Genomic DNA, 57,028 nt, shown 5'->3' with positions numbered 1-57,028 from the left:
GACGTAAATAAGATTGTGCTTACTTTTTACAATAGAATCCGAAAAGATGCTGTTTTGGGACCAATATTTAATACGGCTATCCAAGAAGAAAAATGGCCCGAGCACTTAGAAAAGTTAACCGATTTTTGGTACTCAAATCTCTTTGGTGTTAGGACATTTACTGGTAATCCTGTACAAGCTCATATTAAAACAGACAAGATGATGAAGAATACAATGGGGCCAGAACATTTTGAAAGATGGTTAGAATTATGGTTTACCACAATTGATGCTTTATTCGATGATCAATTAGCACAAAGAGCAAAACAATTAGCCCATAATATAGCAAGAAGGCAATTGATGATTGTATATTCTGCCCGCTCCAATTAAATTAGAATTTCAGTACAGTACTTTACCATACCTACCTTTTTTAGCTTAAAATTCAAGAAGTAATGCTTTCCTCCTAAAAAAGCAATCTGATATCAGATTAAATATCAGTGATTTATTAAATTTTACATACATAGAATTATGATGTATTTTATTTTTATGTATATTTGTTCTATGTACTCAAAAGAACTATTAAAAGGAACTCTCTCTGCGATTATTTTAAATCTATTATCAGAGAATGAAAGAATGTATGGTTATGAGATTTCTCAAAAGGTAAAAGAAATTTCTGATGGAAAAATCTTACTCAAAGATGGGTCTCTATATCCTGCTTTACAGAAAATGACGAAAGATGGATTGCTCTCTTATCAAGAAGAGTTCTACGGTAAAAGGGTAAGAAAATATTACTTTCTGACTCCCAAAGGCAAAACCGAAAAGGTTCGATATTTAGAAGAACTAAAGGACTTTCTTGCCACTCTCAATAAACTTGTCTTCCCAGAACTTAACCTCACATGAAATTAAATAATGAACAAGAAAAAATAATAGAAGACCTTGTCGATAATCAAGGAATTAAGATTCAAACGCTTAGAGATGATATCATCGATCATTTGTGCTGCGTTGTCGAAAGTGAATTAGGACAAGGAAAATCATTCGATCAATTATTGGATCATGCCGTAAAGGAATTAGCACCCAATGGTTTGATTGAAATTCAACATAAAACAGTTTTTTTACTTAACTCTAAACGATTTATTCTCATGAAAAAGCTTATGTATTTAATTGGACTTATTGGATCAGTTTCTTTAACTGCAGGAGTAACGTTTAAACTACTTCATATGCCATTGGCCACAGAACTCTTTATGTTTGGATTCCTGGCTTTACTTTTAGTCTTTGTTCCTCTTTTTGCGATTGATAAATATAAAGTATCCCTTCAGAAAGCTCTTTCAGTAAGGTTAAAGATTATTTTAGGCCTTGTTGCCGGAGTAATTACCGGTTTATCTGGCTTATTTAAAGTGATGCATCTACAAGGGGCAAGTATATTATTATTAACAGGAGCTTTTGTTTTTGCATTTGGGTTTCTACCCTTTTACTTCTTTACAATGTATAAAAGTTCACTTCCAGAAATGGCAGAATAAAAAACATCACATTTTTAATTTATAAACTCAAAAAGTTCGAAGTGTAACTATTTGTAGTCAAACACTTCGAACAGTATTGGGTAAAGACGCTATCCATCAGTATCCTTTATTGAAATACTGATGGGTAGCTTTTTGATTTATAAATCAATTGATTCTTTACGGTGTGTGTTTCTTGATAAAGTTGAATATGAAGTCAACTACTCCATCTTGAACAACATTAAACTTAACGTATTCTCCATCATTCACACCATTTGTTTTATTTGTAACTACTGTAGCTTGTTGCTCTGACCCATTTAAGTTATTAGAAGGATCCATACTGAAAGCACATACAAATGTATTGGTATGAAGTAAAGCCTCACAAGTACTTTCTAACGTACAAGTTTGACCATTGATTGTGACCGGATCGTGACCAGGTTGATCACCAAACCAACAAATAATTCTTGTTGCACCAGGTCTCCAACCTGTAACTGTTCTTTCAGACAATTGAGTCAGTGCATATAGCTGTCCTTCTGGAGTATCTCCACCACCACTTGCATTCAGATTATTTACTGCTGATTGTAGAAGAACATCATCATTAGTGATCTCTTGTAGAACAACAAATGGATCCGAGTCAGTACTGTCTTTGTAATAAGAGACACCTACCTCTGCATCCCAATCTGTTGAAGTAAGCAATTGTTGGTAAGCACTAACAAAGTTTGCTTTCACATCATTAATTGCTGAACCCATACTACCTGTATTATCAGCTAAAAGCATAATATCGACTTTGAATCCAGCATCGGACCCAATATTTAAATGTGGACCTTTCATTTGTGTAAAAAATTAGTTGATGGCATTCCTACTCTATTTGATATTGGCTTTTCGGATTCCGCCATAGTAACAAAAGTTTGATAGTAGCTACTCAATCGAATATTTTGCTTTTGATTACATTACAAATGTCTGAATATTAGGTGTTCGATCTTAGAGTAAGAATACTGGTTTCTGAAATTGAGTATTTATACCTAATGGATATTTTAAAAAAAATGATGCAGTATTTAGAGAGGAAAAACTCGTTCGGTTTTTATTACCTTGTGATAGTTTATCTACGGTACATCAACAATAAAAAGAGACAATATTGCATGCTTTTAAAAATTAAATTACTTTTAACAGAGTATAGAATATGTATACCCAATAAATGATTCCATTTATTAAATAGGTTATATCATACTTCTAGACATCCGAAACTATACTATTACTAGTTCACTCTAACTACAATCTTTAAAAGATAAAATTTTTCAACTATGCTACTAAAAAGAGAAGAATGCAAACAGGCAATTCTTAAATGGGAAAAAACTAAAACTGACTTCGAAAAAATTAGAGCACTTATAGATGCTACTAAAGTTTTTCGTTTCGATGAATCTGATCAGTCTTGGATTAGAGAACACAACAAAAACCACAGTTTTCATGTGTATGCTGGAGTTCACAATGATCATTTTGTCCTCATCATTGTTCCTTTAACAAAAAAAGGAAAGGAAAAGGCTCTTGAAAAGTACCTGACAAAAACTTTAACCGCTTTAAAAAAGGATATCACTTTAGTGGAAACAGAAGTTGTCACCACTGTTACGAAAACAAAACTATCAGCTGATTTAGCGGTAACAAAATTCTGGAAAGAGGTGAATCTACCTGTTCATAATGAACCAACAATTACAGAAAAAGCTTCTGCTTATGATATTGAAAAGTGGAAAAATGAAAGCCTTAATTGGTTCTTCTACGAATACAGTACTTCCCGTGGTAGAAATATTTTCAGAACGTTTACTGTTCCATTGTCAGACCTTGATCGAGATGATAACAAGAAAGGGGATGTTATTGCCTTTTTTGGGTTAAAACTTTCTCCAATTTACCAGAAGCAAATTCCCATCTTAATCTTTGTTTCCCAATCTGAGAAAGATAGCGGAACAGGTGAAATATTAAGGGCAAAACTTGGATTTAGTGCAGCACCAACCAACTCTCAGGACTGGTCGCAGCCGTGTCCTCCACTTTGCAAAGACAAATCTGGCTTCACTCTGTTTTAATCAGAATGGATAGTTTAATAATTATATCTATCATATTATCTCGTTCCTTCCTATCAATTGCTTTAATCAATGGTATTATTAGTGATAAACTAAGTAGTACTAAACTTAGTATTTGGTATACTGCCTACATTGGTTTTATCCTAGGTATAGAGGTGATGATTCTCTTCTCCATTTATATTCTCGAAAGTGAATCAACACAACAACTTTATCCCTTTTATGTTGGAGGTGAGTTTTTTGTAGTTATTAATTTATTCCTATCAGAATTAAAATCGACAAAGAAATGGCAAGTAATAACAGGTATTATTGCTTGTTGTTTCTTTATCGAAGCCTATGTTCTATGGCTCACCAATAATGATGCATCTACAGGTTATGGTAAAATAATATCCCATTTAACTATCATCTGTTTTGCTGCATACCTATTGATTAAAAACATCAATGAATTGAAGAATAATGGTCCTTCGACTATCGTTCATGCATTTCTGTTTTTATACTATAGCGTATCGTTATTCTTATTTATGGTCATGAACCAACTGACGGATCAGAATATTATTATTTGGGTTATAAATAATATTCTTAGTACTGTGTTATACGGTAGTTTTGTTTATACTTTTTATAGTCAAATCCAATGGTCATCAAAGTCCAATATATAGTCGTTTTGATTATCGTACTTACAATAATCATTTTATTTACTTTTCAATTATATAGAGCTTTCATCAAAAAAATATTAGAAGAGAAAACCATTCAATATCGATTAGAAATAGAACACCAAAAGGAAGTCGCATTACAACAAACCATAGTTCAAGAAAATGAAAGAAAAAGGATAGCGGAAGTCTTACATGATGATGTGGGAAACAAACTGAATATTCTTTCTCTTTGGATTAACAATGAAGATACTTGGAATAGTGAGAGATCTAAGGAAATTATTGTTCAGCAAATACCAGAACTAATAGAAACGACTAGAACAATATCTCACTCCTTGTACCCAGTGAACTTAGAAAAGTTTGGGCTTATTCTCACTCTAGAGGCATTGGTCTCTAATGTAAATCATTCTTTGTCTATAGATCTTGTGCATCAAAACTATAAACAAAGAGATATATCGTTTGAACTTCAAATCTATCGAATTATACAGGAGTTTTTAAGTAATGTGATCAAGCACGCTAAAGCGACAAAAATGGTCATCCACCTAAGAGATCAGGAAAATGCGTTAGCTGTCGTTTTATCAGATAATGGAATTGGGTTTGATCAGGAGCAACTTCAAGAAGGAATGGGACTTGAGAATATAAATAGTCGTATCCAATCCATTGAAGCTTACAGTAAATGGAAAAGTAAAACTGAGAAAGGAGTTAGGTTAATAATAGTACATCCAAAGAAATGAAAGATATCATCAACGTAGCACTCGTAGACGACGAGGCATTATTTATAGAAGGCATATCACTTATATTCTCGAATGTCGATAATATCAATGTAATTACAACAGCCAACAATGGTTTGGAGTTTCTTGAATACCTTGATAAAAAAGAATCATCTACACCTCTAGATATTGCAATAATTGATATTCAGATGAAACCAATGGATGGTTTTGAACTAGTAGAATCAATAAAAGATAAGTACCAAGATCTAAAAGTTATTGTACTTTCATCTCATTACAAAAGTAATATTGTTGGGCATATGATTAAGTTGGGTGTCTCTGCATTCATTCCAAAAAATGCCAATAAACAACTCTTGGTAACGTCTATTGAATCAGTACACCAATCAGGTATTTATTTTACTGAATCCGACAAAGAAATGCTTATTCAGTATATGAATAGCGGTTCCAAAAAGATTTCGCTAAGTCCCATAGAAGAGCTATCGGGAAGAGAAATTGAGGTGGTAAAACTGATTTGTCAGGAAAATACTAACCAAGAAATTGCTGAAAAACTATTTCTCAGTAAACGCACCATCGAAAATCATCGACAAAGAATTCTTGATAAAGTTGGGGCAAAGAATACTGTAGGTTTAGTGGTGTATGCAATAGCCAATCAAATACATCCATTGCCATAAGTATGTAAGGAAGGGAGTAAGAGATAGTTTTGGTTTGCCTACTTGACCTTTGAATTAAGTATCAAGATCTATATTAAAACTATTCAATGAATGTGCGATTTTTTCCTTATACCTAAACAACAAGTCATCACTAACTAAATGATTATTAACTAGATAACTAAAAAGGTTTATTAAGTATTTAGTAGAAATCACAAAATATGAGTCATCAAAAATGTCTTTATGGTTTTCTAAATATTCACAAGCCCTTTTTAAAAACATAAAAGATCCATTATAATGTTTGCCTTTAACTAAAATTATTGAGTGATTAATATATGTGACGAAGGTACATTGAGCATGGTTTCGTCTATAATATTTTTGAGGAACGTTACTATTAAGTTTATCAATCCAGATTTCTATATCAAATTCCATTATCTGAAAATAATTATAAATAATTCAAAAATAAAGAACTCAAGTTTAAAGACTATTACTCAGGTTTAAAAAATTAATTTGTCTACTAAAAACTTCTCCTAGTTCAGTTTCTGTATACATCAGGTGGTTTTTATCTTTTATAATTTCACATTCAAGTTCCATTTTATTTACCCACTCATGATTAGGTTTAAATTCATCATTTTCACCGAATAGAAGTTTTATTCTCCCTTTTGGTCTCTTTGTTTCCTTTCTCAACCTTGTTGATGAAATACAAGTCAACGACTTTATATTATTAGTTCTTAAACCGTACTTCCAAGCAATAACACCTCCAATACTAAAAGCTAGTATATCAACTAGGTTTCTTTCATTTTGAACTAAATAATCTACAGCCTCATCAATCGCTCCATCAATAAACTGATGATGTAAATTTTCTTGGCTATAGTTAGTTATATCTACCTTACCTATTTTACAACAATCATAAAAAGTAATATCAAAATTAGTTTCTAAAATTTTTGTGTAGTTAGTTAACCATTGGGCTTTTTGACTTCCCCATAAGTCAGAAATAATAATTAATTTATTCTTCATGTTAAAATTCTTGTTCTCCAATAAAATTATAGAATTTCATAAAAATAAAACACATTTATATTTTCAATTACATAGACAATTAACACTATAAATACTTTCTATACAGATTAAAATAGAACGATTATTGAGTGTATCATACCACTTTAATTTGAAGCTGAAACAAATGAACGAAAACTTAACTCATATCAAGTTAGCTATTTACGATAAGTGTTCTTTTACTATTTCCAATTACCATGAAGAGGCAGAAGGGAAAGAATATGAGGCTTGTCAATTTGATTTAGATGGAAAGAAAATTATCAATCGAAGTGCTAAAATTACGCCTAAAAAAGTAGGGCAATTTGTCACCTTTTGGAGGCGAGACATCAATGGTATTACAACACCTTTTAAGGAAAATGACTCAATTGATTTCTTTACGGTTAATGTAAGAAAGGAAAATCATTTTGGGCAATTTGTTTTCCCTAAAAGTGTACTTATACAGAAAGGGATTTTATCTACTAAAAATAAAGATGGCAAAAGAGGTTTCAGAGTATACCCTAAATGGGATGTAACTCTAAATCAACAAGCTAAGAAAACTCAATCGTGGCAATTGAAATATTTTTATGAAATAAATAGTTCCACTATATTAGAAGATGTTGTCAGGCTCTTTAATGAAAAATAAACAACCCAATAAGATGGAAAAACAGCAGCTATGGATTAATGCAGGTTATAAAGTCTACTCTACTGAAGGACCAAATGGTTTAAAGGTAGAACGATTGGCAAAGGTTGTTGGGGTAAGTAAATCTTCCTTTTATCATTACTTTGCTGACCTAGAATGTTTTATTGATGACCTTTTTCGATATCATTTAGAACAATGCAAGATCATAGCAGAAAAGGAGAGAAATTGTGAAAAGATCCACCCTGATTTAATTGATATTTTTATCGAGCACAAAATAGACCTATTATTTCAACGTCAGTTAAGAATTCATCAGAAAGAAAAACAAGCACAGGTTGTACTTTCTAAGTCAAAAACCATTCTTGGAAATTTTTCAGAAATGGCATGGGCACAAGATATCTATCATCCGTTAACAAAAACTCAGCTTAACGCAATATTTCAAATCGTTATTGATGATTTTTATATGAAAATCAATGAAGACAACCTCAACCATAAGTTTCTTGGAGAATATATGAAAGGGATTCAGGACACTACAAAACAACTCATTGGGCAATTGTACACTACCGTCTAAAAGTTTCGATTTTTCATAGGCAACTTTACATTATTAACATCAAACAGTAGCACTATGAAAAACGTCAAAATCAACGGAAACACAATTGAATACCAAGAATATGGAATTGGTCAGTCTCTCATTTTTATCCATGGAACCCTTTCAAGTGGCCAAACTTGGAGAAAGATCATTCCATCACTCTCAAAAAAATATAGATGTATTGTCCCAGAATGGCCATTTGGAGGACATAAAGTAGCCGTTTCTCAACAAGTAGACCTTTCTCCTAACGGTATTTCGGATCTCATTTATCAATTCTTTGTGGCAATGAACCTCTCAAAAGCTGCGATTATCTGTAACGATACAGGTGGCGCATATACTCAAATCTTTGCGTCAAAACATCAAGAGATGATCTCTCAACTAGTAATCAGTAACTGCGAAGGATTTGAGATTTTCCCACCTAAAAAATTTCAGAGTTTACAATTTATGGTTCAAGTTCCTGGGTACTTATGGACCATGTCGAAATTGTTTCAGTATAAGCCTTCATTGAAATGGGACTTATCTTTTGGCCTCCTAAGTAATGCTTTAAACCCCGAGGAATTATATGAACATTATGCAAAGCACTTTGTTGCTGATGACTTAATAAGGGAAAACTTTAAACGTCTTGTTCTCGGTTGGAACCCAAAGTATACAGAAAAGGCTGCTGCAGATCTAAAAGAATTCAATAAGCCTGTTCTCATTTTATGGGGAATGGATGACCTAGACATGTTCCCTTTGGAGTTAGGTGAAAGAATTAGAAATATTTTTCCAAATGTGGAATTTGTGAAAATTGAAAATGCAAAAACCTACGTTCAGGAAGATAACCCCCAAGACTTTGTGGAGAATATCCATCAATTTCTTGACGTATAGACATTTCCCTTTGTCATAAATTGACAAGTAAAAGTCATTTGCTAATTTAGTGGGAATCCAACTTTTAGCTATTATTATGACACCCTTAGAAAACTTAAATAAACTAGGACTCCAACTTCCTTTCCCTTCAACTCCTGGGGGAAGTTATGTATCTGTTAATATAAGGAGCAATATTGCTTACATTGCTATTCAATTTCCAATACACAATGAAGAATATTTGTATCAAGGGAAATTAGGTGAGGAAATTTCTACTCAAGAAGGATATCAAGCCATGCAACTTTGTGCTTTAAATGTTTTATCACAAATCGACAAAAAAGTAGGTTTTGAGAACATTATAGGATTAAATCATATCGATGCTTATTTTCAATCTGGCCATGATTGGGATGACTCTCCAATTGTCGTCAATGGTGCTTCTGATATTTTTATAAAAGTGTTAGAGGAAAAGGGAGAACATTCAAGAGCCATTTTTGGGGTTGATAAACTACCGAGAAATTTCAGTGTTGGTTTAACGGCTTCATTTACGATTGAAGCAAGGTAAATAGTCTAAATCATTCTGATAACTAAAGACTTCATCTTATGATAAAAATTGACTTTTGCATGTAGCATGAAAATATCGCTCTCATTTCTTTTACTTTTTATTTCATCAATTGGAATACAAAATAAAATCTCTGATCCTGTTCCAGGTTCTTGTACTATATTCTCGGCTTCTATTGGTGATCAAACATTATTTGGTAATAATGAAGATTACTTTGACCCCGATACGTATTTATGGACAGAACCAGCCACAGGTGGAAATTATGGTTGTATATATTTAGGCTTTAAAGATTACTCACATCAGGGAGGCATTAATGAAAAAGGGCTTTGTTTTGATGCCAATGCTCTTCCTGATGTAAAGATCAATCTTCATAAAGAATTACTTCAACCACCCCATTATGATGTACCTTATGATCAATATGAGATTTGGTTACCTGTTTTAATTCTAAGAAAAGCGGCTACTATTCAAGAAGCGATTGATATTGCACAAAAATATCAAAAGAATAACTGGTACCCTTCATCAGAGGGCGTCGGTTATCAATTAAATTTTGCCGATGCTCAAGGTGATGCTGTGGTCATGAGTGTAGATCAATCTGGTGAGCTTGCTTTTACTAGAAAGAATAAAGACGCCCATTTTTTGATTTCTACGAATTACAATAAGGCAAATCCAAATAATGCATTAGAATATCCCTGCCACAGGTACACTGTTTCTGAAGAGATGCTTAATACGATTACAAAAGAGAATGATATCACTATCAGATTCTTTAAGAATATCCTTGACCGCGTTCATCAGGAAGGTATTTTTAGTCGAACTTTATATTCCAATATTTTTGATTTACAAAGAGGAATTATCTACTTATACTACCAACATGAATACGAGGAAGTTGTCATACTTCATGTAAAAGATGAACTAGCAAAGGGAAATATTAATATCAAAATCAGTGATCTATTTTCTGAAGAAACTGTACACCAAGCATCCTATAAGTGGTATTCTTTGATAGCAACATGGATACTTGGCTGTGCAGCATTAACAGTAATAAGTATTGTAATTATTCATTACATAAATAAAAAGTATTACAAATTTCATTAACTTTATAAATCAAAGAAGTTATTTTTTCTTTTTGATGAAATTGATATTGAAGTTTGCTCTGATTTGAAAATTTGAATAAGACATATTAAAATCTTCTCCGATTACCGTATTTGGAGCCATGCTATATAATACTGTCAACTCAAAGAAGTAAATATGTAAACCAAATTCTGGGACAAAACCAATTGCACTAATAGGGTGATGGTTATAAAAGTTATCCTCTACCCTAACAACAGCAGGTCTCATATCAAAGTAACCGACACCTAAACCTACATGTGTTTTCACTTTTTTTCGACCAAGAAAATACCTTGTTTTTAGAAGGTAATGACTAAAATAAGAGATAAAGGTCAAACCAGAACCACCATTATTAGTATCAACATAATTACCAACAAAAGCAAATGAATATGACATTTCTGCCCCAAATGACCATTTTGGACTGTGATTATAATACAAACCAATATTTCCACATGTACCAGGATCAAACCCCTTGTATTCATTGATTTTCGTAGACATACTAGATAGCCCATAACCCACATTAAAGGTTAGTAATTTATCTTGAGCAAAGACAGCATAGCTTAAAAATAAAGCCATTAATAGAGTAATAAGACGTTTCATATTCAATAGTTTGTGACATAATACTATCGCCAAAGTAATTGATAGAAAAACGTAAATACTAAAAATGTACTACAATAAAAATACGTCACAATTATGACGTACTTTTGAAGTGTAATTCTTTACAAGGCATAATTTTGGCTATTTTAGTATAATCATAAAGGTTTTAATCGATGAATAAATAATGCAGGAAATCAAGGTAAAAAAAGGGACAATTCTTCAACATAGTGGTGAAATAAATAGTAAAATTTATAAAGTAAAGAATGGACTACTACGAAGTTATTCCATTGATAAAAATGGACATGAAAATATTTTTATGTTTGCCCCTGAAGGTTGGATTATTGCAGATTCCTGTGCACCTACTTCACCTTCTGTATTATTTATTGATGCTCTCGAAGACTCAACAATTATAGTACTACCCAAAGAGTTAGAAAAGGAGAAAGATAATATCGAACCGCTCGCCAAAAGAATGAAGGTGCTTCAGGAACGTATCATAATGCTGATCAGTACAAACGCTATAGAAAGGTATGAGCATTTTATAGAAACTTACCCGAATATCGTTCAGAGAGTATCTCAAAAAATGATAGCCTCTTACCTTGGTGTTACACCAGAGACATTAAGTGCGGCAAAAGCAAAACGATCAAAAAAAGAATAATATTTCTTGAATTCTTATGAAATCATAATGCATAGGTTTTAGGCAGATACGACTTTTGTATCAGGTAAAAACAAAAAATAACATTATGAACAATAAGAAAATCTATTTCAAAGTATCATCGGTTTTATGGTTGATTTGGGGTTTCGTCCACATTATGGCCGGAGTAATTACTGATTATGCCATCTTAAATGGAGACATAGTAGGTGCAGTGAGTGGAATTGCAGACGCAATTGATCCAAATTCTTTAAAAGCAAATTATCCCAATGCTACAGGAGCTATTATTGGTCAACATGGATTTAATCTTTTGTGGATTGGAGTCACCACTTTTATATGTTCAATATTCATTTGGAAGGGAAATAAAAATGCGATCTTATTAGCCATCTTAACAGGAGGTTTAGCCGATGTAGGTTATTTTTTATTTATGGATTTAGGGGGGTATGTAAGATTTGCTCCGGGAACTCTGATGACAATTGTTTCTTCCTTAGCTATCGTTTCTAGTTTGATCGGTTTATCTAAAAACAAACAACAGAACTATTAACTCATTCTTATCAATATTACCTGTGCCAATTATTTATTAAGTAGATAATTGGCATTTCTTTTTATATGTAACCCTAGTTTATATTACCCGTAACCATAGAAGTGTTTTAAATGTTAGGAGACGAATCAATAACCATTTATATCCTTTATCCTTAAAGTAAAAAATGACAACATAACCCTCATTTCCTTAGCAATGGAGAATATTTATTTAGGTTATATAAAAATGAATTTCACTAAATCTTTAAATAAATAGTTGATTTCTAACTACTCTAAACACATATTTGCCATTTGATTAAATAGCCAAGACTAAATATTTATTAAATAAACTATTACTACGCTATGAATAATTCTCTTACTAGCAATTTTCTCTATGGCTTATTGCTAAGCTTATTTTTACTAAATCATTCCCCTATTAATGCACAAAATGCATCCAATTGTACTGATGAAAACATCCAAAACAGATTAGATGAAGGAGAAAGTCCTTTTGAGATTTTTCAATCTTGTCCTGGTATACAACTGAGTCAAATTTATGGTAAATACTATTTAGGTAAATATCCTATTGCCTACCTAGACACATTAAAAGGAAATGGATTTATTACAACAGATTCTAGAGTAACTAAAATAGGTGCTTCATGGGTGACAGTAAAGGCATCGATGGATAGTGCAAGTATTAATGTTCCTGGTACAAGCTCAGCAATAGGAACAGGAGTACTAAACACAGCATTAATTATTGCGAAATATGGAATAACAGGAAGTTACTTCCAAGACTCTACTTATTCTTATGCTGCTTTGTTAGCTTACAATTATTCGAAAGAAACAGGAGGCAATTGGTTTTTGCCAAGTAGTGATGAAATGGCAGCCATTGTTCAAAATGTCATCAACCCAAGTGGACAAATGGGAGCACTTTGTCCAAGACCGGGACCAAGTCCTTTTACTGGGAGCCAATGTAACTTTGCTTATTGGACCTCCACACAACAAAATATCAATCCATCAGGTTATTTTAATAAAGCATATATCGTTGACTGTATGGGAAACATAATTCCAGATGGGGAAGCTACGACATTTGAAACAAACAAGTCTTCTCCCTATTTAATAAGACTTGGGTGTAATTTCTCATCAGGTAGAATACCACAAATCACATCAATTAGTCCTGATACCGTTAGAACTGGTGAAAACATTACTGTAACAGGGCTGAACTTTAATCCTTACGATAATGCGTTGATCTTTGCTAATGGAGTGGTGGCTAGGTCGATTAGCTCCACTACTACATCTGCTGTTTTTTCGGTTCCTGATAATGCAAGGTCTGGTCAAGTAAAATTGACTATTTCTAAAAAATCAAGCTTTTATTCTGAGCAAAGCCTTACAATTCTTCCAGTTCCTGAAATTACTAGTATGCCTTCAACTGGTATGATTAATCAAAACATTATCATTAGTGGCAAGAACTTCAGTAGTAATAATGATGATAACCAAGTAACTTTCAGTGGAGTTTCAATGCCAGTAACGCCTATTTCTTCAACAGAAAATAGCATTACTGTCACCATACCATTAGGAACAAAAGAAGGTTTTGTGCATGTTATCTCTAACGGTATTCGAAGTACTAGATCTTTAAATAAATTACAGATCACTCCTCTTAATATCAGTTTGAATACTACCTCAATAAGAGAAAATAGAACACTTACGATTACTGGAAATGGATTTAGCGACAATATCAATGAAAATAAAGTGTATTTCACAGGTGGAGCTGAAGCTACACCTTCAACCGTTTCCACAAATAGACTAACTGTTACAGTGCCAAAAGAAGCTAAAAGCGGTACTTTATATGTTATTAGTAATGGTGTACAAAGTATTAATAGTGCACCATTAGACATTATACATCGCCCTGAAATTAGTTATTTCACCCCTCAAAGTGGTTCCTCTGGTGAATTACTTACAATTACAGCTAATAATTTAGAAGTAGATAAAAGTGTTAATCGTTATGTAATTTTCTATCAGAATGATGTACAAAAAGGATCTGCTCTTGCCACCTACAGTAATAGTACAACTCTTCAATCCACAGTTCCTCAAGGATTAGCTCCAGGAAAATATAAAATGAGTATATCAATTGATAATTGGTCAAGTGAAAAATCTGAATCAGAATTTACAGTCGGAAATAATGATTATTAAGTTATAATCATAAAGGCTATTTAATCTAATCATGCCCTGTAGCTATTTGTTACAGGGCATATTTTTTATAATGCAATACTTTCTCTTTTTATAGGAAAAACTTCAAAACCGCATCCCTTATCTCTTCAGATTCTTTATCATCACCAATTTTTATTTTTCAATAGATAGAGACGTCAAACTTATTAAAAAACCTTAATTACAAGGCTATTTTAAAGGTTCTCTATCAAAAAAGTATTTAAAGCAATAAAAATAATATTGATAGCAACATCCAATTTTCGGCCTCGACCTAATTTTACAACTGTTGATTTACATCAATCTAATCATCCATATAAATACCGAAGATTTATGAAACGAAATGAAAATTTCATGCAAATATTAATGATTCTAATTTTCAACTTAGGGACATTTTTAACGCATGGCAATCCATTTAACGAGGCTCCTCAGACAGTTATAGAAAACAATAAACTCAAGGTAACTGTAAATGAAAAAACAGGATCATTTACAGTTCTTGAAAAAGAAACAAACCACCTTTGGAAAGATGATCCTTGGGTAAATTCTGCAGGATTGCTTACAATAAAAAACAAAGGGAAAATAGAATATCTAAATATCTCTGAAAGTAAAAAAGTGACTGTTAAGAAAGAAGGTGATCATAGTATTGCTTTGTCTTTTATCAATCCTGTTTTTCCTAATGGTGACGTTGCAAAAGGTGTTGAAATCAAAACGGAATTACGTTTAGTAGATAGTGATGCAAAGTTAGAAGTTGAAGTACTTTCTGTGAATAAGGGCGACTACAATTTAATGGAGTTAAGATACCCTACAAGAGCATTTAGTTTAGAGACAGATGTCGACAAAGGTGCTGCAGTTATCCCTCAGAAACAAGGAGTTATCTGTCCTTCATTTATTTCTCCAATGAACGGAGGTTCTTTCTGTATGTGGGACGACGCTACCTATTATAGAAAAACGAGTGGTAAGCTACCTTTATTTAATAATGGTATCGGGCTTACTATGCCATGGTGGGGAACGCATACGGAAAAAACAGCTGTAGTGGGTATTGTCGATGTTTCTGCTAGACCAGATATGTTCTACAATATCAATAACAATGGGCAATACTTATTTAATAGTAAAGGAGAAATGTCACCTTACAAGCGCATTGCCTTTTTAGATCCTGTTTGGAAGATCAATAGAGAAAAAGAAAGAAAACTTATTACCTATGAGTTTATTCCAAAAGGAACCCATGTGGATATGGCAAAAGCTTACAGAAAGGAAGCAATTAAAGATGGTTACTTTGTCTCTCTAAAAGAAAAAGCGAAAAGAGATCCAAATGTAGAAAAACTACAAGGAGCTATCTATATGGGAGTATATGGAGGTTATCCTCACTATGTGGAAATGCCTGGTATGGCCTTTACATTTAAAGAGTTACAAGATATTATTAAAACAACTCATGATGAATTAGGCGTAGACAATGCATTTTTCCATGCTTGGGGTGTATTCTCTAATTTTGTTCCTAACTGTTGGCCAATTAATGAAAATCTTGGAGGTGTAAAAGAGTTGAAAAAAGCAGTAGACCTAACGAAAAAATATGGTTATTTATACTCTTCATATCATGCTTACTCTGCAACATTAGAAAACGATCCAGAATTCAACACTGAACTGTTTGCTAAAGACAAAGAAGGTAAACTAAAAAATACAGGAAGTAGATGGGCCAATATTGATCAGAACAAACAATTAGGGCTTGCGAAAAAGAGTTTACACAAAGAAATTGCCGCTTTAGAATTACAAGCAGATATCACTGATATTTCATTTGCTACTTTCCCTGACGAAGACAACACTGGTTTATTTAACCTCGCTAAATATATAGATTCGCTTAATTTAGTTAATGGTACTGAGCATGGTCAACAGCAATTTATACCTTATTTCGATATGTTCGAAGGTCTTACTTACCTACCCAACCCGAACTTAGTACAGTTCTCTCATAGAGCACCATTGTTCAATTTAGTTTACCATGATGCTATTGCCATCTTTGGTAAGATTCAGGATCCTGATAACCAGATCTCAATTAATGGTGATTTTAGAGTGAAATCTCTACGAAATATTCTTTTCGGTATGGGTACGACGATTTTCTTCTCTCCTTATGAGTTTGAAGGAATGAAAGAAATGATTCAAATCGCAAATAAAGTGGTTAGCCCTGTAAATAGAGAAACGTTCTTTGCGGAGTTAACAGACCATGAATACATCAGTGATGATTTTAAATTACAACGATCAAAATTCTCTTCAGGTACAGAAGTGATTGTCAATTTAGGACCAGTCTATCAAAAAACTAAAGAGGGTGAGATCATTCCTGCCTACGGATATAAAGTAACTTTTAGTAATGGTAAAGTGGCTGAAGGCAGCTTCAAACTTACCTATAATTAATGAGTAAAAAGACTTGATACAGTGTGTGAGTGTATCATCTTTTAGTGAATAGAATCTATAGCCAACGAGTAAAATTGTTGGCTATTTTTTTATGTCAATCGAGTAGATACAGCGATGTATAGATTTCTTTAGATTAGGTATACTTCCATCTTGTTCTTAGCTTAGTAACCATAATTGATCTTTCATATAAAATTCAACTATTTCACTCAGGATATGGACTTATACGATTGCATATATAAACGAAGAGATACAAGGCATTTCACACAAGATGATTTACCGGCAGAGGTACTAGAAAAAGCGTTAGATGCTGCACATGCAGCTCCGTCAGTAGGTTTATCAGAACCTTGGAGGTTTATCGTTGTCAAGTCTCAAGAAAGAAAAAAAGAGATTAAAGACTTATTCCAGGAATCCAATACAAAAGCAGAATCTCAAATTACAGATTCAAAACAAACAGCACTGTATAACTCGTTAAAGCTTGAAGCTATTGAAGAAACACCTATTGGTATCGCTATATTTTGTGATACGAGTACTTTAGATTCCTTCACTATCGGAACCATTGGAAATACAAGTACACTGGAATGGAGTTGTGCCTGTGCAGTACAAAATTTATGGTTATCACTAACAGAACAAGGTTATGGTGCAGGATGGGTCTCGATTTTAGATTATAAGAAGTTCGAGAACTTATTTGAAGTGCCAGAAAACTGGAGAAGTTTAGGATATATATGCTTAGGAAAACCTGCTACAGACTATGATGGACAACCGATGCTACAAAAAGAAAAATGGAAAGTAAGAAGTAAAAAACCTTACGTTAAGTACGTTTAATTTTCAAGGAAAATCTATTTCACAAACTAAGCACTATTAGTTGAAAACCAATAAAGAAAAAGAACTTCAGGAAGACTATAGAAACAGAATCAATAGAGTCTTTACATTTATAGATAAGAATCTAGGCAATGATTTATCATTAGATAAAGTAGCAGAAATTGCCTATTTCTCACCCTTCCATTTTCACCGAATTTTTAAACTGATTACAGGTGAGACGTTAAATGAGTATGTGAAAAGAAAAAGGATTGAGAAGTCTGCAGCAGACTTATTACATAAAAATATAAGTATATCTGAAATCGCTCATCATTATGGTTTTAGTGATGCTTCTTCCTATTCAAAAGCTTTTAAAAAATATTTCAAAGAGAGTCCTACTGCATTTATCAAACTCAATCATCGTAGACATAGCAAGATTAGACAAGTCAATAGCAAGAATGGACAAGAGTATCCGAATAATGAAAAATACCTTTGTATCATTAATAATTTAAGACAATGGATTACTATGAATACAAAAATTGAAATTGTAGAATTACCAAAAATGAATTACGCATACGTTTCATGTATCGGACCTCAAAACCTTGGTAATGCTTTTCAACAACTGATACAATGGGCAACACCGAAAGGGTTAATGCATGATCAGGTAAAAATGATGACCGTTTATCATGATAGTTTTAAGATCACTGAACCCAATAAGGTAAGGATGAGTGCTTCAATACTTCTTCAAAAAGACGAAACTGTAGATGGTACTATAGCATTAAGTTCGTTTTCTCCTCAAAAGTGCATTGTAGGTCATTTTGAAATCAGCCCTAATGAATTTGAGAAAGCATGGACCGGAATGTTTCTATGGATGAATGAAAATGGATATAAAAAAGCAGAACAAGATCCTTTTGAAATCTATCATAATAATTTCAACGAACACCCTGAAGGTATTGCGATAGTTGATTTTTATATACCCATCGAAATGACTTGATTATTTGATTCACATCGTGGATATTAGTCATAACTATAAACACGAATCACAATCTATTATAACCAATGGAAAAAGAAGAACAAAAACACAATCCTGGCTTCCTAGAATATGTCTATAAACTAACAGAAGGAACTGATCTTAAAGAAGCACTTTCACTGAGTTTAGAGAATATTGATCGTATTGATATTGCCCAATTAAAACGTATCGGCTTAAAAACTTATGAAGCTGAAAAATGGACTATCAATAAGATTATCCAACATTTAATTGATTGGGAAAGGGTTTGGTGTTTTAGAGCCATCCTATTTGCCAGAGGCGAAGGAAGTATTCCTGATGCCCATGACCAAGAGATTATGGCAAAAAACTCCAATGCAGATGAGCTTTCTATTGAACGATTAATCGAAGAACTTCGAGTGGTCCGTCAATCCAGTATTTTGTTGTTCGATTCGTTTAATGATGAGATCTTAAATACAAATTGTGAGTTTTTTGAATACGAAATGCCATTGTATGCTATTGGATATACCATAGCGGCACATCAAATACATCACTTAAATATCATTGAAGAACGCTATATTCCTTTAGATCAATAGTCTAAAACATTACGTTTACTTTTCATTTCTATCCCAAAATTAACACTACCTCTCTCATGAAAAAAATAGTTAAAGTAAGTCTTATCTTATTGGTAATTCTGATGAGCACCATGGCTATTCATGCTATTGCCATGCCTCAACTATCCAGATGTCTAGTTATCGATGCTTATGAATTTAAGCAAGTTGGCAATTTATATTACAGGCCTGATGTAAGTGAAGAAAAAATCACGGCTTTAAATACCATGCTTGAACAAGCAAAAGAACGAAACCTCGAATTCTGGGGAAATAATACCGCTTCTCCAAAATTTATTTACTGTGATACTGATGATGATTACAGAAGATTTGGTTCTCCTATGATGACTCCTGCTGGAACTCACCCTCACTTTCAATCTTATGTTATCATATCAAGAGAGGGTTTAAACCTTGATATTCTTGCTCATGAAATCTGTCATGCAGAGTTATCGGCTAGGGTTGGTTTTGTGACTAGAGCATTAAAACTCCCAGTTTGGTTTGATGAAGGTGTTGCTATGCAAATTGATCACAGGAACTACTATTCACTAGACTCATTGGCTGTTAAATCAAATCAATTTACAGAACTACCTGATATAGAAAATATGGGACCTGCTCAATTTTGGGGAGGTAATCACTCGGATATTAGAATGAACTATCTAACTGCCAAATACAAAATTCAACAATGGGATCCTGAGCAAAACCTATCCCTTTTTATCAAGAAAATAAATGAAGGAGCAAGTTTTGAAGAGGCCTACTCATTCAATAAATAAGACAAAAAGTAGTCAAAATAAATATTAAGTAATACAAACAACAAAAACTAAATGAGTACTGTAGAAATAATAAAAACTCAAACTGAAGATGCTTACAATTGGGTCAATAAATTGGTAGAAAGTATACCTCATGAACAATGGGATGAAACACCTGACATTATCGATACTAATGTTACTTGGCAAATTGGTCACTTGATCCTTAGCTTTAATTATCATTCATTAATGTCAATTAGAGGTCCACAACTTGATCTATACCAACAACTTCCTATACAAGAGTATTTTAAACTATTCGTCAACACTCAACCATCAGAATGTATCGGAAAAACGGATGCAGTAGCATTGGTTGAGCACTTGAGGTTGATACAGAATAGATCAATCGAGATCATTGCTAATTTATCTGAAGACGATTTGAAGGCACAATTAGAACCTACGAAAGTTCCTCATCCTATTGCGAAGAATAAATTTCAAGCATTAGACTGGAATGTAAAACACACAATGTGGCATTGTGGTCAGCTAGGGCTACTGAAAAAAGTCTTAGGACAACGCTATGATTTCGGTTTGAAAGTTTAAGCACCTGCTAAGTATTTTGGGCCAATCTTTTTAAGTAATAATACTTTTCTATATTTGGTCTAAAATTATATATAACCTATTCATCAATACGCTAAATGAACCTAGATACAACAAAAATATCGTCATTTTTTGAGACAGAGTATCCACTCAATAAAGAAGGATTAAAAGAACTTCTAGGTTTATTTAGTGTAGTTGAATATAAAAAGAACACCCAAATCCTTACTTCAGATACCGAAGAACACCAACTGCGTTTTTTAAATAAAGGGGCAGTTAGAGAATACTATGCATCGACTGAGAAAGAAACCAATATCAATTTCTATACAAAGCCTCAGTTTATAACCGATTTATCGTCGTTTATGAACGATACCAAAACAAAAAAGTACCAAGAGTCGCTCACCCCTGTAGGGTTACTAGTAATTGATAAGGAACTGTTCAGAACCATCTTAGCAAAGTACGATTGTGGTAAATCCTTTATAGATTTATCCTTTCAAAAGCTGCTAAAACAGAAGGAACTATTTGAATACAATAGAGTTACAAAATCCCCAGAAGAACTCTACCAAGAATTATTAATATATAAACCCAATTGGCTTCAATCTATTCCGCAATACCATATTGCTTCTTACTTAAATATTACCCCAGAAACATTGAGTAGAATTCGTAAACGCATTTCTTGATTCAAATCAATGGAATTGGAGTAGAGTATTCTGACTTTTGAAATATCAAAACAGAAACAGAATGAAATTACATCCAGTTAGAAAACTTCAATTAGACGGGTTTTTCCCGATGAATTGTTATGTTCTTGAAAGAAATAACAAGTGCTTTATCATTGATCCAGGTTATCAGAAAGAAACCATTCAAAACTACATTAAAGATGAAAATTTAGAAGTAGTAGGTATCTTATTAACCCATGCTCATATTGACCATATTGAAGCATTAGACTGTTTTAATGTACCAGTTTATCTTCATGAAAAAGAAGTCGAAATCTTACTAGATGATGATTTAAATGGTTTCGGTTTTTTCAATAAAGAAAAAGATTACGACATCAATACTATTGATATTGTGCCTATTAATGAAGATACTATTATTGATCTTGAAGGCTACGAGATATCTGTAATATTTACTCCAGGACATACCAAAGGAGGCGTGTCCTATAAAATAGGTCATGATATATATACTGGAGATACACTATTTGAAGGTTCAGTAGGAAAATGGGATAGACCAACAGCCAACCTTGATGATCTCAAGCAATCGGTCATCAAGTTAATTGATGAACAAGCAGAACATATGTTGATTCATCCTGGACATGGTAGAAGTAGTACCATAGGTGCAGAAAAGAGATTTAACCCCTTTTATAACGAATGGAAAAGAGCAAATTAAATTAATTATTATGAAGATATCACACATCAGAAACGCAACAATGGTCATCGAAACCAAGGATAAAGTGATTTTAGTTGATCCTATGCTTGGTGAAAAAGGTACTGCCGGCCCTACATTCACACTTTTCAGATATAAACCACAACGCAATCCAATTCTTGATTTACCAAGTAATGCTAATCAAGTAATTGAGAAAACTACACATTGTCTGATTACTCATTTACATCCTGATCATTTGGACAAAGATGGAGAGGAGTTTTTAAGAGCGAAAGACATTCCTGTGATTTGTAGCGTAAAAGATGAAGCTGAACTTCTAAAACGTGGGTTAAACGTTACACAAGTAGTCAAGTATTGGGAATCTTCGCCATTCTTAGGAGGAACCATTGAAGGGATTCCTGCAGTACATGGTTATGGATTTATAGCAAAACCGATGGGCAATGTTATGGGTTTCTATATTCAATTACCTGATGAGCAATCGATTTACTTAAGTGCAGACACTATTTATACTGATGATGTTCATAAAGTGTTGGTAGAATATCAACCTCAAATTAGTGTAGTGGCTAGTGGAAGAGCTCAATTAGACATTTTCCAACCCTTGCTAATGAAAATGGAAGATATCGTGAAATTTGTAGAAAACTCTCCAAATAAAGTAATAGCGAATCACTTGGAAGCAGTGAATCACTGTCCAATTACCAGGAAGGAGTTATCCTCAGAGCTATCCAAAAAGGGGTTACTAGAAAAAACATATATCCCAGAAGATGGCCAAATGATGGAATTCTAATATTACCAAAATAGCGATTGTGATAAATTTCTCAATCGCTATTTTTTTATAATCAGACTAGACTTTCTAACTTTTTTATTGACTATATTTACCATAACACTTATACACTAAACGTTACTCTACAAATTAAACCATCACTACAAATGAGCACCAAAAACATATATTTTACACTGTTCATCTTGGGATCCATTATACCTTACTATGAGTTTATCAGTTTTATCCTAAAAAATGGGTTAGACTTAGTTCTTTTATTCGACCAACTATTAGCCACTCCTATCAGTCGTTTTTTTGCTTATGATGTTATTATTTCTGCCATTGTTTTATTGCTATTTATACTAAAAGAAAAAGATGATGTAAAAAACTATTGGCTTTCGATTGTTGTCACATTCGCTATCGGTGTATCTGCGGGATTACCATTGTTCCTTTATCAAAAAGAAAAAAATAATTAGTTGAGTAAGAACTCCCGTTATAAATAGCATTACAAATAATATTTCAACTTTTTTATTCTTCAATTTAAGATTACCATAAATAATTCTTCTAAGTAAGAAGCTTTCTTCTATATTTGCATATCAATCTATTTATATTAAGTCTAAATAAAAACTAAAAGACTAACATCACTTTTTAATAATCTATGTTATGGGAGCAATTTGGGATTCCGTTGCAGATTTTTCAACCAATTTAAAAGGCAAATCAGCAATTTTTGTTTATTCAATCATTTTTATTGAATGGTTCTTTTTGTGGAGAATTCAGGTCATAAAAAAACACAAAGAAACTTTAGTTAATATCTTCTCTTATGTTATAGAATCTCTTCCTTATCTATTACTTGGACCAATTGTCATTCTAGGTATCATGAACTTTACCTACGAACACAGGATCTTTACTTTAGGAACTGAGTGGTATGTATGGTTAGCAGCCTTTCTATTACTCGATTTCGGGCGATGGTTTATTCATTTTTTAGGACACAAAATTCGAATTTTATGGTGTATTCATGGGGTTCATCACACTCCAAAAGAAATGAGTTTTTCCGTTACGGTTAGAGGTTCTTTTTTAGGTATTCTACTATCACCTCATAGTTTTATTTGGTTACCTATATTAGGCTTTAATCCTTTCTTAGTGTTAATCGTCGATACGATATGTAGGGTGTATGTTGTTTTAGAACATGGGAATGAAAAAGTAATTGGTAAGCAACGTTGGATGGAATTGTTTTTTATTTCTCCATCAGCACATCGGGTACATCATTCCAAAAACCCAATTTATCTCGACCGAAACTTTGGGGAGACCTTTTCGATTTGGGATCGAATATTTAATACATTCCAAACAGAATTGGACCATGAAAAACCTGAATTGGGGATTATGAATGATAAATTAGATCCAAGTAATCTAAAGAGTGTACAACTTACCCTCTGGAAAGATTTATGGAAAGACGTAAAAGGAGCGCCAACCTTTATCGATAAGATCAAATATATCCTATATCCTCCAGGCTGGAACCATATTGATGGCGGAAAACTTGCGGGTGAGTTTCGTAAAGAAGCTCTCGATGAGTTAAAGACAGAGGAACAAAAAACTACAGAACAAGTAGTATAGAAGCAATTAATCCATACCTCAAAGTTCAAATCAATTCCCTTGAGCTTTGGGGTATTTATTTTTTTTATCCTTTAGCACTACGTCAACACTTGAAGATTTAACAGCCCTTTATATTACCGACTACTTCATAACTTTCTTTATATTTCTTCATCTATATTAATCTGAAAAAATAGCTATCTTTGAATTGAGAACAATAAACTAAACCTTCCCTACTCATGTGGTCACATGAGCTGAATTGATAAATAAAACGTCACTAAATGAAATGAGACTATCCTATTACTTCACCATTACATTATTACTATTCATTGTAAGTTGTAACCAACAAAAAACTCCAACAGATCCAATAGAACAAAAGGTAGAAGCATTACTTTCCAAGATGACCTTAGAAGAAAAAATAGGTCAGACGGCTTTACGAGGTACGTCAAGTAGGGTTAAAGGAGCTTTGCCAGAGGAAATGAAAGAAGCGGTTCGAAAAGGCCATGTCGGTGCTTTTTTAAACATCATGAATACCGACTATGTTGATGAATTACAACAAATAGCAGTCACTGAAAGTCCGAACAAAATTCCATTGATTTTTGGTAGAGATGTCATCCACGGATTTAAAACTATTTTTCCAATTCCATTGGCGACTGCTGCTACATGGGATCCAAAACAAGCCGAAAATACAGGTAGAATTTCAGCTATCGAAGGTACGTCCTCAGGTATCAACTGGACATTTGCTCCAATGTTGGATATCGCTAGAGATAGTCGCTGGGGTAGAGTCGCTGAATCTCCTGGAGAGGATCCTTACTTAGGAAGCCTAATGGGAGAAGCCTATATTAAAGGGTTCCAAGGGGATAACTTAACAGATAAAACAAGTATGGTCGCTTGTGCCAAGCATTTTATTGGATATGGTGCTGCAGTAGGTGGACGAGATTACAATACGGCAATAATCTCAGATCCTTTACTGTACAATGTCTACTTGCCTCCTTTCCAAGCTGCTATTGATGCTAATGTTCAGACATTTATGTCGTCTTTTAATGAGCTCAATGGAGTGCCTGCATCTGGTGACAAAAAAATCATGACGGATCTTTTAAGAAATAAAATGGGTTTTGATGGCTTTGTTGTAAGTGATTGGAACTCTATTACAGAAATGATTCCTCATGGGTATGCTGCCGATGAAAAACATGCTGCTGAATTGGCATCCAATGCTGGTGTAGATATGGAAATGACATCACAGTCGTACGAGCATCATATTAAAACCTTAATCAAAGAAGGTAAACTTGAAGAAAAGCAATTAGACTTTTTAGTAAAGAATATCTTAAGGGTTAAAATAAGAATGGGGCTTTTTGGAAATCCTCACCGAGATAAAAAACATGATGGTCATCTTTATTCAGAAAAGCACCTTTCTTTAGCTAAAGATGCTGCTGCAAAAAGTATGGTATTATTAAAAAATGAGAATACTATTCTTCCACTCAAAAAATCTCAAAAAGTGGCACTTATTGGACCTCTTGCTGATGCTCCATTGGATCAAATGGGTACTTGGTGTTTTGATGGAGAGAAAGAACACTCTCAAACACCTTATATGGCCATGAAAGAAAAAGTATATGGTTATGAAGCAGGCCTAAAATACAGCAGGGACAAGTCCACTTCTCAATTTAAAAAGGCTATTCAATTGGCTAAGAAAAGTGATGTCATCGTTTTTGTGGGTGGTGAAGAAGCTATCCTTTCTGGTGAGGCACATAGTAGAGCTGAAATTAATCTTCCGGGAGCACAAGAAGAACTTATCCATGAGTTATCGAAATTAGGGAAACCTATCGTTTTAGTCATCATGGCTGGACGTCCTATCACTATTGGTAATATAAAAGATGAAGTGGAAGGGATTCTAATGGCATGGCATGGAGGAACAATGGCCGGCCCTGCCTTAAATGATATATTGTATGGAAATATTGCTCCAGAAGGACGATTACCAATTACATGGCCAAAGTCTTCAGGACAACTTCCGTATTACTATAATCACAAAAATACGGGTAGACCTGCTAAAGCAGAGAAGTTTGTTCAGATGTATGACATCCCTGTTGGTGCTTGGCAAAGTTCACTGGGTAATGAATCACATTATTTAGATGTAGGTTACCTTCCTGAGTATCCTTTTGGATATGGTTTATCCTACACACAATTTGCCTACTCAGAAATCAAAATTTCAAAAAAAGAAATTGTAGAAAATGAAACAATAGAAGTTTCTGCACTAATTAAAAATACAGGAAAAGTAGAAGCGACAGAAACTGTACAACTCTACATTCAAGATGTAATAGGTTCTTTAACTCGACCTGTAAGAGAGTTGAAGGATTATGAAAAAGTCTTCCTAAAAGCTGGAGAATCCAAGAGAGTGACATTTACCATTCATACCGACCAGCTCAAGTTTTACAATAGAGACTTAAAACAGGTCTTAGAAAAAGGAGATTTTAATGTATGGATTGCTCCTTCCGCAGCTGAAGGATTAAAAGAATCATTTATCTTAAAATAATTTATGCTGATATCCCTTATACATCAATAATTCTGATAGTATAAGGGATATTTTTTGTTCTTATGAATTGAATTCGATCCAATAAACACTACTTTAGACACACATACTTTGACATATATTCATCATAGACTAAACACAAATGCTACTACATAAGATCGTACAGTGGGGAAATCAAAACCCTAGAAAAATCTTTATCATAGATGGAATAGGTGCTTGTATTTCTTCCGTTATGTTAGGCGTCATATTAGTACATTTTGAACAACTCTTCGGAATTCCCATTTCCACACTTTATGTCCTAGCGATATTTCCTTGCCTTTTTGCAGTATATGATTTGGTTTGCTATTTCGTCAACATCAAATCCATATCCATTTACATAAAAGGAATTGCTGTCTTTAACTTATTATATTGCTTCTTATCTTTGAGTTTTGGTATTTATCATAAAGAACAAATAACACTTTTGGGTTGGAGTTATTTAATTGCTGAAGCGATCATTATTCTTTTGTTGGCCTCTGTTGAATTAAGTATAAACTCCAATACATCTAACTAACAACAGAAAATGTATAGAGCTATCGTCGTCTTTTCACTTATTCTATTTTTTCTAAACGCTTGTAAGAAGGAAGAGGTAAATGATCTCTTGCTTCCTAAGTCTGATCAAGCGGAATTGCTTGAGCTAGAGTTGGTCTATAATCAAGAAATCTTCTTATCAACCATTACTGATTCTATCGTTTCATTAAATCACTTATTCCCTTATGAAGCAGATGAAGTAGGTATTAACAAGATTAGTGTTTCAACAATGGCAACTGTAAATACAACAGAGGGAGATGAATTTTCATTTCAAGAAAGCCCCATATCAATAAAAGTAACTGCTGAGAATGGAGAAAATGTAAAACTATATTCTCTAAACTTAGAAAAGGATACCATCCCCAACTACGCTGATTTATTATTTAATCAGTTTACTGACTCCGACTGTGATATCTATGCTACGATCGCCGTTGATGATTTGATCATTGAAAATAATGCTTGGAATGCTGGAAATCTACCAAATAACAGTTATTCCCAATGTATTTATGCATATGATAAAAATGACCTTTCTATAGTAGGTTGGGAATGGCAATACCCTGATAATGCCTATGGTGTTAATGCATACCCCCAACTTATTTATGGCTGGAAACCGTGGCAAACGGCTTCTTCTACAACAGCACTGCCAAAAAAAATTGAAGATATCAGTACACTAAAAGTAAATTATGAGGTGGAAGTCACTAGAAATGATGGAGACTACAATCTTGCCTTTGATAATTGGATCAACTCTTCTGCTGAGGTGACACCTCAAAATATTCTGTTTGAGTTTATGATTTGGGAAGATGATCACCAATTAGTTCCTTTTGGAGATTTCCAAGAAAATGTAACAACAACCAATGGTACCTACAAGTTTTTTATGGGAGAACCAGACTGGGAGCCTGAAGGTAGCAATTGGACTTATCTAGCCTTCCAACGCACCCAAAAACGTAGTAAGGGTACTGTAGATATTGATGAACTACTCTCCTATTTAGTAAACAAAGGGATTGTATCATCAAACAGTTATTTCACTTCTGTAGAACTAGGAAATGAAATTGGTAACTCAACAGGGAAAACAGTGATAAAACACTTCGAAGTGGAAATCAATTAACATAAACGATTTTATAATATTAAACATGTTGGTCGATAAGAATTTGATTCCCATCTGGATCTGTCAAGGTTAGACTTGCGGGACCTGTTGTCGTTTCGTCAGCCTCTGATGAGAGTTCAATTCCATGACTCTTCAAATTCTTCTGGATCTCTCTGATGTCCTCGAATGAATCTAAAGTGTTTCCGTTTTCATCAAAACCTGGATTAAACGTGATGATATTTTTTTCAAACATCCCTTGGAACAAACCAATAATAGAATTGCCATTCTTAAGGATCAGATAATTCATTTCTTCGTTTCCACCAATCACTTCAAAACCAAGATGTTCATAAAATTTTTTAGAGACTTGTAAATCTTTTACTGTAAGGCTGATCGAAAATGCTCCTAGCTTCATAATTCTGATTATTATTAATAAGATAGATTCCTTAAAATGCCAAAAACAAATAGCTGACTTAATGATGTAATATTGAAGTAGTATAGATGTATTTATGAATACTGCTATTCTATTTTAGTTTTTGGATTAAGTTATTCTAATGTAGTAATTTACAACCATATTTAATCAATTAAATCACAAACAATTGGTTAATACCATCAACTCAAAAAGCTAATTTATTTCAATGTTCACTCAACTAAGAAGAAAGGCAATCTACTTCCACATTTATCAATACTTTATCATATTGTTATTTATTTCGATGGGTTTCTATTCATGCGATAATACTTCTACAGAAGCTGTTATTCCTACATCTTCTACAGTATCATCAAATAATGAAGAAGATGATCTCGAACAACCCGAAATTCTTCCATTAGCAATCGATTCTTCGGACCTTGTGGTTCTACCATTAGATACTGGAGGAGTACATAAAGCATTTACTTTAGGTGCTACTCCTGCTGTTTTTGGACATTACATATATACACCAAGTGGTTATACTGATAGTGGAGCTGAGTATCCGCTGCTAGTGTTTCTACACGGTTGGGATCCTTCGGGATATACAGGTTCTGACTTTTCTGAACTCAATGAACTTCAACAAGGCGTTACTCCCCCTGGATTAATAAGTGAGGGAAAATGGAATCCATCGTTTCCTTTTATTGTCGCCTCTCCTAGACTTAAATCGTATGATTATTGGAGACCACAAGATGTTCATTCGTTTATCAATTATCTTATTCAAGAATATCAGGTCAATACAAGTAGAATTTATATTACCGGTCTCAGTTTGGGCGGTGGAGGTGCATGGTACTATGTTGGAGTGATGGGCACTGAAAACTATGCTGCTGCAATTGTTCCTATTAGTGCGAGAGGTGAACCTAGTATCGTTACCAATTTATCCAAAGTTCCCATTTGGGCTTTCCATGGTGATTCTGATACAACTGTACCGCATAACGAAAACTTTGGATCTGTCCCTTTAGTTTCAGCGATAAATGCTAGAAATCCTGAGGTAAAAGCAAAAATTACAGTCTTTAATAATACAGGTCATGATGCATGGAGCAGAGTTTACTCCGATAATTTCACAAAACGAACTCAAGGTGATCCTTTTACAGTATCTATTTATGACTGGCTATTACAATACAAAAAAGAAAACCTTAATGAAGATAACTGAAAAAGTACTTTTTAGTCATTGATACAAAAATGTATAACTCTTCTACGAAAATGTATAAGTAGCTGAAAAGTGCCATGCTATACCTTTGTAATCAAATAATTAAACAACCTATTAAAGTATATGATTATGAATTTATCAGCAGGAAAAAACACAGTTACTTTTAAATCTTTTGGTATTGAACTAGTAGGCAACTTATACCTTCCAGAAGGTTTTGATGAAAACAAAAAATATAAAGCTATCGTTGGTGCAAGCCCATTCCCACAGGTAAAAGAACAAGTGTTAGGGACTTATGGACCAGAAATGGCAAAAAGAGGGTTTGTCTTTTTAGGTTTTGATTATCTAGGTATGGGTGATTCTCCGTCTTTACCTGGTGAATTTAAGCAGTCTAGGTATATGTTTAGACTAATTGAAAATACTTGGGATGCCGTTTCTTACTTAGGAACACTTCCTTTTGTTGAAGAGATTATGGGATTAGGTGTTTGCCAAGGTGGTTCTATCATGGCCTCTGCAGCAGTAACTGACCATAGAATCAAGAAACTAGCTACAGTTTCAGGAATGATGGCAGCTGATGCTTTCCAATGGACAGACAAGACGGTTGTTAATCAAATGATTGCAGGAGCCAATCACTCTAAACAGAAAATCTATGAAACAGGTGCTCCAGATTATGTTGCTCCTTTTGGATTAACAGATGATCAATCAAGAGAAGAATATATCGAATTAGCAGGTACACCAATGGCGGGTGAATCTTATGATTATTATGGTAAAGATGGTATAAAAGGCCCAAAAGCAGTAGAAAACTTTACAAACATGCATATTGGTGACCAAGCAATGGAATCGTTAATATCTATCTCTGAACATTATGCAGATAAAATTGCACAACCTACTTTAGTGGTTTATGGTAAAGATGCTCCAACAGCAATATGCTCTACAGGATTTATTGATAAACTTACTAATGAGCATGAAGTTTTAGCTGTATCAGGTTTTGGTCATGTGGATTTCTATCATCATCCAGATGCAGTAAAAGTATCCACTGATGCTGTGGCAGAATTCTTTAATAAATAAAAAGTATCTTACTTTGATCAAGGACGGTTTGGGGTTTCTCAAACCGTTTTTGTTTTTTATTGAGTATATTGATTATGTAGATTTAATAACAACCCATATCATAATAAAAAACCTACAGTCAATCAATGAGTCTTTACGAGAAAGAGATATTAAAAATAAAGGAAGATATCTATTCCAACCAGTGGCAATTAGATACTGTCATCGGTCTTCGAAATTATATCGACAATAACTTTAATGAAAAACTAAATTTAAATCTATTTTCTCGTATTAGGTTTGTTTCCAAATTCCATTTACTGAGATTATTTAAACGGTATTATGGTCAAACGCCCAATCAATATTTAATCGACAAAAGAATAGAAAAGGCCAAAGAATATATCAGTGCAGGTGTTTCCATTTCGAACGCTTGTTATGATGTAGGTTTTGAAAGCCTAAGTTCTTTTAGCACATTATTCAAGAAAAAAACGGGATATTCTCCAAGTGAATATCAAAAGAGCAATTTTCGATAAGTCTCTTCATTTTCTAATGTCAATCTTTGTGTCATACTAATCATAAAATATTGAAAACATGAAAATTAAACTCGTAAGTATTCCCGTAGGTGATCAAGAAAAAGCACTAGAGTTTTATACCTCAAAGCTAAATTTCATAAAGAAGATTGATATTCCCGTTGGTGGTGGAAATCGATGGTTAACGCTAGTCTCTAAAGAAGAGCAAGATGGCCCTCAGTTATTATTAGAACCTGCTCCAAAAGATTTTGAACCTTCAAAAGTCTATCAAAAGGCATTATTTGATGCTGGACTTCCCTATACGCAATTTGATGTTGAAGATGTTCAAAGTGAATACGAAAGATTAGTAAAATTAGGGGTCGAATTTAGTGTAAAACCCATCGAAATGGGGACCGCTAAACTTGCAGTCTTTAATGATACTTGTGGTAACTATATCCAAATTGTTGAAGTCTTGTAAATCAAGTAATACTTTAAATATATAAGTAAAAAAAACGGTTCGAACTTAAAATTGAACCGTTTTTTGCATTTAAAGAGTATACTATTTTTTTCCTTAAACTACTTTTCAACTAAATCATTTTATATGACGCCAAGCCATCAATTAGACTTAAGGTCTAGACATCCTAACTTTCAAGAATTTTTAGCTATTAATGAAAACGAGTCTGATCAAGTTAGAAAAGAATACCATTGCCTCCTCAATGTAAAATATGGAGAGGCTCCTCTTCAAAATTTAGATATCTTCCCTTCTAGTACACCCAATTCTCCTATTCTAATTTTTATTCATGGTGGTTATTGGAAAGCTTTAGATAAAAGTAGCTATAGTTTTGTCGCAGAGCCATTTATTCAGAAAAATATCACTGTTTGTATCATCAACTATAGATTAATACCTGATGTAACGATGGAAGGTGTCCTTTCAGATATCTCATCTTGTATATATTGGATTCAAAAGAATGCTGATAAATACAATGGTGACCCCAAAAGTTTAGTCCTTTCTGGTCATTCTGCCGGAGGACATCTTGCCTTAATGGCTTACTTGAAAAATAACGATATAAGATCAAATATTTTAGGTATTTGTAGCCTTAGTGGTTTATTCGATTTAGCACCCATCAAGAACAGCTACTTAAATGATATCTTACAGTTAAATGACCGAATTGTTCAACAGTTTAGTCCTACAACTAAAGAATTAACCCAACTCAAATGTCCAGTCTTGTTGACTGTAGGAGCAGATGAAACCGATTTATTTATTGAACAATCCAAAAGATTATATCAAGAGAATAAGTCAGTATCATCACTGGAATACTTTGAATACCCTCAACTTAATCATTATGAAATAGTACATAAATTAGGGGAACTAGATAACCCTATTGTTGATTTTATTTTTGATAGATTTAAGGCGAAATAAAATTTTTGTTGAGTAATTAGCATAATGGAAGAGGAAACTAGAAATATACCATTTAAAAATCATCAAAATCCCCGTTCCCAATTTGACCTTCTCAGATTGGAAGAACTTTTTTTACGCAAAGACCTAGACCATAAACCCGAAGCTCTTCATCGAGTAGAGTTTTATATCATCATATTTATAGAGGACGGTGAAGGTTATCATTCTATAGACTTTAATGATTTTCAATGCTCGAAGGGAACATTAATTACCATTCGAAAAGATCAAATACATAAGTTTTTTAAAGACAATAATCTCAAAGGATCTTTACTACTTTTTACTAATGATTTCTTGGTAAGTTATCTCGAAAAAGCAGAAGTACAAAAAACAATGCTTCTATTTAACGAACTTCTAGGTGTTGCAAAATTACAGTTACAGGATCAAGATTTCTCAAAAGTGTTTCAGATTATTCATCGGATCAAGGAAGAATATTTTGATGTAAACGATGAACATTCGATGCATATCATTCGAAGTGAATTACATATCTTGATTACTAATTTATTCCGTATTAAAGCAAATTCTGAAAATATCGATTTCGAAAAAAAACATCTTAGAAAGTTTGTCATATTTCAGCAATTAGCAGAAGAAAACATCACTAAAACCACTAAGGTTCAGGACTATGCAAGTATGATGAATATTAGCAGCAAAACTTTAAATACCATTACAAAAAGTATAGTACATAAGTCTGCAAAAGAGTTTATTGATGAGATTTGTACAAAACAAATCAAGCGACTGCTTATCAATACAGAGCTATCTATTAAAGAAATCGCCTATCAATCAGGATTTGAAGAAACCACGAATTTCTATAAATAGTTTAAACGTCAAACTCAATCAACTCCTGAACAATTTAGAGCCAATCACTAACACTTTCCCATTTTTACAGTCTTTACGCTCTTTTTAATAGCGATTTGAGGCAAAGAGAATAGCACCTTTGTAATACACTCTTCAACAATTTTTTTCAATTATGAAGTCAACAGTTATTCTTAATTTAATTGCTTTTGTATTCGTCCTAAGCAGTTGCAACTCAAATCAAAGTTCACATCTAAAAAAAGGAGTAAAAATGGAATCATCTAACAAAGAGAAAGTCGTAGCCCTACTAAACAGTTTCAACACAGGAGACCCTACACCTATTTCATACATCAACCCTGAAAAGTACATCCAACACAACCTTGCTGTTGGCGATGGTCTATCTGGATTCGGAGAAGTAATGAAAAATGCACCGGAAGGTGGTTTTAAAGCCAATGTCATCCGCGCTTTTGAAGATGGAGATTATGTATTCACACATACCGAGTACGATTTCTTCGGACCGAAAGCTGGTTTTGATGTTTTTAGATTCGAAGATGGTCAGATAGTTGAGCACTGGGATAATTTAGCTGCTGTTACACCAGCCAATCCAAGTGGAAGAACTCAATTTGATGGTGCTACTGAAATTGCTGATATCAATAAAACAGAAGACAATAGAAAAGTGGTCCAACAGTTTGTCGATGAAGTTTTATTGAATGGTAAAATGGATAACTTAACTGTTCTCGTCAATCCAACAAAATACATTCAACATAACTCTGCTGTTGCTGATGGGTTGGATGGCCTTGGAGCTGCCCTTAAATATTTTGCTGAAAATGGAATGGTTATGAAATATGACAAAGTACACAAAGTGTTAGCCGAAGGTAATTTTGTCCTAACTATGAGTGAAGGTAAGTTTGGTAAAGCACCAGGTGATCATGTCGCTTATTATGACTTGTTCCGTTTAGAAAATGGTCAAATTGTAGAACATTGGGATGTCATTCAGCCGATTCCTTCCAAAGATGAATGGAAAAATCAAAATGGCAAGTTCTAAATTGCTATAGATAAAATATGTTGTCCATGAAAGACTACTCTGAGATTGAGTAGTCTTTTGTATTTAAGTTATTATATTAGATGTGGGCATGGTTCATTGCCTTAAATAAATACTCTTATTGCTAAAAGAAATAACTCTCAAAAATTAACAATGACTAGAAAAGAATTTATCAAAGCTTGTAGTATCCTTGGTATTTCCATTCCATTTCAAACAGTAATTGCTTCTTGTTCTAATGAAGACGATGAAAATACACCTACAGGTTTTTCTGATTCAGTAATAATAATTGGTGCAGGACCTGCAGGTATGTCTACAGCTTACTTATTTGCTCAACAAGGTATTGATTTAAAAATTCTCGAAGCGGCACCAACCTATGGTGGTAGAATAAAACACAATACTGCTTTTACTGATTTTCCAATCCCATTAGGAGCAGAATGGATTCATGTAGACACCTCCATTTTATCTGATGCTGTAAACGATCCTTCTGTAAATATTACCACACAAACAAAAGGCTATCAAGGTAGTGATACTGTTGGCTATTATGATGGTAATTATGCTACTTTTTCATTGGCAAGCACCTTTGGAGACCATGAAGACAAAAAATTCATCAACAGTAGTTGGTTAGACTTTTTCGAAACGTATATCGTTTCAAGTATTCAGTCTAATTTTATCTTCAATACACAAGTAACTAGTATAAACTATGAAAGTGATAAAGTTGTCGTAACGGATAGTAATGGCCAAACTTATGAAGCAGCAAAAGCGATAATTACTGTCCCCCTAAAAATACTTCAATCCAATACAATAACCTTCACTCCTGCTCTTCCAGAATCCAAAGAAAATACCATTAGTAAAGCTACTGTATGGGGAGGTATAAAAGTATTTATTGAATTTTCTGAGAAGTTTTACCCTACTTATCTTGGTTTTCCAGATAGTGAAACCAGTGAAGGACAAAGGATCTATTATGATGCATCATATGGTCAGAATTCCAATAAATATATATTGGGCTTATTTGCAGTAGGCAAACAGGCGGAACAGTATCAAAACCTGACAGGTACTGTTCAAAAAGAATATATTCTTAATGAATTGGATGCCATTTTTGATGGCAAAGCAACGGCATCTTATGTTCAGCATATCGTACAGAACTGGAATGAAGAACCTTTTATCCAAGCCGCTTATTTAGCTGATAATGCTTCAAGCAGTATCTCAAGAAACCTTTCAACATCCGTTGACAATAAACTATATTTTGCAGGAGAAGCGTATACTCAAGAAGACGATTGGGGTGGTGCACATAACGCGATTCGAAGTGCCAGAGATGTAGTTGAAGAAATCCTATAAGTGTATTGCTAAAGTAGTTTCCTACACAAAAATCAAGTCGGAAAAGTATCACACACTTTGATAAAGAGTTGATTATCTGCCCTCTTTGTTCGGTTTATGTTAATTAATTTTCAGTAAAAAAATCCTTTTTATTCAGTCGCTAAATTTCTGTTAGTATTAATCATTTCTGTATAATTTTCTCTTTGGCTTTCCCTCTAAATTGAATGCATTGAAATGAATTAATGTTAAACTATGAAATGAAAGCTATGAAAAAACCAGACTTTCTACTACTGTATTTAATGCTATTTTTCACTACCACTTCGATGGCCTATGAGGTGGGTGAAACTATTGAGGCAGAGAATACTACTCTGATTGGCAACACAGCAATTGTATCTAAAGAATTTGCTTCAGGAGGAAGCTTTGTCAAACTGAATAAAACTCCTGTTGGTGCTATGGCTCTTACTTTTGAGAACATCGTTACAGCAGGAAAATATAAACTCCAATTGTATGCTTTTAATGCAAATGTGACGCAAAGTATAGACCTTTCTATCAATGGAGGAGATTTCTCCCCTGTAGTCATCCAACCTTCTAATTGGGCATACCAAGACTCAGCTAAAGTATCTATTATTGAAGTCGATTTATTAGCAGGAAGTAATACGCTTACTTTCCAAGCCAACCAAACATCGATCTCTATCGATAAGTTTATCCTTAAGGACTTACCCAACTTAAATAAACCCAATGTGATTGTGATCATGACTGATGACCTTGGGTATGTTGATGTTGGTTTTAATGGTGCTACAGATATTCCAACCCCCAACATCGACCGTATCGCTGAAAATGGTATACGATTCACTAGTGGGTATACTACTTATTCTGTTTGTGGTCCAAGTAGAGCCGGCTTTATTACAGGTCGTTACCAACAACGTTTTGGTTTTGGTAGAAACCCGCTCTATAGAGTTGATGACCCTAACCAAGGTTTGCCGTTGGATCAACAAACCATTGCTGAATCTGTTGGACAAGTAGGCTATAGTTCTGGCATCATTGGTAAATGGCATTTAGGGGCCCATATCTCAAACCACCCTCTCAATCGAGGTTTTACTGAATTTTATGGTCACCTAGGAGGTGGTCATAATTACCATCCTGAAGATTTAGTGATTCAAGATAGTTACCAAGCAGCCAATGAGGAAGAAAGCTATGATACATGGATCATGAGAGACCATACTCCTGAAGAAACAGATGAATATTTAACAGATGAGTTTTCTACAGAAGCTGTCAACTTTATCGAAAGACATCAGAATAATCCTTTCTTTCTATTTCTTTCATATAATGCTCCACATACCCCCTTGCAAGCGAAAGATGAAGACCTTGCACTCTTCTCTCATATTTCTGATGAAAAGAGAAGAACTTACGCAGCGATGGTCTATGCTGTAGATAGAGGAGTAGGTAGAGTTTTAGATCAGTTGGCTGCTCTTGGTTTAGAAGAAAATACAATGGTATTTTTCCTTTCGGACAATGGAGGCCCTGAACCCAAAAATGCTTCAGATAATGGTATCCTAAGAGGAGGAAAAAGTGATATCTATGAAGGGGGTTTTAGAGTGCCTTTTGCAATGCAATGGAAAGGAGTTTTAACAGAGGGAACTGATTACAATTATCCCGTTTCTGCATTGGATATTTTTGCTACCTTATCTGAGCTGTCCAACTCTCCTATCGATCCCGATAAACCATTAGATGGTAAAAACCTGATTCCTTATCTCACTCAACAAGTATCAGGAAGGCCACATGAATCTATTTTTATTCAAAAGTTTGACAATGATAGACATGCTGTTCGCCATGAAGATTATAAGATACTTTACCATAAAGACGGATCGAACAAAAAGCTGTATGATTTAAGTACCAATGTAAGTGAAGATGATACTGAAAATCTATATTGGAATTCCGACTTTAGGGCAACAAGAGATACTCTGGATTCCGTAATGGTAAGATGGGAAAGAGAACTACTTCATCCTATCTTCTTAGGTTTATTGCATGATGAAGAGATCTGGGCCACCGATGTCAATTTATCTTCCAATGAATTAACTATGTCGCTCAATTCCAGTGAAACTATTAATGGCTCGATCGTTCCTGCAGATGCTTTTAATAATGTCTTAGAATGGAGCAGTAGTAATCCACTTGTGGCTACTGTGGATCAAAACGGGAAAGTTACTTCTTTGGCTGAAGGTCATACTGTAATTACAGCAAAGGTGATTGATTTAAGACAAATCTATTCGCAATGTATCGTTAAAGTGGGCAATCCTGCTTTAGCTTCTTCTATTTCCTTATCACAGAATACTGCTAATTTAGTAACCGGCAAGTTTATTGAATTAGCTGCTACAGTAACCGGAGAGGATAATTATGAAGTGACTTGGTCGAGTAATAATACCGCTGTTTGTACTGTTGATGAAACTGGTTTTGTACTCACACATGCTGAAGGAAGTGCAACAATTACCGCTACTGTCATTGGACAAGAAGGTCTTTCTGCTACATGCAAAATTAACAGTACAGGAAATGAAATTTCAGATACTATTATTAACCCTGATTTTGAAGATGGACTTTCAGCTTGGTCTTATTATGGCGGAACCTCTATAGAATCTGCTTCACCATATGCAGGAACGAAATCTTTAAAAATGGTAGAAAAAGGTGGAGTCAGTCAGTTTTTTACTACAGAAGCCAATACATCATATACCTTAAAATTTGTAGCAAAGGTGGATAATCCAAGTATTCCTCCTCGATTGTATATCAAAGATGCGAATGGTAATAAATATTTTGAAGAAGAAATCACCTCTTCAAATTACACTGAATATGTTGTGCATTTCACTACATCAGAAGATGATTTTGTTGGTCAGATCGGCTTTTGGAGACCAAAAGATGCTGCAGGCAATGCCTATTTGGATAATATAGAATTAACGATTGATACCAGTAATACTAGAGATCATCTCGTTTCTGAATTACCATCTGCGGAGAAAATGATGTTTAGTATATATCCTAACCCTACCTCTGATGTAGTGAATATAAAATCTTCACATCATCAGACTACCAATGTGATCATTATCTATGATCTTATGGGAAGAAAGGTATGTTCTCAAGTTTTTACATCTCAGCTTTCCTTAGCCATCTCTCATTTACAAAAAGGAACTTATGTTATTTCCATCATCAGTTCTAGTGGAGAAAATCAAAAAAGTAAATTAGTAATACAATAACATAAGACCACCTCAGGTTTATTTCTGAGGTGGTTCTTTCCTTATCAATCAAATGGTAAGTTATATTTATCAAGAAGAAGTATAACGATATTATTGACTTATTCTTTTTGTGGTTCGTTTTTACTAAGTTATTCTACCTAAAAAACTTTATTTCAAATGATAGACGAAAAAAAATTATCTACAATTAACTTATACGATCGTTTTAACGCTGCTTTTGTGAGCCTTATTACTCCAGAAATGTCTGAGCTAAACAAAATTAGAAAGCAAAACGGTTATTCTCATCAACCAACCATTGAAAAACCTTTTGATATGCCTTTGGAGTTTACCTCAATTAATGGGGTTAAAATTAGAATGGCAAAATCAATTATCGATCTGCAAGAAAAAGAAACTGTTGTTCTCTTATCTGCTTTTCCCCATAGTATCATTGCCTACTCTACAGTTTGGGAACAGCTAAAGAACAACTATAACCTTTTCGCTTATGACTTACCAGGATTTGGAGCAAGTGAGGGGAAAGCAGACTATATGTCCTTTAAGTTTCAAGGATCTTTCTTAAACTCATTTTTAAAACACTTTGATATTGAATCTTCCCATTTAGTCGGACCTGATGTCGGTATGCCCTCCGCTTTAACTTATGTCATCCATCATAAACATAAAATCAAATCATTAATGATTGGTGATGGACCGGCAGCACTGCCTACATCGGAGCCAAGTGTTATGAAAAAAATGGTTCACTCAGGCTTCTGGCGTACGATGTTTGTAATCGCTGGAAGTGGTGCATTAATTGAATCTGCCAAGAACTTAGGCAACGTTCAATACGTCCCCAATAAATTTGAAATTTCAGATTATAAAAAGTCACACACTGGTAAGGTGGCCAACAATATGAAATGGTTTAAAAAATACCCAGATGCGGTAAAGGATATAGACGAGAACTTGAAAAACATCACTATTCCTACTAAAATTTTTTGGGGTAAACATGAAGCCATCTTACATAAAGAAAACGGCATACGACTAAATCAACGATTACCTAATAGTGAACTAGAAATTTTTGAAAATTGTGGGCATTTTGTTTATCAAGATGATTACAAAAGGTTCATCCGATTAATTGAAACTTGGGTAGAGAAACACAAATAACATAAGAAATTCCTTCCAAAAGCCATCAAATAAGTTTATTCTATTTGATGGCTTTTTGATGTTCAGCTATCCATCAACCTATTGTATTCTTCTTTCCCCTTCTTGGTGAGGTAAGGATAAATACTCTGATTTATCATTAATGTATATTCATTGATTGCATCTTCTGTAAGCGTATCTGCTTGGATTAGTAATGAAGAGAACCAAAAATTACTGATCACCTCCGTCCTTTTAAATAAATTTTGATACTCATTTTCTAACATCTCCTTTCTAAATAAACCCTGTTCAATCATTACATCTATAACCTTTAAAAACTCTATTTCTCTTCTTTTTGAAAGAGTGGCATAATGTAATTTTATCTTCTGATTCCCTCTTGTTACAGTGGTGAAATCTAAAAGAAAAAAATGATATTCAAAGAAGATAGTCATTACCTGTTCAGCAAGAGAAAAGAAGGATTTCAATATATCTTCTGATAGAGTAAGTGATATACCATCGATCTTCTCGACCAATTGGAAGTACAATCCTTCTACAATATCTTCTCTTTTCTTAAAGTGATACTGAAGATTGCCTACACTGATGCCCGCTTTATCTGCAATCGCTCTTAAAGAAACATTGGAGATGCCCTTCTCATTAAAAAGTGAAAGGGATTGAGTTAATATCTTTTGTTTGGTAGCATTCATAAGTACAAAGATAAAAATTTTAGTACAAGTGTACTATTTAACATAAATTTAGTACGTTTGTACTAATCAATCTTCAATATTATGACAATAGATATTATCGGTGCCGGAATTGGTGGACTTACCACTGCCATTGCACTAGAGAAAAAAGGATTTAATGTCAGGGTTTTTGAACAAGCAGAGACACTTAAACCTTTAGGAGCAGGAATTATCCTTGCCAATAATGCCATGCAAGTATTTGAACATTTAGGATTAAGAAAAGCCATTGAGAAAGAAGGAAATCCTATATCCTCCATGAAAATTACTCATCCCAATCTTTCTCCCCTCTCGAAAGTAGATCTGACCTTTTTTGAAAAAAAACATCTCGTTAAAAACATTGCCATCCATAGAGGTCAATTACAGACTATTTTAATGAATGCCTTAGAAAGAACAGAAGTTTATCTACATCATAAAACTAAGGGTATAGCACCCCTTGAAAATGGATATCAAATTACTTTTGAAAATGGAAAACGCATACAATCACAGCTAATCATTGGTGCCGACGGAATCCACTCATCTATTAGGACACAGCTATTTCCTGAAAGTAAAACCCGACAAGCCAAGCAAATTTGTTGGAGAGGAGTCACAGACTTTAAGCTATCAACCCGATATCAGCATGAATTAAATGAAGCATGGAGTACTTCGAGTAGGTTTGGATTTGTACAAATTGCTGAAAATAAAGTCTATTGGTATGCACTGAAATCTTATAATAAAGACGGTATTGCACCACAGTTCGATGACTTTAAAAAAAATCTGAGTAACTATCATCCCATCGTCAAAGAAATAATCGGTGCTACTTCTACTGATCAGATAAACACAGCCGAGATTGCTGATTTAGCTCCAATAAATCAATGGTATAAGGAAAATGTATGTTTGATTGGAGATGCCGCCCACGCAACAACACCCAATATGGGACAAGGTGCATGTCAAGCTATAGAAGATGCTTATGTACTTTCGGAATGTATGGAACATTTTGAAGCCAATGAAGCCTTTCAACATTTCCAACAGTTACGTTTATCAAAAGCAAAGAAAGTAGTGAATACAAGTTGGATGATTGGAAAAATATCACATTTCTCCCATCCATTATTGATCTTATTGCGCAATTTTATGATGAAAATAACTGCTTCATTTAATAGAAAACAAACTGCATATATCTTTCAAATTCCAAGCGTATGATACCTACTATTATTTCCATTTGTTTATCATTCATATTTATCACACTCGGTGCAATACACTTCTATTGGCTATTGGGGGGAACATGGGGAGTCAGTAAAGTGATACCTACAAAGAGGGTAGGTGCAGAGGTCGTTGCTATACCAAGATTAGCCACTCTAATTGTCGCTGCAATACTAATTTCTTTTGGCTTGTTTTACCTTCATAGCACTGGTATTATTTTGCTTCCATTACCTAGTTTTATGGTGCAATTTAGCCTGTGGATCATACCTGTATTATTTATTGTTAGAGCCATAGGAGATTTTAATTACGTTGGTTTCTTCAAAAAAATTAATGACACTAATTTCGCGAAGGCGGATACCAAACTATTCTCACCTTTGTGTTTAGGTATAGGTATTTTAGGAATTATTTTAAAGCTAATGCATTGATAGTTATATCATTTGCACTAAAAATAAATATGACTAACTTGAGGATCACATCTAAATAAATATCACTCGCACTCTACTAAAAACAAACTAAATTAAATAAGTATGAAACACCTCTTAATTGTAGAAACGAACATCACAGACCCTTCATGGGTACAGGATTATCTTATCAAAGTTACTCCTCTACTTTCTAAATTTTCTGGTAAATATGTCACTAGAACATCCAACATTGAAATCCTAGAAGGAGAAAAGAAACCACAATACTCATTAGTGGCTGAATTTGCTACCAAAGATGATGCTCTTGCTTTTTATGCTTCTAAGGAATATTATCCCTTCAAAGAAGCTAGAAGAAATGGATCATCAAGTAAATTCTTATTGGTTCCTGTAGAAAATGGAACGGAATAAGTAAAGTTCATCACATCATAAATGGCTTATCCCACTTCTTTGAAAGAATGAAGAGGAATAAGCCATTTAATTTGTAATTCAATTATTGTTCTACAGCCTTTAATACTTGCTCAGCAGCTCTAATCCCTGACCAAGCAGCACCATCTAATGCCGGATTATGTGTATAGTCTCCACCAAAAAAGATATTTCCAGATCGTTCCCGTAATGCTTCTTGGTAAGTGTTTAAAAAGTTAGGAGGATACTTCACAATACCATCTTTCCATCGCTTCACTGAATAATCAGCAATATTTTTTTCCATGGTAAATCCTGGATAGATCTTTTGTAGTGTTTGTGTTACTTTCTCAACCACTTCTTGATCTGATAATTTCTGTATTTCAGTGCCTGCTATATTAATACTCACTACCGTTTCATTTTTTAATACTTTTTCCGATTGATCCATGTAAGCATTTATTCCTTCATCATGAAAGATACAAGAAGAGATACGTTTCGATTTTGGTAGATTCTTCAAGTAAAGCCCTACTTCCATACTCGCACCATATTTCACCGCATTTAATGCCGATTGCTTTTCTTCAGAGAGTCCTTTTACAATCCACTTTGTTACTGAAGCAGGTGTCGTAACGACTACATAATCTGCAGTATAAACGGATTGATCTTTACATTTCACTGACACCCCATTATTTATGTTTTCTATAGAAGTTACTTCTTTAGATAAATGAATGGTTCCTCCCATTTTTTTAATATCGTTGGCAATGGCTTGAGGTAATTTCTGATTGCCGTTGCGGATTAAATAACTGCCTGCTTCTCCATTAGCTTGGCCATACCAACCCGTAAGTAAAAGTGCAGATGTCTCACTTACTCCAGCTCCACCTTCTGGAATTAAAAACATATTGTATAAGTTTTTTACGTCTGGGTGATATTCAGATAATAACTCTGCTGCTGTTTGTTGATCCAAATCTACCCAAGTCTGTGAATTAGGATATTTATCAAAAATATATTCTCTACCCGTACTAAATTGACTATACAATTTTTGCATTTTCTTAATGGATGCATCAAAATCCTCCAACGCCTTCCTATCAATTGGGAGTTTTAAGAAAAAACTTTCGTTCCAAGAAGACACCATTTTTCCCTGCCAAATTGCGGCTACTTTACCACCTTCTGGATAAAACTTGTCTGCATTATCTAAATATTTATTGAGGTATTCGTTATCACTTTTAAAAAAATACTGAGCACCTAGATTGGCATAGATTCCACCCAGCTTTTCGGAATAAACACGTCCACCAACTTGGGGATCTTTTTCTAAAACCACTACCTCAAGACCCATTTCCTGAAGACGTAACCCAGCAATTAAACCTGATATTCCTGCACCTACTACAATTACTTTTTTTGAAGACGTTTCTTTTGGTTTAGGGTGAGCATAAATCACAGACTCAAAACCTCCTATAATTAATACACAGAATACAGTGATTAAACTTTGTATTGATAACTTTTTCATAAAATTGGAATATAAATTTCAGTTAGTAAATCTTTTTCTTCTACTTCCTCTATCGTATTGAGGTATTTTTCAAACGGCCAACTATCTCTTAATATATAGTCACTTTCGAACACCCACGATTGATAAATAAAATCATACAACTCATCAAGTTGACTGTAAGCACCTTTAATCGTAAATACGGCATATTTCCCTTCCTCTAATAGCAGATAACCAAACTCTCCAAAAGGCTTTACAGCATGTTCAGTAGATATACAAGCATAATACCTGCATCTATCTTTCTTTGTAATTGTTGGATCATCAAGGTTAAAGCCAATCAGTTCATTCTCTCCATTAATTAGTTGGTGATTCATTGCATAATCCCAAAGCTTAAACCAAGCTTTATAACTTTCTTCCTGATCGTTGTAATCTGCTATTACTCTAAGGTAAGTGAGGTGACTACTTTTTACATGCCTTACTTCTGGTTGAATTTCCAAAGACTTTATTTTATTCACATTAAACTTCGAAGTGAAGAAAGATTCTATGTTTCGAAATGCGGAAGGTGTTATCCCAAAATGCTTTTTAAAGGCTTTTGAAAGTGATTGTTGGTTGCTATATCCAGTTTTTTCGGCAATAACAAGTAATGAATGAGCTGTACCTCTTAATAAACCTGCCGCGGTTTCTAAACGAATCCGGTTGGTATAAGACCCTACAGATTCTCCTATTAAAGCTTTAAAGATTCTATGAAAATGAAATTCTGAAATATTAGCGATCTCTGCCAACACTTTCAAATCAATATGTTGATCAAGATTGTCGTTGATATAATCGATAACAGAGTTCAATGACTTTTGATATTCATTGTGTGTTTCTTTTTTCATAGTATTTAAAGTTTCCTCAAAATTAAAGTATACCTCTAAGTATCAACTTATCCGTACTTGCTATTTTTCAATGAAAACTTTAATTATGAAATTGTTTCTTGGATAGCTTCTTCTTTTCAATGAAATTCACTTGATATTATCGCTTTCAGCTATATAAAATGAAAACTATAACACTACCAGACGAATTAAATATCCATAATAGCTTCTCTATCAAAGTTTATGATTATAAAAGCACAGCAGAAATTTCGAAGCAACAGATCTTACTGAATAAAAATACATTTAGCTTCCTACAAGAAGGGAATAAGGAAGTCTTCTTCAATGATTCATCCAAATCAATTGATAATTCCGAGTTTTTACTGATGACTTCTGGCCATTGTCTTATGACGGAAAAGCTTTCAAGTCGATCTAATGCCTACAGAAGTATTTTATTTTTTTTCTCTACTGAAGATGTTCTCCACTTTATTACAAAGTTTAATTTGCATCTAGAGAAACCCAACAATTCACCTTCGGCATTCTCTTTTCAATATGATGCTTTCATACAGCGTTTTGTAGATAGTCTTGTGGATTTATCATCTCATTCCATTGCTCTTCAACAAAATATACTCTCCACAAAATTTGAGGAGATCATGTTATACCTTACAGAAATTAAAGGGATCGACTTCTTATATGCTCTGGTGGCAGAAAACCAACAGCAGCAGAAATTTATACAGACAGTAGAAAGTAGTAAGCTTAACAAACTGACAATTAAGGAACTCGCGTTTCTATTAAACATGAGTGTCTCCTCTTTCAAAAGAGAATTTCAAAAACAGTATCAATGTTCACCCAGTAAGTGGTTTCAAGACCAAAGGTTAGAACATGCCGCCATGTTATTGAAGAACCATTCCAAAAGACCTTCTGAAGTATATGAAGCGATGGGATATGAGAGTTTATCAAACTTTATTCAAGCATTTAAGAAGAAGTTTGGAATTACTCCAAAACAGTATCAATCAAATTGAACCTTTTTCAATACTTTTTGGACTGAACTAAACACAAGGTTCCCATCTGTTGCTCATAATTTTACACTTGAATTAAAAACGTAAATATTATGAAGAATTTATTCCAAATCTTAACTGTTATTTTGGCTTTTTCAAGCGCTGCAATCTGTCAGAACACATTTACTTTATCAAGTAATGATCTTGGTGGCCAAGCAACAATAAATGAAGAATTTAATGGCTTTGGATGTACTGGAAAAAACCAATCACCACAATTATCATGGAAAAATGCACCTGAAGGTACTAAGAGTTTTGCCATTACAATGTATGACCCAGATGCTCCCACTGGAAGTGGTTGGTGGCATTGGCTAGTTTTTGATATCCCATCTGATATTACAGAACTCGTATCGGGTGCTGGTAATCCATCACTACAATTAATCCCCCAAGGAGCAATCCAAAGTATTACAGATTATGGGAACAAAGGATATGGTGGGCCTTGCCCCCCTGAAGGGCATGGGATTCACCAATATATTATCACAGTGTATGCACTCAAGACAGACTATTTAGGTTTGGATGAAAATACCAACGCTGCAGTAGTAGGATACTATTTATGGAGTAATACATTAGCCAAAGCGAGTATTATTACCCATTATAAAAGAAGTAAATAACATACATCAATATAGGCAGTATTGGGATCTCCAACTCTGCCTATTTTTTTGAATACTTTTCTGGTCAAACATAAAAAATGGTATAATAATAGGTAGTAAAGACTTCAAATACATCACCCACTTTACCTAATAGTATAAACATTATGGGACTGGATTACACAGATGGATGCGTAAACTTTAGAGACTTTGGTGGATATATCAACCTAATTCTAGATAAAGACTGTTTACCTGAAAACCGCCTATTTAGAGGAGGTAGTATTGAATATATTAAAGATCTCTCTGAAATCAAGAATACAGTATCTGTCTTCAACCTCAGAAATGGACCTGATTATCATGATTTTGATATTGATTACTATCATTTCCCTATGGCCAATAAGGTCGAAAAATATGATACCACAACAAAAGAAGTGAGAGTTTGGTTGAATACTATTATCAAGCAATTTGAAGATGAGCAATTAAAGTACCCCGTATTAATACATTGTCTTTCAGGTAAAGATCGAACAGGAATTGTTGTTGCTGCTATCTTATTAATTTTAGGGATCGATGAAAAAGCCATTGAGGAAGAATATTTACTCAGTGAAGGAGAAGTAAAACTAGAACTTATTCGACAAGCTATTGAGGGCATGAAGGATATCTCCACCTACTTTAATCGAGTAAACTTACCACTTGTCAGAAAAAATTTATTGGGTAAATAAGGTTAGTCAAATCATTATTTATTATCATCTTCGCTTATGGATTCCATCAAAAAACTTTTTACCGATAAATATAGCCTTACAGAAGAAAGCTTTGAACTTCTACGTCACTTAATGGTGGAGGAACAGAAGCCAAAGAACGACCTTTTAGTTAAAGTAGGAGAAGTACATCATTTCATATACTTTATAAAAAAAGGTGCGATGAGAAGCTATTATACCAATAATAATGGTAAAGAAGTAACCTATTGGTTTGGTTTCGAAGGCGACATTGCCACTTCCTTGGGAAATTTTGTCCACTCAAAACCTTCATTAGAAAATATTGAATTGCTAGAAGATACAACCCTTTTAAAGATCAACAAAACAGCCCTTTTAGAATTATACAATACCAATTTAGAACTAGCCAACTTTGGGAGAAAACTAGCAGAACAGGCATTATTGGAGATGGAAGAACAGATTCTCGCTACCCAATTTACAGATGCAAAAAGTAGGTATTTACAACTCATCGATAAATTCCCAGAGATTTTGCAAAGAGTCAAGTTGGGCCATATATCTTCTTACTTAGGCATTACACAAGTTACCTTAAGTCGTATCCGGTCAGAAAAGTAAATTCATTTTTTAACATAGGTAAAAAGATTCCCTTTTTCTCCGCTCTACATTTGTTCTGTAATCATAATCACAGAATACAATGAGTTGGATCTATTTATTATTATCAGGCCTTTTTGAAGTAGCATTTACTACCTCGATGAAATATTCTGAAGGTTTCACCAATTGGAAAGGAATTGTTGGTTTCTTCGTATTTGGGTCGTTAAGCTTTGGTTTACTACTTAAATCAATGCAATCTATTGAGATGGGCACAGCCTACGCCGTTTGGGCAGGCATTGGATCCAGCGGAACTATTCTGGTGGGGTTATTACTTTTCCATGATGCGTTTAGCTGGTACAAAATCCTATTTTTATCTCTAATTATCATTGGAATTGTTGGTATCAAAGTAAGTCATTAAACACTCAAACATGAAAAAAATTACAATCATCGGTGCTACTGGCACATTAGGTTTACCTATTACAAAACAACTTACAAAAAAAGGGGTACAAGTTAAGGCTGTAGTTAGGGATATCAAGAAGGCAAAAGAAATATTACCTTCTACAGTTGAGATTGTTTACGGAGATGTAGCGGAAAAAGATAGTTTAAAAACGGCATTAACCGGATCTGAGACTATTTACCTTAATCTTAATACAACCAACTGGGATGAAAATGCTTCCTTCCAACCCGAAAGAGAAGGTATTATGAATGTTATTGATATCAGTAAAGAATTAGGTATCAATCATATTATGCAGATTGTGGGTATCGATTCCTCACATCCAGAATTTGCTGTGAAAGGCATGGAATATAAAACGAATCGTATCCGTAAACCTGGAATGGAATACCTAAAAAACTCAGGTATTAATTATACTTACTTCCATTGTTCGGTATTTTTAGACTCCTTCCCTACGTTTATTCAAGGAGAAGATTTCGGCATTATTGGTCACCACCAATACCCTGTATTTTTTACCAACACTACAGATTTAGCGGATACAATTTATAATGCCATCGGAAACGATAAAGTTTACAATAGAGCATTTACAGTACAGGGACAAGAAGGGTTAAGCTTCCCTGAAGCGGCTCAAAGGTTTGTCAATATTTATAATCCTTCTATCCAAATATCTGAATACCCTATGGAAACGATAAAACATATTGGTCTTCCTAGTAAAGAGTATGAAGATTTCATGGAACATATGCTTACTTATGTTGAGCAATTAAAAGAAGAACAAGTGTCCCAACCTACTTGGGACCTCCTAGGAAAACCAAAATTAACGATTGAGGAATTCACTAAATCCTTGATCTAATACTTAATGGGTAGATGTTCATTTCATCTACCCTTTTTGGCTATATTAAGCCTGTATTAAAAAAGAGAAAGACAGTTACAATTATTCCGAGACTTACTTATATTTACCAGAACTTTTTGATCTATTCCATCACTTTGAGTCAACTTGACTTGAAGAATACCAACAACCAAACACTAAATAAAAATGAGTAAATTATTAAGCTTCTATTTTCTACTGCTCATCTCTTGTCAATCTATCTCAGAGAAAAATGAAACTTCCTTAAAAAATTCACCAATCACAGACTCACTCACCTATCAACTGAATGAACTCTATCAGTTAGGTCATATCAATGGTTTTTCTGTGGCAATCACGAACGAGGAAGGTACTTTGTATGAAAAAGGTTTTGGCTATGCCAATGTACGCGACTCTATTGCTTATACTGCAGAAACAATACAAACGGTAGGTTCTGTCTCCAAGACACTAATTGGTATTGCTCTGCTTAAGGCACAAGAAATGGGTTTATTACATTTAGATGACCCGATAAATAAACACCTTCCTTTTCAAGTAGAAAACCCTTATTCACCTAATGTACCCATTACTATTAGGCATCTGGTGCATCATACTTCTACAATTATTGATACTGACAATTACAATTTCTCTTATGTATTAGATCAACCGTTATCGAAGAAAGATACTGTAGAAGTTTTTCAATTCTTTCAACCACCATCAAGTGATATTTCCATTTTAGAGTTCCTAAAAAATACGCTAACAAAAGATGGCGAATGGTATTCAAAAGATATATTTATTGATGCCAAACCAGGAGAAAAGAATCAGTATTCTAATACTGGGGCAACACTTGCCGCTCTAATTATTGAGCAAGTAGCTGGGGTATCATTCAGTAGCTTCACAAAAAGTCATATACTGACACCGTTGGACATGTCATCCTCAGGTTGGTTGAAATCAGAAATTGATACCCATCAGTTTTCTCAATTGTATATGAATAAGGAAATACCTTTCCCTTCCTACCATCTTGTGACGTATCCTGATGGCGGGTTTATTACATCGAGTGATAACCTTGGAAAATATTTAACGGAATTGATTAAAGGGTATCATGGCCAAGGAACTTTGCTACAAACTGATAGTTATGTTGAACTTTTTGGCCAAGAAGTACAAACTGATACTACATCACAAGATGCTGAAAATCCTATTATGCAGCTTTCTTATAAAAAGGGGATCTTTATGGGTTTTGCTCCACAACATTTCTATGGACATACTGGAGGCGACCCTGGCGTTGTTGCTCTTATGTTGTTTAATTCTGAAACCAAATCAGGGCAAATCTTCATCTCAAATACGGATATTGATGGAGAAAATAAAGAAGCTATTGAGCAACTTTTTAGTATTTGGAGTACATTGAACGAATATCAAGTAAAATATTCTAATGCTAAAACGTTAGAAAAGAAATAAAGACCAATTGGGGATATAGATGTTGCCAACTGAATTGACGCTATGATAAATCAAACCATTACATACAACAATAGTAGAATTATTCTTTCTCATGAACGGAAGAAGAAAGCAGTGATCGACATCTATCCCAAACACCATTTATTAACTTATATAAGAGAAGGAGTTCTCAAAGTAAAACAGGGTAAAGAGGTACAAATGTTTACCAAAGGTGAATTTGTATTGTTGAAAAAGTATACTCAAGTTACTATCACTAAAACTTGGGAAAATGGTGGTGTGAAATTCTCTAGTTTTGTCTTCTCATTTCAAGAAGATCTTGTTCAAGAGGCCTTTGCACAACTTCACTTCGAAACTCCTCAAAAAAATAAAGTCCCTATTGAAAATGTAATAGGCATTAGTGCAAACCCGATTCTCAAACAGTTTATCAGTTCACTTCAACTGTTTTTTGAAGAAGGGATTCCGATGGACAATCAACTGGCAAGATTAAAAACTTCTGAAGCATTAATAGGAATGATAAAAAGTGATGATACTTTAGCCTACCAACTACAAAATTATGCTGTAAAAAGTAAGGCTGATTTACATCATTACATGAAATTCCATTATCTAGAAAATAAGAAATTGATTGAATTTGCCAGAGAATCGGGAAGAAGTATCTCAACATTTAAGAAAGATTTTCAAGCATTATACCATATTACACCTGCGAAATGGCTTAAGAAAAAACGGTTAGAACATGCCCACAAGTTACTCACGACTACCCATCGAAAACCTTCTGATATTTACCTAGAATGTGGCTTTGAAGACCTTGCTCATTTTAGTAAATCCTTTAAAGCTCAATACAAAGTCAACCCCTCACAGATAGTAACTTTATAGACAAGTAAATACGTCTTTTTAGACAAATAAAAAGCCTACTACTCCCTCTAATTTTGTATCTAAATCATAAGCATTAGATATGAAAACAATTTTAATCACAGGAGCTAGTTCAGGCTTCGGAAAATTACTTACGCAACAGCTCGCTCAAAAAGAACAATACCACATAGTAGCGACGATGCGAAACACAGACTCTTCTAACGCCACAGTAAAAAAGGAGTTAGAGTCACTTCATAATGTTGATGTCCTTGCTCTTGATGTTACTTCAGAAGAAGAAGTACAACATGTAACTCAGAAGGTCGCTCAAAAATATAGCAGTATTGATATACTGATTAATAATGCTGGTGTATTTGGAGGTGGACTTTTGGAAGCACACAGTATTACACAAGTTCAGAAACTATTTGATGTAAATGTCTATGCTCCTCTCCGATTAATGAAAGCAGTACTCCCTTCAATGAGGCAAAAACAAGACGGATTAATCATTAATTTATCCAGTATGTTAGGATTCTTTTCCATTCCATTGAATGCCGTTTACTGTGCCTCCAAATTTGCATTAGAAGCCTTGGTCTCTGGGTCCTATTCTGAGTTAATCTCTAAGGGAGTGGAAAACATCTTAGTTGAACCCGGATCTTTCCCTACTACACTTTACCAAAAATCAGGCATTAAAGCAGATTTGTCTGATGTCACTCTATCTTACGCTGGGTGGGCGGAACAGATGACAGCATATGCAAACCAAGCAGTATACAAAGCAATTCAAGAAAATCAACCTGATCCACAGGCTGTAGTTCAAAAAATTATCGATTTAATATCCATGGAAAAAGGGTCCCGACCGATGCGTAACCCTATTGACCAAATATCGGGAGAAGACTTTGCTCAAAAAGTGGCCCATGATATTGAATCACTGGCACAAACTCAAATGAAAGCTTACGGATTCTAACCCCAATAAAACAATGAAACTATATGTATTGTATGCTGGAGAGATTACCTGTACGGATCGATCTCAGCTGGATAGTAATTCTAACGATCAGAATGAAATCGAATTAGCCAACCCAATCTTTTTAATAGATCATCCCAAAGGTAAAGTAATGTGGGATGCTGGACTTTCAGACCAATTGATTGAAGTCGAAGAAGATATTGAGGCATGGATTTTTAAATTAAGAATGAAAAAAACTGTTCTCTCTCAATTAGAGGAAATTGGTGTACCTCCGGAGAGTATCGACTATTTCGCTTTCTCACATATCCATAATGATCATACGGGCAATGCCAATTATTTTAAATCAGCACAATTAGTGATGCAGGAAAAAGAGTATCACCTTGCTTTTCAGGCTGACCCACTACCCGTTAATTATAAGGACTATCAGGAGCTAAAAGATTCGACGGTGATCAAACTTCATGGAGATTATGATCTATTTGGTGATGGAAAAATTCGATTTATATCGACACCGGGACATACTGCAGGACACCAATCATTATTACTAAAATTGGAGAAAACAGGAAGCATTCTGATTTCTGGCGACATTGCATACTACAAAGAAAATTACCAGAACAAAGGAATCCCCACCTTCAATTCGGATAAAGAAGAGAGTCTTGCTTCATTAGATAAAGTACAAAGAATTCTAGATCAAGAAAATGCTCAATTATGGATACAACATGATAAAGCACATTTCGACTCACTTTCACTTAGTCCTAAATACTATGAATAAATGGAAAGTACATCTATGCTTTCTACACATTATTTGTTGTCAAACGCTTTCTTCTTTCACTATAAATAAACATCAAATGGAAATCGAAAATATCAAACATACTATTGAGAAAAATTATCTGCAGGGAGCATTTAATGCTACGGACATTAATGCCTTCAGAAATATATTTCACCCCGAATTTGCCATTATAAATATTCAAGAAAATGGCCACTTTTTTCTCTTTACTCGCGATATGTGGGAAGGTGTATTACAAGAAAGACAATCTGACAAAACATTCGATTATGCTACTATTGCACTTCAGCCAAAATGGAGAAAAATAGATATTGAACAAGGTAAAGCCAGTGTTACGCTAGACCTCTACAATGGAAAAAAACGAGTCTATACTGACTTTTTATTACTGACAAAGATTGACAAAGAATGGAAGATTGTTTCTAAAATTTTCAACCAATATTAATTAACAGCGGCTCCTTTATTGGAGTCGCTAACTATAGATGATGAGAGCTTCTTTCTATCTTATTTTTTCAACATTAATGTGGGGGTTGAATTTTCACCTACTGAAAATTATGTTGAGTAGTGTTCATTTTCTTGAAGCAGGTTTTTGGCGGTATTTTCTAGGTACGCTGGCACTCGGACTACTAGGCCACAGATCCCTTAATTCTTTTAAATGGAAAATACCTCAATTAAAAGGAATTGCAATAGTAGGTGTATTAGGATTATTTAGTTTCAACCTATTTCTATTTATGGGAATGCAATACACCAACCCTATCAATGCTTCTTTGATCATGAGTTTAAACCCATTAGCCACTCTTTTACTCGCTTATTTTTTTTCTAATTCGGTGATAAAGTATTATCAATTACTGGGTGGAGTGATCGGAATATTTGGAGTCATTTTTTTAATAAGTAAAGGTGATGTATTCCACCTTCAAGCTCTCCAATTTTCAAAAGGAGATACTTACATTTTTATCGCCATGCTATTGTCTTCTTGTTACCCTATTTGGATAAAGAAGTATGTCTCAAACATTTCAAGTCCTGTTTTCACCTTTGCCTCACACCTTATTTGTTTTATCGCTTTTATGATAGTTTCACCACTTTTTTCCCACTTCCAACCTTTCAATTATTCAATAAGATTCTGGCAGGCCACTTTATTGTTTGGCATCTTCGGAACAGCAATTACTTATGATAAATGGAACAAAGCTGTTCTAATTATTGGAGCTGAAAATGCTGCGGTATATATGAACCTTATACCACTTTTCACAACTATATTTGCTGTTGTTCTTGGGGCTGAAATTTATACATACCATTATATTTCAGGTGGGTTAATATTAACGGGTTTATTGATCACCCAAATTCCAATGTTAATACAGCGATACTTTTTCAATCACTAATCATTACTCCAAAGAATTTTTAATCCCATTAGAAGAAAAGCTACCCCACTAAGCTGGTTCAGCCATATGCCTGCTTTTGGATTCTGTATTATTTTCTCTGCAAAGACACTGGCAAATAATGTGAGGGTGAGATACCAAATCATTCCAATAAAAGCATAGGTTATACCTAAGATTAAAAAAGGCAATGGATTGTTCAATTCCTGTGGGTTAATAAACTGAGGAAAGAATGACAAAAAGAATAATGCAACTTTCGGATTTAAAGTATTTGTGAGCAAACCCGACCAGAAGTCATTTTTTGTTGATTGCTCATGCTGATAAACTGTTCTATCACCAAGAGATTTCTTATTAAAAAGTAATCGTATACCTTGAAAAAAAAGGTATGTTGCTCCTGCATATTTTATACATTGAAAAACATAAACTGACTTAGCAATAAGTAAAGATAAACCTAGAGCAGCACAAAAAGTGTGTACTAATACACCTGTATTTATTCCAACAGTAGCATAAATACCAGATTTCTTTCCTTGACTGATAGTTTTATTCAACACAAAAGCTGTATCAATCCCTGGTGTAATAATAAAGATAAAGGAAGTGATCACAAACGCTACTATATTCTCAATCCCCATAGTATTCTTTTTTAATGTTTCATCATTACTTATGGCAAAAGAACTGTTTTGATATCGAATAAAAAATACATATTTTTCATCAACTAATGCATAAATCGCAATTATTAATGACTATTCAGCAGATCAAATATTTTCTGGAATTATCTAAGGAACTTCATTTTTGGAAGACAGCAGAAAAGGTATATCTCTCACAATCTTCTTTAAGTAGGCAAATCCAATCTTTGGAAGATGAATTAAATATCAAGCTTTTTGATAGAGACAAAAGGAATGTAAAACTGACTAATGCAGGAAAATTTCTTCAAGCACAGTTAACAACAAAGATGAGAGAATTGGATCAGATCATTAGTCATGCTAAAAAAATCGACAGTGGTAATATTGGTGCCCTCTCAATTACTTACCCTGGATCAATTATTTACGATTACCTTCCTCAGTTTATCGAAAAGGTCAATCATAAATTACCGGAGTTAAAAGTCGAGTTAGCTGAACCTATGGACGAGAATCATGAAAGGTTATTGTTAGATTATAAGACAGATTTGGCATTTAGTAGAGATAAAATCAATAATGCAAATATTGAGTTTAAAAAACTCTACTCGGAACCTATATGTCTTGTAGTACCAAAAGGCCACCGACTTTGCAATGACGTAATAAATGGTTTAGAAAACGAAAAGTTTATCATTTCTGGTTTACACCTTTCCACTTTCTTTTCATCTATTCTTAGAGAATGGTTCTCCAAACACTCACTAGATCCTAAAATAGCCATAGAATCCGATTATGGCGGAATGATCTTAAGTTTAGTCTCGAAAGGGCTAGGTATTACCGTATTACCTAATTCATTTCAATCTGCACAAATAGAAAATGTACACTTTATCGAGCTAGAAGAAACTATTGATCTCTTTATCAACTGGAGAAAAAACGAATTAAATAAAGTGGTCGAGAAAGTTGTTGCAATTGCAGAAGATATTGGGTCTACTATTCATTAAAAGATCTATCAACTAAATATGAGTATCAAATAGCTCTTTTATGTGCGACTTTTACATTAAGTTTACTACACAGATTATCATCTTGTTTTGTATTACAATAAGCTATATCTTTAACTCATCTTTCAACAATCTAATTAACAGCAAACTAGAAATATCAAAGCAAGCTTACCTGTGAAAATAGTAGTTGAAGGTATTAATCAATAAATGCAATAGTGTAATAACATAGATTTATGTAGATAAACACAATTGTGTTTACATAATGTTGGCAACCATAAATGTAGGATGAATAAATTTTCAAAAATATATCAAAATAAAACCGATTCAGAACTCCT

The 57,028-nt window shown here is 33.9% G+C and carries 63 protein-coding genes (1 of these 63 cut by a window edge); 55 read left to right on the top strand and 8 right to left on the bottom strand.

The window, feature by feature from the left end:
- The 3 genes from HGP29_RS21660 to HGP29_RS21650 form a co-directional block, all read left to right on the top strand.
- Positions 1-366, top strand: the 3' portion of a protein-coding gene (locus tag HGP29_RS21660) for a group III truncated hemoglobin (protein ID WP_168884536.1). The gene continues 24 nt to the left of window position 1, outside the view; 366 of the gene's 390 nt are visible here — the last part of the coding sequence; the start codon falls outside the window, past its left edge; its stop codon occupies positions 364-366.
- 171 nt (positions 367-537) lie between these two features.
- Positions 538-876 (top strand): PadR family transcriptional regulator, encoded by a 339-nt coding sequence (locus tag HGP29_RS21655; RefSeq protein ID WP_168884535.1) that lies wholly within the window; start codon positions 538-540, stop codon positions 874-876.
- The gene (locus HGP29_RS21650) at positions 873-1,493 is read left to right on the top strand and encodes a hypothetical protein (RefSeq protein WP_168884534.1); all 621 of its coding nucleotides are present in this window, start codon (positions 873-875) and stop codon (positions 1,491-1,493) included. The genes HGP29_RS21655 and HGP29_RS21650 overlap by 4 nt, the downstream gene beginning before the upstream one ends.
- A gap of 156 nt (positions 1,494-1,649) precedes the next feature.
- On the opposite strand, the gene HGP29_RS21645 is transcribed toward HGP29_RS21650, so the two are convergent.
- A complete protein-coding gene (locus HGP29_RS21645) occupies positions 1,650-2,300 on the bottom strand; it encodes a vWA domain-containing protein (RefSeq protein WP_168884533.1) in 651 nt (216 codons plus the stop codon).
- A gap of 470 nt (positions 2,301-2,770) precedes the next feature.
- On the opposite strand from HGP29_RS21645, the gene HGP29_RS21640 reads away from it, so the two are divergent.
- From HGP29_RS21640 to HGP29_RS21625, 4 genes are read left to right on the top strand one after another with little or no spacing between them, the layout of a single operon-like run.
- Positions 2,771-3,541 carry a hypothetical protein gene (locus HGP29_RS21640; protein WP_168884532.1) on the top strand — a complete coding sequence of 257 codons (771 nt, stop codon included), beginning with the start codon at positions 2,771-2,773 and terminating at the stop codon, positions 3,539-3,541.
- 5 nt (positions 3,542-3,546) lie between these two features.
- Entirely contained in the window at positions 3,547-4,191 is a 645-nt protein-coding gene (locus tag HGP29_RS21635) for a hypothetical protein (RefSeq protein ID WP_168884531.1), read from the top strand.
- Positions 4,167-4,916, top strand: a complete 750-nt coding sequence (locus tag HGP29_RS21630) for a sensor histidine kinase (protein WP_168884530.1) — start codon at positions 4,167-4,169, stop codon at positions 4,914-4,916. The genes HGP29_RS21635 and HGP29_RS21630 overlap by 25 nt, the downstream gene beginning before the upstream one ends.
- Entirely contained in the window at positions 4,913-5,581 is a 669-nt protein-coding gene (locus HGP29_RS21625; RefSeq protein WP_168884529.1) for a response regulator transcription factor, read from the top strand. Before HGP29_RS21630 ends, HGP29_RS21625 begins: the two co-directional genes overlap by 4 nt.
- Before the next feature lie 453 nt (positions 5,582-6,034).
- Here HGP29_RS21625 and HGP29_RS21620 read toward each other — a convergent pair whose 3' ends face one another.
- Positions 6,035-6,574, bottom strand: coding sequence for an alpha/beta hydrolase (locus HGP29_RS21620; RefSeq protein ID WP_168884528.1), 540 nt, complete (start codon positions 6,572-6,574; stop codon positions 6,035-6,037).
- A 163-nt stretch (positions 6,575-6,737) separates the two neighbouring features.
- Here HGP29_RS21620 and HGP29_RS21615 point away from each other — a divergent pair, with 163 nt between their 5' ends.
- The 5 genes from HGP29_RS21615 (at position 6,738) to HGP29_RS21595 (ending at position 10,306) form a co-directional block, all read left to right on the top strand.
- Positions 6,738-7,232: a MepB family protein gene (locus HGP29_RS21615; protein ID WP_168884527.1), complete on the top strand. Its 495-nt coding sequence runs from the start codon at positions 6,738-6,740 to the stop codon at positions 7,230-7,232.
- Positions 7,233-7,245: 13 nt separating this feature from the next.
- Positions 7,246-7,797, top strand: coding sequence for a TetR/AcrR family transcriptional regulator (locus tag HGP29_RS21610; protein ID WP_168884526.1), 552 nt, complete (start codon positions 7,246-7,248; stop codon positions 7,795-7,797).
- Positions 7,798-7,851: 54 nt separating this feature from the next.
- The gene (locus HGP29_RS21605; protein WP_168884525.1) at positions 7,852-8,682 is read left to right on the top strand and encodes an alpha/beta fold hydrolase; all 831 of its coding nucleotides are present in this window, start codon (positions 7,852-7,854) and stop codon (positions 8,680-8,682) included.
- 76 nt (positions 8,683-8,758) lie between these two features.
- Positions 8,759-9,220, top strand: a complete 462-nt coding sequence (locus HGP29_RS21600) for a RidA family protein (protein WP_168884524.1) — start codon at positions 8,759-8,761, stop codon at positions 9,218-9,220.
- A gap of 66 nt (positions 9,221-9,286) precedes the next feature.
- Positions 9,287-10,306: a C45 family peptidase gene (locus HGP29_RS21595; protein WP_168884523.1), complete on the top strand. Its 1,020-nt coding sequence runs from the start codon at positions 9,287-9,289 to the stop codon at positions 10,304-10,306.
- A gap of 18 nt (positions 10,307-10,324) precedes the next feature.
- Here HGP29_RS21595 and HGP29_RS21590 read toward each other — a convergent pair whose 3' ends face one another.
- The gene (locus tag HGP29_RS21590) at positions 10,325-10,918 is read right to left on the bottom strand and encodes a porin family protein (protein ID WP_168884522.1); all 594 of its coding nucleotides are present in this window, start codon (positions 10,916-10,918) and stop codon (positions 10,325-10,327) included.
- A gap of 181 nt (positions 10,919-11,099) precedes the next feature.
- On the opposite strand from HGP29_RS21590, the gene HGP29_RS21585 reads away from it, so the two are divergent.
- From HGP29_RS21585 to HGP29_RS21505, 17 genes are all read left to right on the top strand, one after another.
- Positions 11,100-11,570 carry a Crp/Fnr family transcriptional regulator gene (locus HGP29_RS21585; protein WP_168884521.1) on the top strand — a complete coding sequence of 157 codons (471 nt, stop codon included), beginning with the start codon at positions 11,100-11,102 and terminating at the stop codon, positions 11,568-11,570.
- An 85-nt stretch (positions 11,571-11,655) separates the two neighbouring features.
- Positions 11,656-12,108 carry a hypothetical protein gene (locus tag HGP29_RS21580; protein ID WP_168884520.1) on the top strand — a complete coding sequence of 151 codons (453 nt, stop codon included), beginning with the start codon at positions 11,656-11,658 and terminating at the stop codon, positions 12,106-12,108.
- A 338-nt stretch (positions 12,109-12,446) separates the two neighbouring features.
- A complete protein-coding gene (locus HGP29_RS21575) occupies positions 12,447-14,270 on the top strand; it encodes an IPT/TIG domain-containing protein (protein ID WP_168884519.1) in 1,824 nt (607 codons plus the stop codon).
- 345 nt (positions 14,271-14,615) lie between these two features.
- The gene (locus tag HGP29_RS21570) at positions 14,616-16,682 is read left to right on the top strand and encodes a hypothetical protein (RefSeq protein WP_211093375.1); all 2,067 of its coding nucleotides are present in this window, start codon (positions 14,616-14,618) and stop codon (positions 16,680-16,682) included.
- 213 nt (positions 16,683-16,895) lie between these two features.
- Entirely contained in the window at positions 16,896-17,504 is a 609-nt protein-coding gene (gene bluB, locus HGP29_RS21565) for a 5,6-dimethylbenzimidazole synthase (RefSeq protein WP_168884518.1), read from the top strand.
- A gap of 40 nt (positions 17,505-17,544) precedes the next feature.
- A complete protein-coding gene (locus HGP29_RS21560) occupies positions 17,545-18,471 on the top strand; it encodes an AraC family transcriptional regulator (RefSeq protein ID WP_168884517.1) in 927 nt (308 codons plus the stop codon).
- Positions 18,472-18,536: 65 nt separating this feature from the next.
- Positions 18,537-19,058: a DinB family protein gene (locus tag HGP29_RS21555; protein WP_168884516.1), complete on the top strand. Its 522-nt coding sequence runs from the start codon at positions 18,537-18,539 to the stop codon at positions 19,056-19,058.
- 56 nt (positions 19,059-19,114) lie between these two features.
- On the top strand, positions 19,115-19,840 hold the full coding sequence (locus HGP29_RS21550) for a hypothetical protein (RefSeq protein ID WP_168884515.1): 726 nt from the start codon (positions 19,115-19,117) through the stop codon (positions 19,838-19,840).
- A gap of 51 nt (positions 19,841-19,891) precedes the next feature.
- Complete coding sequence (locus HGP29_RS21545; protein ID WP_168884514.1) at positions 19,892-20,410, top strand: DinB family protein; 519 nt, start codon at positions 19,892-19,894, stop codon at positions 20,408-20,410.
- 95 nt (positions 20,411-20,505) lie between these two features.
- A complete protein-coding gene (locus HGP29_RS21540) occupies positions 20,506-21,084 on the top strand; it encodes a Crp/Fnr family transcriptional regulator (RefSeq protein WP_168884513.1) in 579 nt (192 codons plus the stop codon).
- A gap of 61 nt (positions 21,085-21,145) precedes the next feature.
- Positions 21,146-21,787 carry an MBL fold metallo-hydrolase gene (locus HGP29_RS21535; RefSeq protein WP_168884512.1) on the top strand — a complete coding sequence of 214 codons (642 nt, stop codon included), beginning with the start codon at positions 21,146-21,148 and terminating at the stop codon, positions 21,785-21,787.
- A 10-nt stretch (positions 21,788-21,797) separates the two neighbouring features.
- Positions 21,798-22,565, top strand: a complete 768-nt coding sequence (locus HGP29_RS21530; RefSeq protein ID WP_168884511.1) for an MBL fold metallo-hydrolase — start codon at positions 21,798-21,800, stop codon at positions 22,563-22,565.
- Between the two features lie 143 nt (positions 22,566-22,708).
- Entirely contained in the window at positions 22,709-23,014 is a 306-nt protein-coding gene (locus HGP29_RS21525; RefSeq protein WP_168884510.1) for a DUF2834 domain-containing protein, read from the top strand.
- A 187-nt stretch (positions 23,015-23,201) separates the two neighbouring features.
- Complete coding sequence (locus HGP29_RS21520) at positions 23,202-24,149, top strand: sterol desaturase family protein (protein WP_168884509.1); 948 nt, start codon at positions 23,202-23,204, stop codon at positions 24,147-24,149.
- A 262-nt stretch (positions 24,150-24,411) separates the two neighbouring features.
- A complete protein-coding gene (locus HGP29_RS21515; protein WP_168884508.1) occupies positions 24,412-26,652 on the top strand; it encodes a glycoside hydrolase family 3 N-terminal domain-containing protein in 2,241 nt (746 codons plus the stop codon).
- Positions 26,653-26,791: 139 nt separating this feature from the next.
- Positions 26,792-27,199, top strand: a complete 408-nt coding sequence (locus HGP29_RS21510) for a hypothetical protein (protein WP_168884507.1) — start codon at positions 26,792-26,794, stop codon at positions 27,197-27,199.
- 9 nt (positions 27,200-27,208) lie between these two features.
- A complete protein-coding gene (locus HGP29_RS21505) occupies positions 27,209-28,318 on the top strand; it encodes a GH12 family glycosyl hydrolase domain-containing protein (protein ID WP_168884506.1) in 1,110 nt (369 codons plus the stop codon).
- Between the two features lie 19 nt (positions 28,319-28,337).
- On the opposite strand, the gene HGP29_RS21500 is transcribed toward HGP29_RS21505, so the two are convergent.
- Positions 28,338-28,709 (bottom strand): VOC family protein, encoded by a 372-nt coding sequence (locus tag HGP29_RS21500; protein WP_168884505.1) that lies wholly within the window; start codon positions 28,707-28,709, stop codon positions 28,338-28,340.
- A gap of 223 nt (positions 28,710-28,932) precedes the next feature.
- Between HGP29_RS21500 and HGP29_RS21495 the strand changes: the two genes are divergently transcribed.
- The 10 genes from HGP29_RS21495 (at position 28,933) to HGP29_RS21450 (ending at position 40,422) form a co-directional block, all read left to right on the top strand.
- Positions 28,933-29,910, top strand: coding sequence for a carboxylesterase family protein (locus HGP29_RS21495; RefSeq protein WP_168884504.1), 978 nt, complete (start codon positions 28,933-28,935; stop codon positions 29,908-29,910).
- Between the two features lie 126 nt (positions 29,911-30,036).
- Entirely contained in the window at positions 30,037-30,972 is a 936-nt protein-coding gene (locus HGP29_RS21490) for an alpha/beta hydrolase (RefSeq protein WP_211093374.1), read from the top strand.
- Positions 30,973-31,097: 125 nt separating this feature from the next.
- Entirely contained in the window at positions 31,098-31,478 is a 381-nt protein-coding gene (locus HGP29_RS21485) for a helix-turn-helix domain-containing protein (RefSeq protein WP_168884503.1), read from the top strand.
- Positions 31,479-31,536: 58 nt separating this feature from the next.
- The gene (locus HGP29_RS21480) at positions 31,537-31,932 is read left to right on the top strand and encodes a VOC family protein (RefSeq protein WP_168884502.1); all 396 of its coding nucleotides are present in this window, start codon (positions 31,537-31,539) and stop codon (positions 31,930-31,932) included.
- Positions 31,933-32,055: 123 nt separating this feature from the next.
- Positions 32,056-32,874, top strand: coding sequence for an alpha/beta hydrolase (locus HGP29_RS21475; RefSeq protein WP_168884501.1), 819 nt, complete (start codon positions 32,056-32,058; stop codon positions 32,872-32,874).
- 96 nt (positions 32,875-32,970) lie between these two features.
- Positions 32,971-33,723 carry an AraC family transcriptional regulator gene (locus HGP29_RS21470; protein ID WP_211093373.1) on the top strand — a complete coding sequence of 251 codons (753 nt, stop codon included), beginning with the start codon at positions 32,971-32,973 and terminating at the stop codon, positions 33,721-33,723.
- Between the two features lie 247 nt (positions 33,724-33,970).
- Positions 33,971-34,744: a nuclear transport factor 2 family protein gene (locus HGP29_RS21465; protein ID WP_211093372.1), complete on the top strand. Its 774-nt coding sequence runs from the start codon at positions 33,971-33,973 to the stop codon at positions 34,742-34,744.
- Positions 34,745-34,894: 150 nt separating this feature from the next.
- Positions 34,895-36,076, top strand: a complete 1,182-nt coding sequence (locus tag HGP29_RS21460; RefSeq protein WP_168884498.1) for a flavin monoamine oxidase family protein — start codon at positions 34,895-34,897, stop codon at positions 36,074-36,076.
- 245 nt (positions 36,077-36,321) lie between these two features.
- Positions 36,322-39,291 carry a sulfatase-like hydrolase/transferase gene (locus tag HGP29_RS21455; RefSeq protein WP_211093371.1) on the top strand — a complete coding sequence of 990 codons (2,970 nt, stop codon included), beginning with the start codon at positions 36,322-36,324 and terminating at the stop codon, positions 39,289-39,291.
- 156 nt (positions 39,292-39,447) lie between these two features.
- Complete coding sequence (locus tag HGP29_RS21450; RefSeq protein ID WP_168884496.1) at positions 39,448-40,422, top strand: alpha/beta fold hydrolase; 975 nt, start codon at positions 39,448-39,450, stop codon at positions 40,420-40,422.
- A 62-nt stretch (positions 40,423-40,484) separates the two neighbouring features.
- Here HGP29_RS21450 and HGP29_RS21445 read toward each other — a convergent pair whose 3' ends face one another.
- A complete protein-coding gene (locus HGP29_RS21445) occupies positions 40,485-41,099 on the bottom strand; it encodes a TetR/AcrR family transcriptional regulator (protein ID WP_168884495.1) in 615 nt (204 codons plus the stop codon).
- A gap of 81 nt (positions 41,100-41,180) precedes the next feature.
- Between HGP29_RS21445 and HGP29_RS21440 the strand changes: the two genes are divergently transcribed.
- From HGP29_RS21440 to HGP29_RS21430, 3 genes are all read left to right on the top strand, one after another.
- Positions 41,181-42,311 carry an FAD-dependent monooxygenase gene (locus HGP29_RS21440; RefSeq protein WP_168884494.1) on the top strand — a complete coding sequence of 377 codons (1,131 nt, stop codon included), beginning with the start codon at positions 41,181-41,183 and terminating at the stop codon, positions 42,309-42,311.
- Positions 42,308-42,736 (top strand): DUF3995 domain-containing protein, encoded by a 429-nt coding sequence (locus tag HGP29_RS21435; RefSeq protein ID WP_168884493.1) that lies wholly within the window; start codon positions 42,308-42,310, stop codon positions 42,734-42,736. The genes HGP29_RS21440 and HGP29_RS21435 overlap by 4 nt, the downstream gene beginning before the upstream one ends.
- 102 nt (positions 42,737-42,838) lie before the next feature.
- The gene (locus HGP29_RS21430) at positions 42,839-43,138 is read left to right on the top strand and encodes a DUF1330 domain-containing protein (protein ID WP_168884492.1); all 300 of its coding nucleotides are present in this window, start codon (positions 42,839-42,841) and stop codon (positions 43,136-43,138) included.
- Between the two features lie 82 nt (positions 43,139-43,220).
- Here the strand turns inward: HGP29_RS21430 and HGP29_RS21425 are convergent, their stop codons facing one another.
- Entirely contained in the window at positions 43,221-44,630 is a 1,410-nt protein-coding gene (locus HGP29_RS21425) for a flavin monoamine oxidase family protein (protein WP_168884491.1), read from the bottom strand.
- Positions 44,627-45,484: an AraC family transcriptional regulator gene (locus tag HGP29_RS21420; RefSeq protein ID WP_168884490.1), complete on the bottom strand. Its 858-nt coding sequence runs from the start codon at positions 45,482-45,484 to the stop codon at positions 44,627-44,629. Before HGP29_RS21420 ends, HGP29_RS21425 begins: the two co-directional genes overlap by 4 nt.
- 158 nt (positions 45,485-45,642) lie before the next feature.
- Here HGP29_RS21420 and HGP29_RS21415 point away from each other — a divergent pair, with 158 nt between their 5' ends.
- The 12 genes from HGP29_RS21415 to HGP29_RS21360 all read left to right on the top strand — a co-directional run bounded on the left by HGP29_RS21415 (position 45,643) and on the right by HGP29_RS21360 (position 55,093).
- Positions 45,643-46,479 (top strand): helix-turn-helix domain-containing protein, encoded by an 837-nt coding sequence (locus HGP29_RS21415; protein ID WP_168884489.1) that lies wholly within the window; start codon positions 45,643-45,645, stop codon positions 46,477-46,479.
- An 89-nt stretch (positions 46,480-46,568) separates the two neighbouring features.
- The gene (locus tag HGP29_RS21410) at positions 46,569-47,123 is read left to right on the top strand and encodes a YbhB/YbcL family Raf kinase inhibitor-like protein (protein WP_168884488.1); all 555 of its coding nucleotides are present in this window, start codon (positions 46,569-46,571) and stop codon (positions 47,121-47,123) included.
- A gap of 143 nt (positions 47,124-47,266) precedes the next feature.
- Positions 47,267-47,818, top strand: coding sequence for a tyrosine-protein phosphatase (locus HGP29_RS21405; protein WP_168884487.1), 552 nt, complete (start codon positions 47,267-47,269; stop codon positions 47,816-47,818).
- Between the two features lie 36 nt (positions 47,819-47,854).
- The gene (locus HGP29_RS21400; RefSeq protein WP_168884486.1) at positions 47,855-48,421 is read left to right on the top strand and encodes a Crp/Fnr family transcriptional regulator; all 567 of its coding nucleotides are present in this window, start codon (positions 47,855-47,857) and stop codon (positions 48,419-48,421) included.
- A gap of 79 nt (positions 48,422-48,500) precedes the next feature.
- Positions 48,501-48,815, top strand: coding sequence for a DMT family transporter (locus tag HGP29_RS21395; protein ID WP_168884485.1), 315 nt, complete (start codon positions 48,501-48,503; stop codon positions 48,813-48,815).
- Positions 48,816-48,825: 10 nt separating this feature from the next.
- Positions 48,826-49,698, top strand: a complete 873-nt coding sequence (locus HGP29_RS21390) for an SDR family oxidoreductase (RefSeq protein ID WP_168884484.1) — start codon at positions 48,826-48,828, stop codon at positions 49,696-49,698.
- 183 nt (positions 49,699-49,881) lie between these two features.
- Entirely contained in the window at positions 49,882-51,141 is a 1,260-nt protein-coding gene (locus HGP29_RS21385; RefSeq protein ID WP_168884483.1) for a serine hydrolase domain-containing protein, read from the top strand.
- 42 nt (positions 51,142-51,183) lie between these two features.
- The gene (locus HGP29_RS21380) at positions 51,184-52,008 is read left to right on the top strand and encodes a helix-turn-helix domain-containing protein (RefSeq protein WP_168884482.1); all 825 of its coding nucleotides are present in this window, start codon (positions 51,184-51,186) and stop codon (positions 52,006-52,008) included.
- 79 nt (positions 52,009-52,087) lie between these two features.
- Positions 52,088-52,942, top strand: a complete 855-nt coding sequence (locus HGP29_RS21375; protein WP_168884481.1) for an SDR family NAD(P)-dependent oxidoreductase — start codon at positions 52,088-52,090, stop codon at positions 52,940-52,942.
- 13 nt (positions 52,943-52,955) lie between these two features.
- Positions 52,956-53,708, top strand: coding sequence for an N-acyl homoserine lactonase family protein (locus HGP29_RS21370; RefSeq protein ID WP_168884480.1), 753 nt, complete (start codon positions 52,956-52,958; stop codon positions 53,706-53,708).
- Positions 53,709-53,784: 76 nt separating this feature from the next.
- Positions 53,785-54,162, top strand: a complete 378-nt coding sequence (locus HGP29_RS21365) for a nuclear transport factor 2 family protein (RefSeq protein ID WP_168884479.1) — start codon at positions 53,785-53,787, stop codon at positions 54,160-54,162.
- A gap of 37 nt (positions 54,163-54,199) precedes the next feature.
- Complete coding sequence (locus HGP29_RS21360) at positions 54,200-55,093, top strand: DMT family transporter (RefSeq protein WP_168884478.1); 894 nt, start codon at positions 54,200-54,202, stop codon at positions 55,091-55,093.
- On the opposite strand, the gene HGP29_RS21355 is transcribed toward HGP29_RS21360, so the two are convergent.
- Positions 55,090-55,716 carry a LysE family translocator gene (locus HGP29_RS21355; protein ID WP_168884477.1) on the bottom strand — a complete coding sequence of 209 codons (627 nt, stop codon included), beginning with the start codon at positions 55,714-55,716 and terminating at the stop codon, positions 55,090-55,092. The two genes, HGP29_RS21360 and HGP29_RS21355, sit on opposite strands and share 4 nt — an antisense overlap.
- Before the next feature lie 86 nt (positions 55,717-55,802).
- On the opposite strand from HGP29_RS21355, the gene HGP29_RS21350 reads away from it, so the two are divergent.
- The gene (locus HGP29_RS21350; protein WP_211093370.1) at positions 55,803-56,696 is read left to right on the top strand and encodes a LysR substrate-binding domain-containing protein; all 894 of its coding nucleotides are present in this window, start codon (positions 55,803-55,805) and stop codon (positions 56,694-56,696) included.
- Positions 56,697-57,028: the final 332 nt, after the last annotated feature.

It is taken from the genome of Flammeovirga agarivorans, assembly GCF_012641475.1.
Lineage (GTDB): Bacteria > Bacteroidota > Bacteroidia > Cytophagales > Flammeovirgaceae > Flammeovirga > Flammeovirga agarivorans.
This window is presented reverse-complemented; position numbering and strand designations above follow the sequence as displayed.

What these genes read in the sequence shown, in the direction of transcription:
- HGP29_RS21655 (WP_168884535.1), top strand. Translation starts at nt 538, where the DNA reads ATGTACTCAAAAGAACTATTAAAAGGAACTCTCTCTGCGATTATTTTA.
- HGP29_RS21650 (WP_168884534.1), top strand. Translation starts at nt 873, where the DNA reads ATGAAATTAAATAATGAACAAGAAAAAATAATAGAAGACCTTGTCGAT.
- HGP29_RS21645 (WP_168884533.1), bottom strand. Translation starts at nt 2,300, where the DNA reads ATGAAAGGTCCACATTTAAATATTGGGTCCGATGCTGGATTCAAAGTC.
- HGP29_RS21640 (WP_168884532.1), top strand. Translation starts at nt 2,771, where the DNA reads ATGCTACTAAAAAGAGAAGAATGCAAACAGGCAATTCTTAAATGGGAA.
- HGP29_RS21635 (WP_168884531.1), top strand. Translation starts at nt 3,547, where the DNA reads ATGGATAGTTTAATAATTATATCTATCATATTATCTCGTTCCTTCCTA.
- HGP29_RS21630 (WP_168884530.1), top strand. Translation starts at nt 4,167, where the DNA reads ATGGTCATCAAAGTCCAATATATAGTCGTTTTGATTATCGTACTTACA.
- HGP29_RS21625 (WP_168884529.1), top strand. Translation starts at nt 4,913, where the DNA reads ATGAAAGATATCATCAACGTAGCACTCGTAGACGACGAGGCATTATTT.
- HGP29_RS21620 (WP_168884528.1), bottom strand. Translation starts at nt 6,574, where the DNA reads ATGAAGAATAAATTAATTATTATTTCTGACTTATGGGGAAGTCAAAAA.
- HGP29_RS21615 (WP_168884527.1), top strand. Translation starts at nt 6,738, where the DNA reads ATGAACGAAAACTTAACTCATATCAAGTTAGCTATTTACGATAAGTGT.
- HGP29_RS21610 (WP_168884526.1), top strand. Translation starts at nt 7,246, where the DNA reads ATGGAAAAACAGCAGCTATGGATTAATGCAGGTTATAAAGTCTACTCT.
- HGP29_RS21605 (WP_168884525.1), top strand. Translation starts at nt 7,852, where the DNA reads ATGAAAAACGTCAAAATCAACGGAAACACAATTGAATACCAAGAATAT.
- HGP29_RS21600 (WP_168884524.1), top strand. Translation starts at nt 8,759, where the DNA reads ATGACACCCTTAGAAAACTTAAATAAACTAGGACTCCAACTTCCTTTC.
- HGP29_RS21595 (WP_168884523.1), top strand. Translation starts at nt 9,287, where the DNA reads ATGAAAATATCGCTCTCATTTCTTTTACTTTTTATTTCATCAATTGGA.
- HGP29_RS21590 (WP_168884522.1), bottom strand. Translation starts at nt 10,918, where the DNA reads ATGAAACGTCTTATTACTCTATTAATGGCTTTATTTTTAAGCTATGCT.
- HGP29_RS21585 (WP_168884521.1), top strand. Translation starts at nt 11,100, where the DNA reads ATGCAGGAAATCAAGGTAAAAAAAGGGACAATTCTTCAACATAGTGGT.
- HGP29_RS21580 (WP_168884520.1), top strand. Translation starts at nt 11,656, where the DNA reads ATGAACAATAAGAAAATCTATTTCAAAGTATCATCGGTTTTATGGTTG.
- HGP29_RS21575 (WP_168884519.1), top strand. Translation starts at nt 12,447, where the DNA reads ATGAATAATTCTCTTACTAGCAATTTTCTCTATGGCTTATTGCTAAGC.
- HGP29_RS21570 (WP_211093375.1), top strand. Translation starts at nt 14,616, where the DNA reads ATGAAACGAAATGAAAATTTCATGCAAATATTAATGATTCTAATTTTC.
- bluB (WP_168884518.1), top strand. Translation starts at nt 16,896, where the DNA reads ATGGACTTATACGATTGCATATATAAACGAAGAGATACAAGGCATTTC.
- HGP29_RS21555 (WP_168884516.1), top strand. Translation starts at nt 18,537, where the DNA reads ATGGAAAAAGAAGAACAAAAACACAATCCTGGCTTCCTAGAATATGTC.
- HGP29_RS21550 (WP_168884515.1), top strand. Translation starts at nt 19,115, where the DNA reads ATGAAAAAAATAGTTAAAGTAAGTCTTATCTTATTGGTAATTCTGATG.
- HGP29_RS21545 (WP_168884514.1), top strand. Translation starts at nt 19,892, where the DNA reads ATGAGTACTGTAGAAATAATAAAAACTCAAACTGAAGATGCTTACAAT.
- HGP29_RS21540 (WP_168884513.1), top strand. Translation starts at nt 20,506, where the DNA reads ATGAACCTAGATACAACAAAAATATCGTCATTTTTTGAGACAGAGTAT.
- HGP29_RS21535 (WP_168884512.1), top strand. Translation starts at nt 21,146, where the DNA reads ATGAAATTACATCCAGTTAGAAAACTTCAATTAGACGGGTTTTTCCCG.
- HGP29_RS21530 (WP_168884511.1), top strand. Translation starts at nt 21,798, where the DNA reads ATGAAGATATCACACATCAGAAACGCAACAATGGTCATCGAAACCAAG.
- HGP29_RS21525 (WP_168884510.1), top strand. Translation starts at nt 22,709, where the DNA reads ATGAGCACCAAAAACATATATTTTACACTGTTCATCTTGGGATCCATT.
- HGP29_RS21520 (WP_168884509.1), top strand. Translation starts at nt 23,202, where the DNA reads ATGGGAGCAATTTGGGATTCCGTTGCAGATTTTTCAACCAATTTAAAA.
- HGP29_RS21515 (WP_168884508.1), top strand. Translation starts at nt 24,412, where the DNA reads ATGAGACTATCCTATTACTTCACCATTACATTATTACTATTCATTGTA.
- HGP29_RS21510 (WP_168884507.1), top strand. Translation starts at nt 26,792, where the DNA reads ATGCTACTACATAAGATCGTACAGTGGGGAAATCAAAACCCTAGAAAA.
- HGP29_RS21505 (WP_168884506.1), top strand. Translation starts at nt 27,209, where the DNA reads ATGTATAGAGCTATCGTCGTCTTTTCACTTATTCTATTTTTTCTAAAC.
- HGP29_RS21500 (WP_168884505.1), bottom strand. Translation starts at nt 28,709, where the DNA reads ATGAAGCTAGGAGCATTTTCGATCAGCCTTACAGTAAAAGATTTACAA.
- HGP29_RS21495 (WP_168884504.1), top strand. Translation starts at nt 28,933, where the DNA reads ATGTTCACTCAACTAAGAAGAAAGGCAATCTACTTCCACATTTATCAA.
- HGP29_RS21490 (WP_211093374.1), top strand. Translation starts at nt 30,037, where the DNA reads ATGAATTTATCAGCAGGAAAAAACACAGTTACTTTTAAATCTTTTGGT.
- HGP29_RS21485 (WP_168884503.1), top strand. Translation starts at nt 31,098, where the DNA reads ATGAGTCTTTACGAGAAAGAGATATTAAAAATAAAGGAAGATATCTAT.
- HGP29_RS21480 (WP_168884502.1), top strand. Translation starts at nt 31,537, where the DNA reads ATGAAAATTAAACTCGTAAGTATTCCCGTAGGTGATCAAGAAAAAGCA.
- HGP29_RS21475 (WP_168884501.1), top strand. Translation starts at nt 32,056, where the DNA reads ATGACGCCAAGCCATCAATTAGACTTAAGGTCTAGACATCCTAACTTT.
- HGP29_RS21465 (WP_211093372.1), top strand. Translation starts at nt 33,971, where the DNA reads ATGGAATCATCTAACAAAGAGAAAGTCGTAGCCCTACTAAACAGTTTC.
- HGP29_RS21460 (WP_168884498.1), top strand. Translation starts at nt 34,895, where the DNA reads ATGACTAGAAAAGAATTTATCAAAGCTTGTAGTATCCTTGGTATTTCC.
- HGP29_RS21455 (WP_211093371.1), top strand. Translation starts at nt 36,322, where the DNA reads ATGAAAAAACCAGACTTTCTACTACTGTATTTAATGCTATTTTTCACT.
- HGP29_RS21450 (WP_168884496.1), top strand. Translation starts at nt 39,448, where the DNA reads ATGATAGACGAAAAAAAATTATCTACAATTAACTTATACGATCGTTTT.
- HGP29_RS21445 (WP_168884495.1), bottom strand. Translation starts at nt 41,099, where the DNA reads ATGAATGCTACCAAACAAAAGATATTAACTCAATCCCTTTCACTTTTT.
- HGP29_RS21440 (WP_168884494.1), top strand. Translation starts at nt 41,181, where the DNA reads ATGACAATAGATATTATCGGTGCCGGAATTGGTGGACTTACCACTGCC.
- HGP29_RS21435 (WP_168884493.1), top strand. Translation starts at nt 42,308, where the DNA reads ATGATACCTACTATTATTTCCATTTGTTTATCATTCATATTTATCACA.
- HGP29_RS21430 (WP_168884492.1), top strand. Translation starts at nt 42,839, where the DNA reads ATGAAACACCTCTTAATTGTAGAAACGAACATCACAGACCCTTCATGG.
- HGP29_RS21425 (WP_168884491.1), bottom strand. Translation starts at nt 44,630, where the DNA reads ATGAAAAAGTTATCAATACAAAGTTTAATCACTGTATTCTGTGTATTA.
- HGP29_RS21420 (WP_168884490.1), bottom strand. Translation starts at nt 45,484, where the DNA reads ATGAAAAAAGAAACACACAATGAATATCAAAAGTCATTGAACTCTGTT.
- HGP29_RS21415 (WP_168884489.1), top strand. Translation starts at nt 45,643, where the DNA reads ATGAAAACTATAACACTACCAGACGAATTAAATATCCATAATAGCTTC.
- HGP29_RS21410 (WP_168884488.1), top strand. Translation starts at nt 46,569, where the DNA reads ATGAAGAATTTATTCCAAATCTTAACTGTTATTTTGGCTTTTTCAAGC.
- HGP29_RS21405 (WP_168884487.1), top strand. Translation starts at nt 47,267, where the DNA reads ATGGGACTGGATTACACAGATGGATGCGTAAACTTTAGAGACTTTGGT.
- HGP29_RS21400 (WP_168884486.1), top strand. Translation starts at nt 47,855, where the DNA reads ATGGATTCCATCAAAAAACTTTTTACCGATAAATATAGCCTTACAGAA.
- HGP29_RS21395 (WP_168884485.1), top strand. Translation starts at nt 48,501, where the DNA reads ATGAGTTGGATCTATTTATTATTATCAGGCCTTTTTGAAGTAGCATTT.
- HGP29_RS21390 (WP_168884484.1), top strand. Translation starts at nt 48,826, where the DNA reads ATGAAAAAAATTACAATCATCGGTGCTACTGGCACATTAGGTTTACCT.
- HGP29_RS21385 (WP_168884483.1), top strand. Translation starts at nt 49,882, where the DNA reads ATGAGTAAATTATTAAGCTTCTATTTTCTACTGCTCATCTCTTGTCAA.
- HGP29_RS21380 (WP_168884482.1), top strand. Translation starts at nt 51,184, where the DNA reads ATGATAAATCAAACCATTACATACAACAATAGTAGAATTATTCTTTCT.
- HGP29_RS21375 (WP_168884481.1), top strand. Translation starts at nt 52,088, where the DNA reads ATGAAAACAATTTTAATCACAGGAGCTAGTTCAGGCTTCGGAAAATTA.
- HGP29_RS21370 (WP_168884480.1), top strand. Translation starts at nt 52,956, where the DNA reads ATGAAACTATATGTATTGTATGCTGGAGAGATTACCTGTACGGATCGA.
- HGP29_RS21365 (WP_168884479.1), top strand. Translation starts at nt 53,785, where the DNA reads ATGGAAATCGAAAATATCAAACATACTATTGAGAAAAATTATCTGCAG.
- HGP29_RS21360 (WP_168884478.1), top strand. Translation starts at nt 54,200, where the DNA reads ATGATGAGAGCTTCTTTCTATCTTATTTTTTCAACATTAATGTGGGGG.
- HGP29_RS21355 (WP_168884477.1), bottom strand. Translation starts at nt 55,716, where the DNA reads ATGGGGATTGAGAATATAGTAGCGTTTGTGATCACTTCCTTTATCTTT.
- HGP29_RS21350 (WP_211093370.1), top strand. Translation starts at nt 55,803, where the DNA reads ATGCATAAATCGCAATTATTAATGACTATTCAGCAGATCAAATATTTT.